Below are 57671 nucleotides of genomic sequence, written 5' to 3'. Positions count from 1 at the left end.
ACAATATCATTATTGGATAGGTGAAAAACGGTCCTCCGTCGTTAAGTTTGTCAATCATGATTTTTGCTTTTAAATGAATACTGAAGCAAATGTAGCGCATCAATCAATACCAAAATTTCTTATTCGACCACCTACCATTCTTCATCCCTTTATCATCAGTTTTCATCTGTAAGTTGGAAATTAATCCTCAAATTGCAAAATCAGGACTTAAAATGGTCATTGGTCGATATTGTATCACAGGAGCCATAAAAAATTGTAATATTGTAGTAATGACTTTTCGTTTGCCTAAAATAGTTCAAACCGTAAGCTTACACCTACTATTCTGGACAGGTGTATGGTTCTTCTTTTTCTATTTTTTTAGCTACAACTCTAACGACAATACTTATATTATCTGGTTTTCAAGTTGCCTTTTACCTTTAACCATGGGGGTGACTTATTTTATGGAACGCATCCTTATTCCTCGTTTTTTATTAAAGCGAGACTATCAAAAGTTTGCACTCTATACCTTCTATACCTTTGTGGTGTCTTCTTATTTAATAGTATTGGCTCTGTATGGCTGTTTGATTTTTCTATTGAAATTTAATGTGGCCATTATGCCACCAATGAGTAAAAACTTTTTGTTCATTCTCATCTTGGTTTACCTTGTGGTTGGCGTTATTTCTTTTATTAGTATACTTAATAATACATTAAAAACCGATGCCAAAAACAAGGAGTTGGAAAATAAGATACTGGCCACTCAGCTTCAATTAAAAGAACAAGAATTGCACTATCTCAAACGTCAGATTCATCCTCACTTCCTCTTCAATACCTTGAATACTATTTATGGCTTTGCACTTCAAAAATCGAAGCACACACCGGAGATAATTCTCAAACTATCTAACTTACTTGATTATATTCTGTATCAGATAAACCAACCAAAGGTGGCTTTAAAAGAGGAGGTGTTGCACATTAAGGAATACATCGAATTGGAGAAAATCCGGTTTAAAGATAGTTTGCTTATTCGTTTTGATGCTCCTAGCATTGATTCCTCAATTCAAGTGTCGCCCATGTTACTCATTCCTTTTGTAGAAAACGCCTTTAAGCATGGTGAGTTAGTGGATGGCTTTCTACGTATTGATGCCAGTATAAGAGTGGATAATTATCAAATGGAATTTAAAATTAGCAATAGTATGCGTTCACCTGTTGAGGATGAAGCAAAAGAAGGCATTGGTTTGAGTAATATTAATAAGCGGCTTGACCTGAATTACCTTAATAATTACCAATTAAAAGCAACTAGAGAAAAGGATAGCTATACTGCCCATTTAATCATCGATTTAAAACCCTTTGCCGATGTCTAAAGTCATAAACTGTATAATTGTTGATGATGAAGCCACTGCTCGCGAAGTGATTGAAACACATCTGAAAAAAATCGATCAGATTAATATTGTGGCCTCTTGCAAAAACGCACTGGAAGCATTTAAATGGATCAGTTCTCAATCGATTGATCTTGTTTTTTTGGATATTAATATGCCGGAGATCTCAGGATTGGACTTTGCTAAAACCATTAACCCCAACATCAAAATCATTTTTACCACAGCTTATCGCGACTATGCGGTTGAAGGTTTTGATTTGAAAGCCGTTGACTACCTACTTAAACCCATCGCTTTTAATCGCCTTTTGCAATCGGTTCAGAAATACCTGGAAGAAACACCCAACTTAAGTAATGTCCCAGAAAAGATTGAAGCTGAAGCCAGCGACTTCATTTTTGTACGGTCGGATCGTAAGATGATAAAGATCGTTTTTAAGGACATTAAATACGTTGAGAGTCTGAGTGATTACATCAAGATACATTTAGATTATCAGGAGGTAGTTACGCGCGAAACTATTTCAAATATTGAAGCCAAGTTGCCGGCTAAGTCCTTTATTAGAACACATCGCTCGTATCTGGTATCGTTAGCCCACATCAGCTCTTTTACTCACGAATACATTGAGATGGAAGATGCTACCGTTCCAATAAGCAGGGGATATAAAAATGAAGTGATTAGCCGATTAGAGAGTTTGTAATAGTATAAGTGCATTGCGGCTTCTACTCTTGTGTTTCGGCTTGAACCTGTTTTGTACTAATGGCGAGCTTATGTTTTAAAAGTATGTTAATCAACAGTTGAACCCACTTCGGGGTTCTATTTGTACCTGTTTGTTTACCATGGGTTGCACCCATGGTTATTGTTGTTAAATCCCAGAGGGATTAAAGTTGCTCTTTAAGTTTTTCTAATAATTAATCACTAATCTTTTATCATTAACCATTATAATCTACACTCCCTCTTGTACTCCAAAGGTACTCTCCAAAGCTTTCTTGTCACTTCCGCATGAAATAACTATGATGTATTGGTCGAGCTCTATTTTTTGATCGTCGCTTGGGTTTTTGTCAACCTTATTGTCGATGACCAAACCAATTAAAATGACGTTAAGATCTTTCTTCATCTCTACAAAGGCATCGAAATATTTTTTGCCTAGATAGGGGTTGTTTTGGGTGACTTTAAATTGCTGAATATCCTGATCGTCGTGAGCAATGCTAGTTGCAATCAAATCTTCCGTATATTCTGCCACATGTGGCTCAAACAGGTAACTAGCCACCATTCGTGAAGCTACTTCGCTGCGAGACACTACATGTGTTATGCCAGTGCTAATCAATGTTTCTTTCAGATCGGGGTTGCTGCAATTGACAATGATGTTGAGATTTGGAAATGCCTTTTTAAGATTAAGAACAAATACCAGTGTTTCGGTATCTTCGGTGAAGTTGATAAATACAGCTTTACTCTTTAGGATGTTTGCTTTTTCGTAAGCTTGCATGTTGTTATAATCGGCAAACATTCCGAAACATTGTTCGTGAGGGTATAAATCCTTGAGGAGTTCAAGGTCGTTTTTTGAGTTTGTTACGAAGGCAATTTTATGTCCAGCTGGAAAAACCTGATCAGCAACTTTTCGTCCAAATTCACTCCATCCAATAATTAGGTAATGGTCTTCGAAATCTGTTCCGAAGAACCCTGTTTTCTTCTTTTCCATATAAATGTTTATTCTACTGCTTATTTCACCAATGAAGTAGCCGATTACACCCAGACTACCAAGTATTACAAATAATCCTACTACTTTACCCCAGGGTGTAACAGGGTAAAAGTCACCATAGCCTACGGTCGTCAAGGTAACAATGGCATACCAAAGGGCATCGGTTAGCGATTTGATATTGGCATTGGCATCGCCTCTTTCAAGCACCGATATAACGTAGATGAGGCAGAGGTATATGACAAAACCAACAGCTAAACCAAGTTTTTTCTTCATAGCAAATTGTGTTATGAGTGAACGTTATTGTTAGTCTCGCAACTTAGCTCTTCCACATCGCTATCCCATTTTAGTGCATGAGGCAGTTTTTCGCATGCCGCTTTGAAGAGCTGTGCTTTTTCTTTGTTGCAACTGCTTAACTCGATGTAGCACCAACCGCTTTCAGTAAATGTGTGTAATGCCAAATGCGATTCGGCTAAAAGCCAAAAAGCCGTGTAGCCATTCAGCGGAAAATGATGATCTGAAAAGTTTAATACTTTAAAATCGGCATTTTTTAATTGTTCACCAAATAAGGTTTTCAACTGTGAGGATTCAGTTAATTCTATCCAACCTTTAAGGTTAAAAACTTGTGGTGGCAGATTTACTGGATTTATGTTGTTCATTGCGTTGTTTCTGTTAAGCTTCGTTGGTTTTAATACAAATCCCAATTGCCCTTTAAATAATACTTATATAAAACCGGGTCGTGAATTCGGTTAACTCTAACTGAATCACTAGCTCCCGGAAAGAAATCCTTACCAAACGACGTAATTAGTTGCATGGCTTCGTGATTAATCCATTGGGTCGAAATTCCGTCATAAGTTAAGGATTGTAATTGCTTTTTCAAATCAATTTCACGTTCTGTTTTAATTCCCAAAGACCAACCCCATTCGCCCAGTGTTAATACTTGGTTATGTAAGGGTATGGTTTTGAATCCAGCATCCCTCATGGTTTTTTGTATGCAATTATAAGCTTTTGTTGCAAAGTAAGGGCTGCCAGCCTGCGTAACAATCATACCTTCCGGCCGCAAATGTTTATGGCATATGCTGTAGAATTCGCTCGAATATAAGCGGCCTAGTTCAACAGATCGAGGATCGGGCAAATCTATGATGATGACATCGTAAAAATCTTGATTGTCTGAAATGTACTGATAGCCATCTGTATTAATAATCTCCAACTTTGGATGATGCATGGAGTTTTTATTCATATCAAGCAGAACAGGATGTTCTTTACCTAAGTTAGTCATGGCTGGATCTAAATCCACCAATTTAATTGACTGAACACTCGGGTATTTTAATATCTCACGAACAGCGCAACCATCGCCACCACCTAAAACTAGAATATTGACTGGGTGAGGGTGAAGTGACATGGCCGGATGAACCAATGGCTCGTGATACATAACTTCATCCATGGAGCATAGTTGCTGATTGCCATTTAAGTACAGCCAATGGTTATCTTCCCATTGGGTGATAACGATGCGTTGATAACGTGTTTGTTCTGCGTAAATTACTTTGTCCTTGTATTTTTTCTGTTCGCCATATTGTATGATTGGGTCAGCCAAGTATACACCAGCAACAATTATGAGTGATATAGCGACCATCGATATGCTTAAAGCCTTTCGGTAACTAGGCTTAATCATCTTGCGAAGAAAAAAGAAAACTGCAAGTGCAACCGTAAAATTAACAACTCCTAATAGAAAGGGCGTGTAAGTCAATCCCATTATGGGTAGTCCGATAAAAGCAAAGAAGATACCTCCGAGCAAGCTGCCGTAGTAATCTTTTTCAAGCACATTTGAGATGTTAATGCGTAGATCTTCGTATTCATCGTTGATGCGCATCACTAATGGAATTTCCATTCCAATTAATGTTCCAATTAGCATACAGAAAAAATAGATAAGTATGCCAATGGAATTGGTGTAGGCCGATGCCGTATATACAATCAGAGGAGAAAAAGCAACTACTAGCGATAAGGCAAACTCAAGAATGAGAAACTTTTCGGTTAAGCGTGTTTTAAAAACTTTACTGATACGACTACCAATACCCATTGTGAAGAGCATGGTTGAAACAATCATGGCCCATTGAAAAATGGAATCGCCTAAAAAATAGGTGGCCAAGGTTGAAAGAAGATATTCGGCAACAATGCCACTAAAGCCAGTTGCAAAGATGGCAGCTTTTAAAATGGCCGAATATTTATTTTGGATCTTAAACATTATTGAGCTTATTCAATGTCATCAAATGATATGACAAAAAATTAACCCTAGATTGCTCCAGGGTTAATTTAAGTCTATATTCTTGTAATCTATAATCTAGAGATCTCCTTTTACAGGCACCATGTAATCATTATGGAGCCGCCTATGTAAGCAAAGGCCTCAATAATAGAAGCACCAATGTTTGGGTGTTCCTGATTGATAATTTCGTCAGTTAAACGCTGACCCGGTAAAAGAATCTTATCGGTTAAGAAGCGCATGACAGGTAATAAGATGATACCTAGCACTAATTCAAAGCCTGCTTCTCCAAAAGTAAGTCCCCAACCTTCGAAATCACCTGTAATGGCATGGCGAATTAGGTTAGCAATGGCGATTAGTGCACCCGCAAAACCTACTCCAACAGCTACATTGTCTTTCTCGATGTGCTCATGTACATCGTAAGGCGTGATAAGTTGATAAGCAGCAGCAGTAATAAATAAGGCTACTTGACCAGCTAACCAAAAAACAACAGCCGAACTTATGCCTTGTGTAAGGTTGCCACTTTCGCCAGTAACTGCGCCAAAAATTATTAAACCCGATGCAATAGAGATGGCACCTTCAATAACACCCGTCCCAGCATTGCGATCTTCGATGATTTCCTTTTTAACGGAGAACTTACGAAGAATTATTTTATCGTTGAGCCAAATAGAAAGGTTTAGTAAAATGATACCTAGTCCACCATAAATGGCAATGTCAATAATGTCGTTTACTAAACCTTGTGTTGGCCCAACAATGGCGCTACCAACCGCCAATAACAAACCAATGAAATAACCAACATGGGCAAATGAAAATGCCAGGTTGTCTTTCTCAACTAATTCTTCTTTAATGTTAAAATCGCGATTAACTAATTGGTAAACTAACTTACCCACGAAAAAGATAATAAAGCCAACAGCTATGTAAGCAACGGCATCATATAGTATTGTTGAAATATCTGAAAATGTCATGTTTATCAAGTTTTGGGTGATTATTTGCCAAATCCGCCACTGCGACTGCGAGATGATGAACTGCTGTAACGACTCGAACTACGGCTTTTCTTCGAATAACTCGAACTTGAAGAGTAGGAACGAGAACTGCTCCTTGTGGCCGATCGTTTTACATCACTTCTTACACTTTGTTTGAAGCTTGATGGTTTGTTGCCCCATGTGCTACTCTTACCTGCGCCAGATGAAGTGTAGGTGTTGGTGCCATATACATTACGACCTGATGGACCATAATAAGGACGTGATCCGTAATAGCCACCGCCATAATAATCGTTGTAATACGAACGACGCGCTGGATAGGTCATCATGTTAAACATGGAAGACATAAAGGCATATTTTCCATAGAACGACCAGAATGAAGAACCATTGCGTTCTTCCCACTGTCCGTATTTTGGATTGCCCACATAGTGGTTATATCCTGCAGGACTAGCCGTTTTGCTTAGTACACCATCTTTACGAGTTACTATTTCCATGCCCATGTTATCCACATTAGCATCGAAAAACACATCTGGTACTTCTTCCCAGTCTGTGGTTTTAGAAACTACGGTATCAGCTTTTTCAACAATGATGTTGTATTGATGATAGTATTTACTACTTCTCGAATCCATATCTAATAAGATGATGGAATAGTTCTGCTCGCTATTGAGCGAAGTAATGAGTTTATCAACAGGCGTTTTTTGCCATTTTTGTGTCGTCGAAGAAGAGCGACTGCTGCTACTTCCTGTGCAGTTATTACACGATCTTAATACAAAAAAACCGATAATAACGGCGATTATAATTTTTGCAATTCCGTTACTCATAATTATTTGGGTTTGGGTACCACTATATTATTCTTATTTATTGTCTTCGCCAGGTAATATGTTTGAGATTTCAAATTCTTTTAAGCTAAGTCCAATCGAAGCTTCAAATTCTTTTTCATCCCATTGTTCAATGCACAAAAGCTGCTTACCGTCTTCATCTTCAAAATCCCACGAGCGAAACTCTTCCCACTCACCACCTTTGGTGATGTTATGAAAATAGCCCGGTGATTCCTTTTCAAGGAAATAAACAACGCCTTTGTACGTAATTTTTTTAGGTGGTTGCTGGCGAGAGATTAAGATGTCGGTTAAATCGTCTTGTAATGCTCTTACTTTAACCTTTTGCATAAAAGAAATTGACAACTCATCGTCATCTTCTATTCCAAGGAATCGAGTCTCGCTGCCATTGTTAATCTGAAATTCGCGGGTGAAATAATTATCTCCCCAATCGTATTCCATTATAGCCTCAACTATCCAAGTTGATAAGTCGTATTCAAATACAAAACCAACATCAAGGTCTTGAACCCTGATGTTGGTGCTATCGTAATGTGCTTCTTTCTTTTTAAAAATATCGAATAATCCCATAGTTTGAATGCTTGACGCTACTTATTCACTTTTGTCCTTAAGCTTAGCTTTTAGTTCTTCCAATGAATTTGAAGCTTTCACATTTTTTTCAGAAAGTACATCATCAATTTCATCGTCTAAACTGCGGTTTTCATTACTAATTTCACCGTAAGCTTCCGATAAAGCTTCTTGTTGAGCAACTTTCTCTTTCATTTTCTCAAGCATCGATACTGTTCCAGAACTATCAATTCCGCTTAATTGCTTGTTGATTTTTTGTGTAGCACTGCTCACACGAGCACGAGCCTTAAGCGTACGAAGTTCATTCTCATAACTTGAGATGGTGCTCTTCAGTTTTTTAACATTTTTGTCGAGTCCAGCTATGTTATTGTCAAAACGAGTAACTTCATCCTGAGCACGAGTTGCAGCTTCAACAGCTTCTTCCTTTTTTGTTAGAGCTTCAGTAGCTAAACGATCTGCTTCTGCCACGTCCAATTCACCTTTCTCGGCTTTCTGGAGTAGTAAAACGGCTTTCTGTTCGTAATTTTTAGCCAAAGATTTATTCTGACTAAGGTCTTTTTTGCTGCGAATTGCCATTGCTTTAACTTCGGCTAAGGCCTGAAGGCTTTTGTCTAGATCAACTTTAAGATCGCGAATACCTTGCTCGGTCATTTTGATCGGATCTTCTAATTTGTCAATTATGGCGTGAGTTTCGGCTTTACCAACTCGAAATATTCTATTGAAAATTCCCATTGTTTGTTTCTTTTATAATTTTGAAAATTCGATTAATTTATCAGAGTACTCTGATAATAAAAGCTTAAGCGAATTCAAACTTCCTTCTAATTCGTTTAAGTCAAGGTTTTCTAGTTGCAATGTGTCGCGGAAAATGACACGCTTGGCATCTTCATCCAACACAAAAGCCCCATGCACAATTTGGCGGTTCATTATAAGTAAGGACTTGTATAAGTCTTCAGAACCCTTATTTACTTCAAAAAGTAAACCTTCTATTATTAAGATGGAATCTTCGCAATCGATAATTAGGTTTGAAATACCGTCTTCGGCTTTTTCAATAACAAATAATTCTTCCTTAGTGTCTTCTGACACAATCTCATATTCAAGGTCAAGCAAAAAGTCTTTCACCTTGTTAAAATCTTCACTCATGTTTGTTTGATTTATGATTGGTAATGGGACTTATCAAATATATGAAAAGATTGCATGTAATAAAAGGGAGAAAGGGGTGTACAGTGAAAAATAATTGATTTGTGAAAGTAATAATGAAAAGCCAAAATTATTGAGATCGATGTATTCTATTCAATGTGCTAAATGTCAAGTCGCTTTTATGAATGAAATGTTATATTTACGTTTAAGTATTAATAAATCCATTTGACGATGTTTAAATATCTTTTAAGTTTCCTTGTTGTTATCATTATTATCTCATGTCAAAGCGAAGAGCAACAACTTGAGAAAGCCGAATCTGTTATCTCCACTGAGGCCATGATAAGCTATGTCAAGGAGCTTGGTAGTGATGAATACATGGGGCGTAAACCTTTTGGAGAGGCTGAAAACTTAACAATTGCCTATTTGGAAAAGTGCTTTCAAGATATTGGTTTGGAACCAGCCAATGGGAATAGTTACTTTCAGAAAGTCCCGCTCATAAAGGTAACTCGTGATGTGAATTCAAGTTTAGATATTTCTGTTGATGGCAAAGGTGTATTATCTTTCAGCAACTCCAATGATTTCGTGGCTTTCTCACAACGAATTGAGAAAGACTTGGAGCTTAAGGAATCGGATTTGGTATTTGCTGGTTATGGTATTGTTGCTGCTGAGTATAACTGGAATGATTACGAGGGCCTGGATGTGAAGGGAAAGACGGTAGTTGTATTGGTTAATGATCCGGGTTTGGATTCGGGTCGCGATAACTTTTTTACGGGTGACGCTATGACCTATTACGGTCGATGGAAATATAAATATGAGGAAGCAGCACGACAAGGAGCTGAAGGTATTCTCATTGTTCATGATGATAAGGGAGCAGGTTATAACTGGTCGGTAGTTGATAATTCGGCGGCGGTTGCTAAGGTCTACCCTGTGGTTGAGAACAATTATTTGGATAGATGTAAAATAGAGGGATGGATTCAAGCATCAGTAGCCAATCAATTATTCGAGGCCGTAGATATGGATATGGCAGATGTAATTACACAGGCAAAAACAGAAGGCTTTAAAGGTTTCGAATTAAAGGCGAAAGTCGACTTGTCAATCACAAATTCGTGGAAGAAAGATGATTCGCATAACGTACTTGGTGTAATACCAGGTACCGATTTGGCAGACGAATACTTATTTTATTCCGCCCATTGGGATCATTTGGGGATAGGTAATGTAATGAATGGCGATTCGATATATAATGGTGCTGTTGATAATGGAACTTCACTTGCCTGGATGATGGAGATTGCCAAAGCATTTAAAGCTATGCCTGTGTCATCTCGTCGTTCTATCGTGTTTTTTGCACCAACGGCTGAAGAGTCGGGCCTAAATGGTTCGGGGTATTATGCCGATAATCCGATTTTCCCTATAAATAAAACCGTTGCTAACATTAATAATGATCTCATGCTTCCTTTTGGACGATGCAAAGACGTGATGATTACGGGTTATGGAAAGTCTGATTTGGATGATATTATTAGTGAAGAAGCAGAGAAAAAAGGACGCTATGTTTTACCTGATCCTAACGCACATACCGGCATGTATTACCGATCGGATCATTTTAGTTTTGCAAGGGTTGGTATTCCTGCTGCTTTTGCCCGTGGTAATAACGATCATTGGGAAAAAGGGAAAGAATATATGGCTGAAAGAGAGCAGTTCTGGATCGACAATTGCTATCATAAACCCGATGATGAATACGAAGATTGGTGGGATCTCTCAGGTGTGGAGGAAGACGCTAAGTTGCTGTTTAGAGTTGGTTGGAGAATTGCCAATAGCGATGTTTATCCACAATGGAAAGAAGGTGCTGAATTCAAAGCCATCAGAGATAAACAGTTTGAATAAGTGTCAGCTTTTCGATTGGGGCTGTGACCTTTCAAAGGTAATTAGTTTATCACTCTGTTTGATTTTAACTGTTTGGCAATGGCTAAGGTGTACAAACTGATATGGTTTGTTTAGGTCGAATTTTGCCCCATTCTTAATTTCGAAGAAACCATCACATTCCAATTGGCCATCGGGGCTAAAACGTATTATATGGTATTCCCCATTAACTGATTTTAGAGCAAACCACGAGCCGGCACCTTCACCACTTAACCATTGTGAGTTGGTCGGGATGTTGTTAGGCTTAGTGGGTTCAATGAGTGTTTGTTTTAATAGAGTCTTATCTTTAATTGGTACCGGGCAAAATGCCTGGGTTTTTAAAAGTTTTGGCAATACCTTTTTATCGTGAAGCGCATTGACATTGTTCAAAGGGGTTGGAGTTAAATAGACAGCGTACTTTAATTTGAGCCTTAAGGAGGAATTCGGTTTGCCAGCTAATATGGCGGATTGTACAAAGCGTGAACAATTACTTCCCCCATATTTAAAAGGGCCATAAGGAATGGGCCCTTTGGCTTGCATCTGTTTTACTTTTTTTAGGCCACTTTCAAAAGAGATGGAACAATACGATGCATGTATAGCTCCTTCGCCATGGCATTCGGCATTGTGTTGCAATTCCGTTAGTATCTCCTCAAAATTACGAATGCTTTTACCATCAACCGACGGTATTGCACGTGTACTCATTTTTAGTTTATGATCCGTAAGCTCACCTCTTACTCTACCATGTTGGAAGGGTGTATGATAGCGTCCAAAATCAAAGTAATGGCATGTTTTTGTTTCGCCATTTATTAATACAAGTGCTGCATGCCCCACTTTATAATAATGATTCTTGCTCAGGCCAATGGCATTGCAAAAGTTGTCGTACCAATAGCCTGGTTGCTTGCAGAAGGTTTCGGGCCAGGCAATGGCTATGGCAAAACCTGTATGCTTTTTGTTTTGGGTCATTCTTTACTTCGCTTCCAGGTTCTGTGCTTCGGATAATAGGTTCTCAAAGAATAAATCAATGTCAGACTTAGCTAATTCACCATTTGCCGTGATTAAACGAATAGTGAGTTGTTTGTTGAGGTAACTGTAGTTCACTATTGATTTTCCGCTTTTGCGCAGATTTTCACGTAGCTCAAGATTAAATTTATTTAAATCGCCACCTTTTTTAGGTAGATATCTAAAGCAAACTGAGAAGGACTGGCGCTCCGACATCAATTCGAGTTGCGGGTGATTTGCCACTATGCTTTCAGCGTAGGTAGCCATATTAATAAGGTTATCAATTCGCTGTTTGTACCCTTTTAAGCCAAAGTATTTCCAGGCAAACCAAAGTTTAACAGCATCCACTTTACGGCCACACTGTATGGACTTTTTTCCCAGGTCTTCAATTTGATCAATGTCGTGATAGATATAGTCGGTATTGATATCCGTAATGTTATGCTGAAGTGTGCCTCGTTTTTTAACAAGTAAAGCTGAGCAAATAAGCGGAATGTTCATTAGTTTGTGAGGGTTCCAAGCAAAGGAATCTGTCCGTTCAATATCCTTCATTAAATGACGATGGGTTTCACTTAGAATTAGTGATCCGCCGAAGGAGCCATCGGCATGAAGCCATAACTTGTGCTTTTCACAAATGTCAGCCAGTTGAGGAATTGGATCGTAGGCACCCAGCAAAGTGGTTGCACAAGTTGCTACTACAAAAAAGGGTTTTTTGCCACGATCAATGCATTCGTTAATTTCTTTTTGTAATTCGTCAGGTATCATTTTGCCCTTGGCATCAGACTTTACCTTAACTACATTCTTGGCGCCTATGCCTAAAATATTGGCAGCTGTTTCAAAGGAATAATGAGCCTGTTCGTTAACAAAGGCTTTCAGTTTGTGCTTTGTATCGTAGCCATCAACCCGACATTCAGGGATTATTCTGTTACGAGCCGAAAACATTGCTATCAGGTTAGCATTACTGCCACCACTCACAAAAATACCGTCCCCATTTTTATATCCAGCATAGCTATTCATCAAACGCACCATTTCTGTTTCAATAACTGTAGCTACGGGAGCTACTTCGTAGGTATACATCGATGTATTGGCAAGCGCACTAAATACTTCACCAATAAAAGCTGGGAAGTTGAAGCCTGAATAAAGTTGATTGAGAAATTGTTTATTGCCTGTTTTAACTGAGTAGTCAAGGTACTTATCAATCAGATCTAGGAATTCGTTTTCAGTTACGTTTTGTTCTTCAACTTGCACGCCAATTAAGGTATTTAACTCCGACGGTTTTTTGAATTTTACAATTGAGTCTGAGTTATTGTTGTTTCGAATGTATGTTCTGATTTTTTCAAAACTACTTTCTAATATTCTTAAGTTGTCCATGAGGTTTAGACTTATGAGTGTGTTAGTTTGTTTAGTGTTGCGATATTGTTGTTACGCTTGTAAAAGGGTTTTATTAATTGAAGATAATCAACTAGTGTTTCGTTTTGAGTTTTTGAGAACGCACTTTCTGTTAAAATCAGATTATTAGGCATATTAATATATGCCGACCCCGATGTTGATACCATTTTCTGAAACTCAGGCATGTAGACTGTTACTTCTGATCCACATTTATTTTTTGTGTTACTGCCATAAATATGTAGCGTCACAAATGACTTTTCGCCTGCATTGCCCATCATATGTGTAACGCTGCCTTTTACCGCTAAAACCTGACCGGAGCTAATCTTATCTTTTTTAATGAGTTTTAGTTCATTGTTTTTGGTAGAATACAAACGATGAACGGCTTCGCCAAAAAAACAAACACAGCCCCATTCTGTTTCCCCATGGTTATGGATGGCCGTAAAGTCACCCGGTTTCCACGACATAAGCAGTATTTTGAACTGTTCGTTTTTAAAAATGAGTTCTCGTCCATAACTCATGCAGTCAGGATGGTCAAATGTTGTAAATGGCTCAATATCTTTTTCTACAATCTTGTTTTGTTTAATGATGTTAGTTATGATGGTGTTGTTCAATACACACTCATTATTAATGCTTTCAATAAGGTTTTGTAAAGATTGTGAAATCGGTTTTCCCATATTAGCACTTTTATTTGATATTACTCACTATGTCTTCAACAGTTGATCGCTCTTTATAATTCGGATCAAAATGCCTCCAAATAATTTTTTCATCCTGCCCAATAATAAAGGTTGCAGGTATGGGTAAGCGCTGACTCTCATCTGAATGGGCATTTTTTAAATTAGCCCCAAGTACAGTATTGTAGCTTGCCTTAGTAAATGCGTCCGGACTGAAAGTTACATCGAAAATATCAGAAATTACATATGCTTCGTCGTAAAGTAGCGAAAAAGATGCTTTAGTTTTCTCAGCGCTAATCTTAAGGTATTCTGGTTTTTCAGGCGAAATTGCTATCACGGAAGCTCCTTTGTCATAGATTAGTTGCAAGTTTTCTTGTAGAGTATTTAGGTGGCGATTGCAGACAGGGCACCATTGGCCACGATAGAAGATAACCACAATTGGGCCTTTTTTAAGTTCTTCTTTTAGTTCGTACATATCCCCATTCATGTCTTTTGCTGAAAAGTTCTTAACCGCATCGCCTACTTGTAATCCAACAGCATCTTTGGCTGACCTTTTTTCCTGACCAATTGCATTTATGCTGAATAGTGCTAGTATTGTTATGAGCTGTATTGTCTTCATGATATAGTTCTTTTAAAAATTATCTCTTATCAGAGTTTCTATGTCTTTTCTGTTTGAGGCGCCTTTGTGAATGTATTGTAGATTACCTTCCTTATAAAAGTAAAGGCGAGGGACACCAACAATGTTTAATTTCTTCATCAGACGCTTGCTGGCGTCAGCATTGATTTTAACGATGTTGATTTTACCATGATAATTAGTTTTTAAACTGTCGATCAAAGGGAGCATTTTTTGACAGGGGGCACACCAAGGCGCATAGAAGTCGATTAACACTTGAGGATGAGACTTGATAAGTGTTTCAAACTCATCTGGCGTATATTTGTCGGTAATATCTGGACTAGCATCTTTATCGATTATGATGGGTTTATCCTGAGCTTGCCACTCCATAATTCCAAACTCCAGATTATACACTTTCGAGTATCCATTTTTCACTAGATATTTAGCGGCACGTTCGCTACGATAACCAGTGTTGCAGTATAGGAATATGGCTTCTTCTTTCGGAAGCAAAAGAAGTTTACGTTTAAAGTTGGGTGAGTAGAAGTTTAATTGATTTGAATTTTCTATGTGTCCATTTTTGTATTCACCGATGGTTCTTACATCTATTAAAGTAACTTGCTTGTTGCTCGTATATTGACTAAAGCTTTTGGAGCTGAGTTGTACTAGCTCGACAGGTAGCGTTATTGCCGTTTGATGAAATAGAAATAGTATTATTGAAGCAAATGATATGTGCATGGTTTCAACTTTAATTGGTATTGAGTCGCAATTAAAGCTAAAACCTTACAAGCTTTGTATGTTTTTATGAAATTTTATTCACTTTGTTCATTTCACTCAGAAACTGCTCTTTTCCTATTTTTTTAATTCTTTCCTGATTGATTATTAGGTTTTGGCCATATTTTAGCCAACGATGAGCAAAGGTTTTGAATTTGCTGCAGGGGTATGAGTTGCATTCGTGGCAGAACTCAAGTCCTTTTTTTTCAATGCAGCAATGGTATATGTTTTTGCATTTTCTTTCTTTACAAGCTATTTGGGCTCCTTCGCAAGTATTCTTTTTCCGAACATAATTGGGGCAGCTCCCACAGTATATGCCACAAGGAGGAACAAAACCAACGTATTTGAAATATGGCTCATTCATTTGTGTAGTTTTTTAGGCACTTTTTGCAAGTAACGGAATAATCGACTGAATCAATGTTTTTACTTACGATGGTGAATAATGGTGAATCATCGTTGGGACAGCAAAGCCTATTTTTAATTTGTTTAAGAGCATTGTCGGAGTTAGATTCTACTTTGTCAGATGGGTAGGAGAGGTAAAATGATCCCTCAGAACCACATTTGCATTTAAAGCGATAATTAAAAGATTGGTAGGTAGAATAACAAAGGTAGCCTATGGTTTTATTGCATTTGTCGCAATACATCCAGCTTCCATTATTTTTAAGCATTCTGCCGTTTGTGATATTTTTTACTAAGTCGCTCATAACTGATCGTTAAAAATACAGATGTTGTCCGTATTCTTATAATTGTTTCCTAATAAACTTATTAATTATTTCACCTGCAATACTTCTTTCAGTTGGGTAATTGGGTAAATTATCCCGAGAGAACCATGCTGCATCTACTATTTCCTTGTCGTCTACTTTTATGGCTTGCGTATCGTCACCATCCGCAATAAAACCAATCATCATTGAACCAGAATAAGGCCAAGGTTGGCTGCTGTAATAACGGATATTTGCAATGTCAAGTCCGACTTCTTCTTTTACCTCGCGCTTTACGGTATCTTCTATCGATTCGCCAATATCAACATAACCAGCTACCAGCGAATACATATTGTTTCTAAAATTTTTACCTCTAGCAAGCAAAATTTTATCCTTACTAAAAATGCCAACTATAATGGCTGGTGAAATTTGAGGGTATTGAGTTGTTTTGCATGATGGACATACGATGGCTCTTTCATCAGTTTTTAATTGCGTTGGTGAACCACATGAACCACAAAATTTATGTTGCCTGTACCATGTGCACAGTTGATAAGCAACCATGCTGGTGTAGTCAATCGTTTTGTGAGTTTTTATTGTGTCTGAATTAATTTCATGGTAGCTGAATTTTGTTGTAATATGAGTTGGGCAATCCCAAACTAAGAAGCAATTAAAACCATCTAGCTTAAAAATAAATACCCCATTGGTGCCAATGTTCTCAAAATCACTTTTCCTTGGGAGTTTAAGTGTATTGCTATTTTGTAATAGCAACAACGATTTATCCCTAAAATAAAACACATAGTCTTCATCTCGGATATCCTTCGTAGCTATGTATTCATTATTCAATGTGTGTGGAAATATATCCTGGATCATTAAGTGTTTATTTATCGTCGTTTAACCAAACGGGTGTTGTGTCGGGTGTGTGATTGGCTCCAATAATGTTTTTATAGAGTTCTGGCCTACGCGCTTTTTTGTATCTATGTCCACCAGAAAGCTCAATCTTTTCTTTGTTGATTTTGGCAATGGTGATGGCGTCGTCAAATGATTTAATTTCGGATAATACTTCTCCATATGGGTCGAGAATCATTGAGTTGCCATTTTTCAAATGCTCGCCATCGTAGCCAATGGGGTTAGTAAAAGCATAAAATACACCATTATCGTAGGCGCGTGCCGGGAGCCAACGCATCAGCCATCGTCTTCCTTTGGGGCCATCAAATTCTAAGCGTAATGCAACAGGATCAGTTTCCCGGTTTTGCCAAAGTTTGTCGTCTACATAATCGCGGCCAGGCATCGCCGATGGTGTACATCCGGTAACATGCGGGGCAAATATTAATTCAGCACCAAGTAGGCTTGTGGCTCTTACGTTTTCAACCACATTATTGTCGTAACAAATTAGTATGCCACACTTCCATCCCAATAAATCAAACACGCAATACTCATTGCCTGCCGACATGTGTTTGCTTATGAATGGATGAATTTTTCGAAATTTAGCGACGACTCCTTTTTTATCTACGCAAATGTATGTGTTGTAGATATGCTTGTTTTCTTTTTCTACGAGCCCTGCCAGGATAGGAATATCAAATTCTTTCGAGATGTTTATGAGGGCATTAGTACTGCTTCCATTTGGCACTTCTTCAGCCAACTCGCTTATTTCATCAAAAGTAAGATCCTTTGTGAAAGTGTAGGCAGTAATCGACATTTCATGAAAGCTAATTACATCAGCCCCTTCTTCCTTTGCTTTCTTTGTTAAATTACGAATAACTGAAAGATTGTAGGTTTTATCCCCATCTTTGGGTTGAAATTGAGCAACAGCTAAATTCATTTTGGTTCAGGTTTAAGTTTTATCTCATACGATATCAGTTGATACCTATTGCAAAGATAAATCTTTAATTTGAAACCGTTTGAGTTGAAGAGTTGATGTTTAATTCTACTATTTCGGAACGACTACCTATCTTGACTTGCGGTCCCCAGCCTTGTGCACCACAGGTAACAAAGAAGTGAGTATTCTCAACTTTCTGATGTCCCCACGATAATTCGTAAATATAATCAACAATAAAATTTAGAGGAAACAACTGTCCATTGTGTGTATGGCCAGATAAAGAAATATCGGCTTTGGGATAGGCTTCTAATTTATTTGGGGGTTGATGGTCCAATAATATGGTAGGCAGATCTGATCGAATATCATTTGTAAGTTCATCAAGTTCTCTTCGCTTGGGATTACGTTTGTCGAGTCTGCCAATTACTTGAATGGTATTGTTAATAATAATTGTAGTGTCGCTTAAGAGTTCTATGTTAGAGTTGGCAAAATAGGCCGCATTATTTATTTTGTTGTAATTTTCGTGATTCCCCTCAACTGCAAATACTCCGTATTTTGATTTAATTTGCTTTAGTTGATTTTGAATAAATGCCATTTCTTCATTTGCCCTGCTCGATTCAAATATATCACCTACAAAGAATATGATATCAGCGTTCTGAGCATTTATTTTATCAATAAATTGTTCGATAAAATAATGGTTGGTGATTTCGCTAAAGTGGCTATCGGCAGCGAAAATAATTTTAAAATCTTTTAGCTCACTTGTCTTATTAGCTAGCTCTATTTTGTAGGAGATAATTCTGGTGTTGTTAAAATTAAATATGCCAAATATTTCAATTGCAAGGGTAGTGCCTAAAATGATTAAAGCAATTATCCTTTTATTGGTTTGCAATGTGCTGCGTAGTTTTTTGTTCTTTGAAATAAGTAAGATAGAGTGCTTAATACCATTCCATACTAGAAACAATAAAATAGCATACAGTATAAATGGCGCATAGTAGTATCCAACAAAAACGATTGCTTTGGCAATTGGAATTTCGATGTGTGCAAAAGCACTGTTACTAATAGGAAAGGCACTGCTTATAATAACAAACAGAGTTGTAAAAACATATGTTTGGACATTTGTTTTAAAGACATGTTTTATCTGTGAGTATAAGTAAATGTTAGCGACAACATAAATGGCCGAAAATGTAAATTGGAAGGGGCCGTAATTAAATAAATAAGCGGTCATCGCAATGCTTACAGAGCTTGTAAGTATGAAATAGAACCAAAGCGTTTTATTAGAAATGGTATCGGAAAAGTCAAAGGCATCAGCAAAGAATCTTTCGCTTATTTTTAAAAATAACGAGGACAAAAGTAACTGTAAAGCCATGAAAAGTAAAAATATGGCAGCAATGGAAAGGTATTTGGAATCAAACAAACTGGTGTCAATAACAAGTTGTTTGCCCAAAAGAATTAAAGCATAATAGGTGCCCGCTGCAAAAAGATAAGCTGTCAGTTTAAGAAGTATAGGTTTGTTGGGCAAACAGTTTCGTTCTCTTAAAGAGGTATTGCACATTAAATATACAACAGGTAACACACCAGCCAACCAAGCGATACTGTATATGTGTTTTTTATTATTCAGGTTTATCATTAGAACGATCGATTTTAGTACGATATTACAATTTGTACAATGCTTTGAGTATTTTGTTTAAAATCACAACGAAAATAGAAATAAAATATGATGCTCTAATGGGGTAACTTTAACTAAAAGTATAGACTTGCTGTGGTAATGTAAACATGCAAATAGCATTTGTGTTGCACTTGGCACAATTGTGCAATTATCTGTAACAAGATTACAATTTACCTAAATCAATCGCCTGTATATTTCCAACTTCAAATTTATTGTTTGAAATTGTGAACTCAATGCATAAAATGACATGATGAAGTGGTGGAACAAATTATTGGGTCTCGTAATAATTGTAATGTTGTTATTTCTGACGGCTTGCCAAAAGCAGTTGTCGCAACATTACGTTTGGATGGGAGAAGGGAAGATTGAGAATAATGTTGAGCTGGAGAAGATGTTTGTGAAACTTAAAGATGCGGGTATAACCGGGGTGATGTATCAAACAACACTACAGAAATATCCAAAAGTTGTAAGCTTGGCACACAAGCATGGTTTAGAATTGCATGCTTGGCAAAATATTATGCGCAGATATGATAATACCTTATTAAATGAGCATAAAGATTGGTATACCGTTAGTCGTGATGGAAAATCAACAGCCGAAGATCAACCCTACGTATATTATTATAAATGGCTTTGCCCGAGCAAACAGGAAGTACGAGATTATTTAACGGAGTTAGTTGAAGATTTGGCTAGTGTTCCAAATATAGATGGTGTACATTTGGATTACATTAGGCATTCCGATGTAATTTTACCAACTCAACTTTGGGAGAAATACAATTTGGTGATGGATAAGGAGCATGCCGAATTTGACTTTTGCTATTGCGATAATTGTGTGGAAACTTATAAACTTAAGACAGGTGAAGATGCATCAAGATTGGGAGATTCGGCACCTGACAATGAAAAATGGCGACAGTTTAGATACGACATGGTGAATGAAACCGTTGAGCAGTTGACCAAGGCTGTGCGTGCCAAAGGCATTAAGGTAACGGCTGCTGTTTTTCCAACGCCTGATATTGCTCGTAATCTGGTTCGTCAAGATTGGAGTTCTTGGAATCTGGACGCCTATTATCCGATGAACTATCATAGTTTTTATGAAGAATCGCCAGATTGGATTAGGACTGCATGTGCAGAGGGGACAATGGCTATTGGTAATAATAAGCCTTTGTACAGTGGGATATTCGTTCCATCCTTACAGAACATAAAGGATTTTAAAACAGCCATCCGATCATCTAAGAAGGGCGGAGCCAAAGGTGTATGTTTATTTACGCCTTATAGCTTTAGCGATAAGCATTGGGAAGCGCTGGCATATGAAATAGATAATTGGTAGAGTAGAATATTATATATTAATGGAGAGTGTTGTTTTTGGCAAAGCAACTATAAAGAAGAATTGATATGAGACATTTTCTTTTGATTGTGATAGCTGGTGTTTTATTGGCTGCATGCACAACTAAACAAAAAGTAGAAGAGTTGAATTTAATACCTTACCCAGTGGAGTTGGAGCAGGCGGAAGGTGCATTGCTCTTGAGTTCAGCAGACCTCAATGTGAGTTTACAAAACATTGATCCAGCCTTTGGACAATACCTTAATGGACTAGTTAAGCAAGAATCGGGTATTGAGTTTAAGTTTTCTGAAACAGGAAAAATACGCTTTGAACTAAATCAGGACCTTGATGTTAAAAATGAAGGTTATCTGCTTAGTATTTCAAACCAAGGGGTAACCGCAAAGGCAAAAGATCAGGGAGGTTTGGTGTATGCTGCACAAACATTACGTCAATTGATAAGTGTTGATGAGAACAATGTTGTTAAAATTCCATTCCTTGAAATAACGGATTATCCTCGTTTTAAATGGAGGGGAATGCACTTTGATGTGTCTCGTCACTTCTTTACGGTAAATGAAATTAAACGCTTTCTTGATTACATGGCAATGAATAAGCTCAATACATTTCATTGGCACTTAATGGATGATCAAGGATGGAGACTTGAGATAAAAAAGTATCCTAAGCTTACTGAGATAGGAGCGTGGCGGGAGAAAGTTGGCTTTGAAGCAAATCAGAAAAAAGGGTTGAATACAGCCAACACGGAGCCATATGGTGGTTTCTACACACAAGATCAAGTTAAGGATATTGTTGCCTATGCTGCTCAACGTAATATCACGGTTGTTCCCGAGATAGAATTGCCTGGCCATTCGGCAGCTGCATTGGTAGCCTATCCTGAGTATTATTGCGACAATGCTGGCGATCTTGAGATTTGGGATCAGGCAGGTGTGTCAGCTGGTGTTTATTGTGCTGGTAAAGAGTCAACTTTTCAATTCTTAGAAGATGTTTTAGCTGAAACACTTGAATTGTTTCCAGCAGAGTTTATACACATTGGTGGTGATGAAACACCAAAAGATACTTGGTTAGCTTGCCCCGATTGCCGAAAGCGTATGGAAGCTGAAGGTGCACACGACGAGCATGAGTTGCAGAGTTATTTTGTGAAACGTATTGAAAAATATTTGAATGCTAACGGTCGTCGATTGATTGGTTGGGATGAGATACTAGACGGTGGATTGGCTCCTAATGCTGCTGTTATGTCGTGGCGAGGAGTAGCAGGTGGTATTAAGGCAGCTCAGGCAGGTCATGATGTGGTGATGACTCCGATGTTTCCATATTACTTTAACCATACACAGAATCACAGAGAAGAGTCGCCTGGACATCCGGGTATACGCACACTTCGCGATGTATATACTTTTCCGGTTATTCCTGCAGATATTTCAGAAGGTAACCGTGCTCATATCATAGGTGTTCAAGGAAACATGTGGTCGGAGTACATGCCTAAATTTAAGCATATCGAGTATAATTTATTCCCACGTGTTTATGCTATTGCCGAAGTGGGATGGAGTCCTGCACAACGACCATGGGAAGAGTTTTACGGACGTGTTCAGTCTAAATTAAAGACATTGGAGAAATACAATATTATTCCTGGTGATATAAGTTATCATGTAGGCATCAACGTGGAACCTAACTATGCTGATAAGTCTGCAAAGATTGAGTTTATAGCTGAGCGACCAGATCCAATCTTTTTTGAAACGGATGGATCAACGCCAACTAAGGCAAGTCAAATATATTCGGAATCATTTGTTATCAATAAGAATGTTCATATCAAAGCTTGCCAGTTCAAAGAAAATGGTGAGGTTAATATGATTTCTGAGAAAGAAATAAAGTTTCATAAAGCTTTTGGTAAGCCCTATGAGCTTAAACATGCTTATGCACCACAGTACGATGGTGGGGGTAAGTATGGTTTAACCAATGGCTTTTTAGGTGTAATGGTTGGTGTTGAAGAAAAGCCAGTGGATGTAAACATTGACTTAGGTGAAGTGACTGAAGTTTCAAAAATCACTACACGTTTTAAAAACCAGCCTATGGGTTGGGTATTTGGCCCAAAGGAAGTGCGTTATTTAGTGTCGCTTGATGGTGAGAACTATACTGAGGTGGCTGTTTTTAGTCCGGGTGTTATAGAGAGTGATGTGAATGAGGTGCTGGAGTATCCTAAAGAATTTGAACCAGTACAGGCCAAGTATGTAAAAATTGTAGCTGAAAGTGTAGGCGTTTGTCCTGATTGGCATCCTGCAGCTGGAGGTAAGGCTTGGTTATTCTCTGATGAAATTATTGTTGAATAATACCGATTGCCGATCAAAGCATGATAAAAATGTCATGCTTTGATTGTGTTGGTATTTAGTATAGTATAATTAAAAAACCATTCTTTTTGGTGGGGCTTTTCAAATTGAAGGAAAAAGTTCTTAAGCAATTTGTTATAGCTATTTGGTGTGTTTCTTAAAAGCGTCTTCCTAAATGGAGGGCGCTTTTTAATTTTCTATTCTTTAGTCTTCTTATAGGCTATAACTTCTACATCTTCAGTAAAGATTATTCCTCCAACATTAGCTTTATCCATAAGTTTAGAAACTATATCTGCGAAATCATAAATGCGTTCTTCCTTATCCACCATTTCAATAATGATGGGTAAGTCTTCTGATATGTCAAAAACTTTTGCATTGTGCTCTATGCTGTCACCTCCATATGACAATATCCCTTTGGTGATTGTAACGCCTGCTAGTTGGTATTTCTTTGCTGCAAATAAAATAGCTTCGTAAAGCGGTCGCTGGTATACTCGTCCATCTTGTCCCAGGATTATCTTTAGCTTTTTAGCTTCTCCTTCTAATACCATAATGTGTGAGGTTTTATGATGTCCCATTCAAATTACGATATATTACTAACAATCTCAACATATTGATTTTGCAATGTTGATTTTATTTGCTGTGGTATTGTCTTATTCTTTTAAAAGATGATGATAGACATATTTTATATCGAAAATAAATAAGCGATAGTCATTTTAGTTCAGTATCCATTCATTTGCTTGTTATTTAAATATTATTAATTTTACAGTCATACCCAGAATTTACCTAAAATAATTACAAACTCTTAAATCAAGCTTTATGAAAGTATATCAAGCTGATCAAATCAAAAACCTGGCGCTGCTTGGAAGTAGCGGCTCGGGTAAAACCACCCTCGCAGAAGCAATGCTTTTTGAAGGTGGTGTAATTAGTAGACGTGGAGACATAGAAAACAACAGTACGGTTTCCGATTATAACCGAGTGGAGCATGAATATGGTTACTCGGTTTTTTCATCTGTATTGTTTACCGAGTATCAAAATCGTAAATTTAATTTTATAGATTGCCCGGGTTCCGATGATTTTATTGGAGGTGCTATCACTTCGTTAAATGTAACTGATACGGCATTGATGTTGTTGAATACAACACAAGGCGTAGAGGTTGGAACCGAAAACTTGTTTAGATATACAGAAGAGTATAGTAAGCCGGTTATTTTTGTGATGAATCAACTTGATCACGAGAAAGCCAATTATGAGCAAACATTGGAGAACGCCATTGATGCTTTTGGTAGTAAAGTAGTGGTTGTTCAATATCCGGTAACTGTGGGTGAAGGATTCAATGCAGTTATTGATGTATTGAAAATGAAAATGTACCAGTGGGGTGCCGATGGAGGAGAACCTCAAATTCTGGAAATTCCAGATGATCAAAAAGACAAAGCAAACGAATTACATAATACCTTGGTTGAAGCTGCTGCAGAAAACGATGAGCCATTAATGGAATTGTTTTTTGAAGAAGGTACTTTGAATGAAGACCAAATGCGTCAGGGTATTAAGAAAGGATTAATTGCCCGCGATATGTTCCCCGTATTTTGTGTTTCTGCTAAGAAAGACATGGGAGGCCGTCGTTTGATGGAGTTCTTGGGTAATGTAGTGCCAAATGTGTCAGAAATGCCTGTTCCAAAAACAGCTGATGGAACTGAAGTTAAATGTGATCCGGCCGGACCAACTTCTATTTTCGTATTTAAAACTTCCATCGAACCACATTTAGGTGAAGTATCTTATTTTAAAGTGCAGTCTGGTAAAATAACAGAAGGCATGGATCTGATTAATGCCAATCGTTCGGCTAAAGAACGTATTGCACAATTATATTGTGTAGCTGGTAATAATCGACATAAAATATCAGAATTGGTTGCTGGTGATATTGGAGCAACTGTTAAGTTAAAAGAAACACATACCAATCATACATTAAACGAAAAAGGTACTGAGTATTTGTTTGATGCCATTCATTATCCAAATCCAAAATATAGAACTGCCATTAAAACGGTAAATGATGCAGATGATGAAAAGTTAGGTGAAGTACTTCAGCGTATGCACGAAGAAGATCCAACTTTAAGTGTTGAATATTCAAAAGAATTAAAACAGATAATTGTATTTGGTCAGGGCGAGTTTCATCTTAATACCATGAAATGGCGACTTGAGCACAATGACAAAATTGATATTACCTTCCACGATCCAAAGATTCCTTATCGTGAAACAATTACAAAGGTGGCACGGGCCGATTATCGTCACAAAAAGCAAAGTGGTGGTTCAGGTCAGTTTGGTGAAGTTCACATGATTATTGAGCCTTATTACGAAGGTATGGAGACGCCAGCTACCATGAAGGTTGATGGCCAGGAAATAAAGCTGAACATTAAGAACGAAGAAGTGCATGATCTTCCTTGGGGAGGAAAGTTAGTCTTTAATTCGTGTATTGTTGGTGGAGCTATTGATGCTCGTTTCTTACCAGCTATTCTTAAGGGTATAATGGAAAAAATGGACCAAGGGCCTTTAACTGGTTCTTATGCCCGCGATATTCGAGTGTTTGTTTACGATGGTAAAATGCATGCGGTCGATTCAAATGAGATATCGTTTAAATTGGCGGGACGCCATGCCTTTAGCGAAGCCTTTAAAAATGCCAAGCCAAAAATTCTTGAACCGATTTATAATGTTGAGGTGAAAGTGCCAAGTGATCGTATGGGTGATGTGATGAGTGATCTGCAAGGTCGCCGTGCATTAATCGAGGGTATGGCAAGTGAAAAAGGTTTTGAGGTAATTAAAGCCAAGGTGCCTTTGAAAGAGATGAATAAGTATTCTACTTCATTGAGCAGTATTACAGGCGGTCGTGCTTTTTATAGCATGTCGTTTGCTCAATACGATAAAGTGCCACCAGAAATTCAGGTTGAATTGATGAAGGCCTTTGAAGAAGAAGAAAAGGAAGATTAAGTTAATGTAATTAAATAGTAAGCCAGGTATCGAAAGGTGCCTGGCTTTTTTCGTTCCATTTGTACTTTATGGTTTGGGAGGTTTAATTAATTATTAAATGAACAGCGCCTTCCAGTTTTGTGCGTTCATCTTTGTTATACCCTTCAGCTTCGATCATGTAGAAATATACACCAGGTTCGGCTTTTCTGCCATTAATTCTACCATCCCAACCTTCTGCTGGGTTTGTGCCTTTGTAAACCATTCTTCCCCAGCGGTTGTAAATAAGCATATTGAACTTAGCAACCGAACGATATAGTACTTTGAATTCGTCATTTTGGTTAGGACTACTAAAAGGTGAAAAGGCACCAGGCACCTTTACAACCATTTCTTTAATAGTAAAAGTTTGTGGTGCACTTACAGATTCGCATCCAGAATCTAAATTAACAACTTCTAACAATATTACATTTTCTCCTAAGTCTTTAATAATATGACTTTGAATTTGAGCAGCATAGTCAATTAATACATCGTCATCGGTAAATTTATATTCACTAATATGACCTCTTGATAAAACTTCTTTAGTATCAGGATTTACGTCGGCATATAGTTTGAGATCAATCGCAGCAGAGGCTTCTTTTATTTCATTATCTTCAGGATCATTTGATATAGCAACAAAATCTGCACTCACGGCAATGGCTATATAGTCGTTTGTTGCTTCAACAGCCTCAATGGTAGGTGTAAACTTATTTGATATAGAAATATGATACTCTGTATCCTCAGTTGGTGCGTCTATCTCAATGCTTTGTGTGCCTATGCCTTCGATTGGACCAACAGGAATTGACGACCAATTGTAAACAAATTCATAATCAACAGCTATGCTTGAGTTATCTCCTTTATGGTTAAAATAAACCAGATTTTTAAAATTCGTACTGGCTAATTGACGTAAGTTGTTGCAGTTTGCAAGTTCAATATTAATAGATGCATCTGTAATCATTGGCACAAAAGCCCAGCAATAATAATCACTAATCGTTCCGACTCCATTATCCACTTGTACACGATAACCATATTCGCCAACACTATTAAGTGTATTCCCATTTTCGCCTACCAAAGGTTCAAAGCTATTGCTTGTGTTTGAGTATCGAAACCATTGATAAGTAGCGCCTGTTGGTGCAATTAGGCGTGCCGAATTAATGTCCTCAAAATAGAAAATGGGATCGTTATTACCATCCGGGTACGATGTTAATTCTTCATAAAAGCGGTCTGGGGCACTTATTTGGGCATTTATTCCTGAAGATAATAGGCTTATCAAAACAAGAACTAAAATTTTATGTATTGGTTTCATCAAAATAGACATGTGAGTTGATCGATACAATTTTATTCAAAGCTATAATATTTCTTTAAACGATAAAAACGGGCTTAATATTACTATTTGATAGAACTAAGCTTAAAAATGATTTCAAAACCTTCAGTTTTTCTCAATTGAAGGTTTATTTTTGCATCTTTGATATTTTCATCTCAAGATTAAGAAGTGCAAAGTTATTTAGAAGAATTGAATGAAGCGCAGCGAGAAGCTGTTGTGCAAACGGATGGCCCCTCTTTGGTAATTGCAGGAGCAGGCTCAGGGAAGACACGTGTATTAACTTATCGCATTGCTCATTTGCTCGAGAAGGGTGTAAAGCCCTACAGAATATTGTCGCTGACCTTTACCAATAAAGCTGCCAAGGAGATGAAGGAGCGTATTGGAGCTGTTGTTGGTCAAAATAATGCCAGTATTTTATGGATGGGAACCTTTCACTCCATTTTTGCTCGTATTCTTCGTTTTGAATCGAAACACCTTGGTTATCCATCGTCGTTTACGATATACGATAGCTCTGACTCAAAAAATTTGGTAAAGAGTATTGTTAAAAAAATGAAGTTAAATGATAAAGCCTATAAGCCGGGAGGTGTTTTGTCTCGAATATCATCGGCTAAAAATGATTTGATAACTCCTGTTGCCTATGCACGCGATGCCAATCGTACATCAGCTGATAAGGCCGCTCAGATGCCAATGGTGCATGAAATATACGCACGTTATATGCGCGAGTGTTACAAATCGGGTGTTATGGATTTTGACGATCTATTGTTGAATACGAACATTCTTTTTCGCGATTTTCCTGATGTTTTAAAAAAATACCAAGACCAGTTTGACTATGTAATGGTTGATGAGTATCAGGATACCAATTTTTCGCAGTACTTAATTATTAAAAAGCTTGCTGAGAAACACAATAACATTTGTGTAGTAGGTGATGATGCACAGAGTATATATAGTTTTCGAGGTGCTAAAATTGAAAACATACTTAATTTTAGAAATGATTATCCGGGTTATCAAATATTCAAGCTTGAGCAAAACTATCGCTCATCGCAGAATATAGTTAATGCAGCTAATAGTATCATTGCAAATAATCAAGGTCAGATACAAAAAAATGTATTCTCGGATAATGAAGTAGGAAGTCCTATTAAAGTATTGAAAGCCTATTCAGATGTGGAAGAAGGCTTTTTAATTACCAATGATATTTTTGAACGACGCATGCGCCAGCAGCAAGATTATAAGGATTTTGCAATTCTGTATCGCACCAATGCGCAATCAAGGGTATTTGAGGAGGCATTCCGTAAGAAAAACCTTCCTTATAAAATTTACGGCGGCCTTTCGTTTTATCAGCGAAAAGAGATTAAAGATCTTTTGGCTTATTTTCGACTAACTGTTAATCCAGCTGATCAGGAAGCCTTAAAACGTGTTATAAATTATCCGGCTCGTGGTATTGGTAAAACTACAATGGAAAAATTAGTTTTAGCCGCTGATACGAGTAATCAAACCATATGGCAAGTTATCTGTAATACAAGTGGTGTTCAGACTGGCTTGAATGCAGGTACGCTTAAAAAGTTGCATGCCTTTGCTGCACTTATTTCTCGGTTTGCGGCACAGTTGCCTCAAATGACGGCGTATGAGTTAGCTGCTGAAATCGCTTCCGCGAGTGGTTTAATGCACGATTTGCATGGCGATAAATCCATTGAAGGGCAAGGTCGCATTGATAATATCAACGAACTGCTAAATGGCATAAAAGATTTTAGTGATAGCAAGAAGGAAGAAGGTTTATCGGTTAATCTTGTGAATTTTCTTGAAGAAGTATCGTTATTGACCGATCAGGACAATGAAAATCCTGATGATATTGATAAAATAACCTTGATGACCATTCACTCGGCAAAGGGACTTGAGTTTAAGAATGTTTACATTGTTGGTGTTGAGGAGGGCTTATTTCCTTCGCTTCAATCGGTGGATAGTGAAAAAGCACTTGAAGAAGAGCGACGTTTATTTTATGTTGCGGTTACACGAGCCGAAAATGTGGCAACAATTTCGTTTGCCCGATCCCGCTATAAATATGGCGAACTGATTCATAGCCGACCGAGTCGTTTTATTGGTGAGATTGATCAGAAATACCTTGAGATGAATGCTGAGGATGTTTTCATAAAGAAGAGTAATACGCCTCCTTCAAACTTTAAGAGTAGGAGTAGTCAAGGCTCTATAGGCAGTTCTCAAGCTAGAATTAAGATGAATTATTCGGCCGAAAAAAGTGAACCAAAAGTAAAACTTAATTTTGGAGCAGCTTCTTCGGATAAAATAACAGCTGGCTTAATGGTGGAGCATGAGCGATTTGGAAAAGGCAAAGTGCTTAATGTTGAGGGGAATGATACAAATAGAAAAGCAACTGTTGTATTTGAGAATGCTGGACAAAAACAATTACTACTCAAATTTGCCAAACTTAAAATTTTGACTTAGTTTTGTCACATACAGTTGCCTGTGGGGAATTATGTTTGCAGGGAGCTTACCTCCGAAAAGGATTAATAAAGAATTCCGTTGAACAACCAACCGTTAGGAATATAAAGAATTTAAAGTAGCATAACTTCGTATTGATGGATTACAATTCTAATCGTAAAGATTTGGTCTTACCTGAATATGGTCGCCATATTCAAAAAATGGTAGAGCATGCCGTGAGCATTGAAGACCAGGAAGAGCGCACGCGTTGTGCGAAAACAATTATAGGTATTATGGGGAATATGTTCCCCCATCTTCGCGATGTAAATGACTTCAAACATAAGTTGTGGGATCATTTGGCAATAATGTCTGATTTTAAGATGAACATTGATGCGCCCTACGAGCTCCCTGAGATCGAAACGCTTAATGCTCGCCCTGAGAAAGTGCCATATAAGAATACTAAAATCTCATTCAAGCATTATGGTGAACTAGTGGAGCAGATGATTGCTAAAGCTATTGTTCATGAAAATGAAGAAGAGAAAAAGCACTTGATTTTACTCATTGCTGGTCATATGAAAAAATCTTTGTTTCAATGGAATAAAGATTCGGTAACAGATGAGAAGATTTTCAATGATTTAGTTCGTTTATCGGGTGGTAAACTTAGTGTAGAACCGGGATCTAAGCTTCCTGAATTCAAAGAGGCCGTACAAAATCGTAATAGAAAAAAACGTTCACCTAAGCGCAATAACGATAAAAAATAGGTACTTTTAAGCGTGTTACAAAAATACCCTTTGAATGAACAGTTTTGAAATTGAAGGTGGTCATCGCTTATCTGGCGAAATCACTCCTCAGGGCGCTAAAAATGAAGCCTTACAGGTAATATGTGCCGTACTTTTAACGGAGCAAACCGTACGTATTAATAATATTCCAGACATTGTTGATGTTAATAACCTGATCGATCTGTTAGAACAAATGGGGGTTACGATTAATCGTATTGATCGTAACACGTGTGAGTTTACTGCCAGTCAAGTCAATCTTGATTTTCTTCAAAGTCCAGAATTTAAAAAGCGCGCCTCTTCATTACGTGGTTCTATCATGATAATGGGACCTTTATTGGCTCGTTTTGGGAAAGCTTATTTTCCTAAACCGGGTGGAGATAAGATTGGCCGTAGACGATTAGATACTCATTTCATTGGCTTTCAAAAACTTGGTGCTAAGTTTAATTTCGATGCACAAGATGTATTTTATACTGTAGAAGCATCTGAAATGAAAGGCTGTTACATGTTGCTCGATGAAGCGTCGGTAACAGGAACTGCAAATGTGGTTATGGCAGCGGTTTTAACGCCAGGAACCACTACAATCTACAATGCTGCATGTGAGCCTTATTTACAACAGTTGTGCCGAATGGCTGTAAGTATGGGAGCTAAGATTTCAGGCATTGGATCTAATTTATTGGTGATTGAGGGGGTTAAGCGCTTAAGTGCTTGTGCGCATACAATTTTACCAGATATGATAGAGGTGGGTAGTTTTATTGGAATGGCAGCTATGACCAGTTCTGAAATTACCATCAAGAATTGTGGTGTTGAGCATTTGGGTGTAATACCAATGGCATTTCAACGCATGGGTATTGATTTGCAAATAAAGGGAGATGATATTTATATTCCTTCTCAGGAAACCTATGAAATAGAAACCTTTATCGATGGTTCTATTATGACCATAGCCGATGCGCCATGGCCAGGATTAACACCCGATCTACTAAGTGTTTTCTTAGTTGTTGCAACACAGGCAAAAGGAAGCGTTCTGATTCATCAAAAAATGTTTGAGAGTCGCTTGTTTTTCGTTGATAAGCTCATTGATATGGGTGCACGTATTATATTATGTGATCCGCACAGAGCTACTGTGATTGGTTTAAATAAGGAAACAGCATTGCGTGGAGCAAAATTAACCTCGCCTGATATCAGAGCTGGAGTTGCACTTCTAATTTCTGCATTATCAGCTAAGGGAAAAAGTACGATCCAAAACATTGAACAGATAGATCGAGGGTACCAAAATATCGACCTTCGACTTCAGAAATTAGGTGCTAAAATTACAAGGGTTTAAATAATCTGACTTTTAACCGCTCAGAATTAAACTTTTTTGTGAGTTATTTAACTTTTATTATATAACTTATTGTCTTGTTTAGAATCCTTCTAAGCAAAATAATGCACTTTTTCAAGCGTGTATTTTTACTTAATCAATTAGTGGTAAGGCTGTTGCGTTTTTATCAAACACTAATATAAAAATATAAAGACTATATCCAAGTCCTTATGAATTGTTTTTTTCTGCTTCACAGCATAGCTTTGTGTCATCATTTAATACGCTAATCACTTAATACTGCATGTTCATCTAAAACTAAAGCAAGGCAAGCTTTTTTTTTGAAACTTTACCTCGATTTTAAACGAAATTAAATTCATATGAAGCTAAAATTAATATTAGCTACAATCATTATTGGAGTCGGTTTTTTGTCCTTTATGGATGATAATCAAAGGGCTGAGATAGGTCTTGAGATTGGCAATGAAGCACCCGGTATTCAAGCAGAGCTTATTGATGGAACGCCATTAAAGCTGGAAGACCTTAAAGGAAAGATGGTAATCATCAATTTTTGGGCATCGTACCATGCACCATCGCGCATGAACAACTTCTACTTAAATCAATTGTTTGAAAAGAATACCGGTACTCATTTCCACAACGGGGAGGAGTTAGTTGTTCTTAGTATTTCTTTAGATCGTTTTCGTTCGCCATTGAACCTGGCTATTGAGCAAGATGAAACGGAGAACTTTAAACATATCTGTGATTTCAAAGGAATGGAAGGTGACTTGTCAAAATTGTATAACATTGATGAGCCTATTAATATCTTAATTGATGGTGATGGCCGTATCTTAGCTAAAGATGTTGGTTATTCTAAAATTGAGAAATCCTTAAACTTTCTGTCATCAATTTAAACTCATAAGCCTATGAAACTATTAGTACGCTCTTTATTTATAATGCTATTTGCTTTGACTAGTATTGTGTCAGCTCAGGCGCAGACTAAAGAAGGCAATAGAGTAGGTGAGATTGCTCCTGATATTAAAATGAAAAATCAAGATGGTGAAAACATTTCATTGTCTGATATTAAGGGTAAATTAGTTTTGATTGATTTTTGGGCGAGTTGGTGTGGACCTTGTCGTCATGAAAACCCTCATGTTGTTAAGGCTTTTAATAGCTATAAAGATAAGAGTTTTGAAGGCGGTGAAGGTTTTACAATATTTAGTGTATCGCTTGACAAGAAACAGAAAGCCTGGGAGGATGCCATTAAAGCAGATAAATTGACTTGGCCATATCATGTATGCGATTTTGCGGCTTGGAATACCAGACCGGCAGTTGTATACGGAGTTAGAGGCATTCCAAGTAATTTCCTGATTAATTCAGACGGTGTAATTCTTGCAAAAAATTTGCGTGGCTCTGCTTTGGAAGCAAAATTAAAGGAGTTACTTAAAAAGTAGACTTAACTAGTTTTAAAATATACAAAGGCAGTTTCTTTGAAAAAAGGAGTTGCCTTTTGTCATTATAGCCGAAACCTGACAGGTGAATTATCAAACTCTGCCAATTTGACTAATAAGCTTAAGTTGGCAGAATATTTGTGTAATTTTGCGTCGCACAGAATAATGTGTCTGAACGAAGTGTTAATTGGAATAATAAAAAATACGATATAAATGGTTAAGAAGTCATCGAAAAAGCAAGATGCCAAAGCGCAAAAGGCCAAAGAGGTGGAAAAAGAATTGCTTGAAAATGAAGTAGCTGCTGATGAGCAGGAAGAGGTGAAGGATCAGGAGGAAGTAAAAGATCAGGTTGAGGAAGAAGTAGAAGAAGAAAAGGAACCTGAATTATCGGAAGAGGAAAAGCAAAATATTAAATTGGCTGAGCTCAATGATAAATACCTGCGCCTAAGTGCTGAGTTTGACAATTATCGCCGTCGTACGCTTAAGGAAAAAATGGAGCTGACAAAAACGGCAGGAGAGAGCATGCTCTTAGCCTTGTTGCCAGTGATCGACGATTTTGATAGAGCCCAAGCGCACATGGATGAAGCAAAAGATATCGATGCCTTGAAAGAAGGTATTGCGTTAATCTATAATAAGTTTAGCGAATATCTTACACAGCAAGGGCTTAAAGAGATTGAAGCTAAAGAAAAACCATTTGATACTGATGTTCACGAGGCGGTAACGAAAATACCGGCACCAACTGATGAATTGAAAGGAAAAGTTATTGATTGCATCGAAAAAGGTTATACACTTCACGAGAAAGTTGTTCGTTTCTCGAAGGTTGTAGTTGGTGAGTAAACAGCAAAGACATGTCAAAAAGAGATTTTTACGAAATATTAGAAGTATCAAAAAGTGCTTCTGCAGAAGAGATTAAAAAGGCTTATCGTAAGAAAGCCATTAAGTATCACCCGGATAAAAATCAAGGTGATAAAGCCGCAGAGGAGAAATTCAAAGAGGCAGCAGAGGCATATGAGATTCTATCTAACGCAGAAAAACGTCAGCGTTACGATCAGTTTGGTCATGCTGGTGTAGGCGGAGCTTCAGGTGGTGGCTTTGGTGGCGCTGGAATGTCAATGGATGATATCTTCTCTCATTTCGGAGATATATTTGGCGGCGGAGGTGGTGGCTTTGGCGGTTTTAGTGGATTCGGTGGCTTTGGTGGAGGTTCATCCCGTGGAGGCCGCAGAGTCAATAAAGGCTCCAATCTTCGTGTTAAGGTAAAACTTAACTTAAGCGAAATTGCTAATGGTGCAGAAAAGAAAATTAAGGTAAAGAAATACGTCGAGTGTAGCTCGTGTAGTGGATCAGGAGCTGAGAATAATAGTTCGTATAGTAACTGTTCTACTTGTCATGGTTCAGGCCAGGTTACACGTATCTCAAATACAATATTGGGTCAGATGCAAACCGCATCTACCTGTCCAACTTGTGGAGGTGAGGGCAAAATTATTACCAATAAGTGTGCGCCATGTGCTGGTGAAGGTGTAATACGCGATGAAGAAGTTATTTCATTAAATATACCTGCGGGAGTTGAAGAGGGAATGCAGTTATCGGTTTCTGGTAAGGGCAATGCTGCGCGACGTGGTGGTATCAATGGTGATTTGTTGGTATTGATCGAAGAAGAGAAACATCCGGAGTTAATTCGTGATGGTAATAACCTTATTTATAACTTGAATGTTAGCGTGCCAGATGCTATACTAGGAAAGGCAGTAGAAATTCCAACGGTAGAAGGTCGCGTAAAAGTTAAGATTGATCCTGGAACTCAGCCAGGAAAAGTATTGCGTCTTCGCGGTAAAGGATTACCTGAGGTGAATGGTTATGGACGTGGAGATTTGTTGGTGCATATCCAAGTGTTCATTCCTAAAAACATAAATAAGGATGAACGAAAAGTGGTTGAGAAACTACAAACAGCTGAAAGCTTTGATCCATCAAATGGAGATGGTGAAGGTTTTTTCAGCCGTATGCGTAATATGTTTGAATAATTGAATCAACTATATTTAAAAAGGGGCTGTCTCAAAAGTGAATTTAAAATCTAGACAACTTATAAATTAAAACTTATCCTTTATTTCTACCCCTCCAAACCTCCACTAAAGTGGAGGCTTAAGTCCCCTTCAGGGGATTTAGGGGTAACATATATTGAAGCTAGTTATAAATTATATGTTTCAAAGATTCTTTTTTGACTTTTGAGACAGCCTCTTTTTTTTATGCCTTGTTATATAGGGCAATGCGATTGCCTTCCGAATCAATAAAGACGGCCATGTATCCAATTTCTTCACTAATCAAGCGTTTGGAAGATAAAATCTGACCTCCAGCTTTTTCTACTCTTGATAGCTCAGTATTTAAATCGCCGGCCAGAGAGCTGAAATATATGAGTACACCATCTTTCGATACCTGATATTCTTCGGGATAATACATAAGTCCACCTGGAGAACCGGGTAAATCATCGTTATACGGAAAAAATGACATTTTTACCGGTCCCAAGTCTTGGGGTAAAAGTGTTATATCAAAGACTTCTTCATAAAATCTTGTAGCTCTGTCTAGGTCCTGTACAGGTATTTCAAACCAGGCAACCATGTTTTGTTTTAGATCCATATTTCTTACAATTAGTAAATGCGAATGATAAGAAATATTAGAGAAATAGTCAAGGTCAAATATTGAAACAAATCAAAATAATCTCCGTTAAACCTGTTATTCAAATATAGATGCTCGGGTAAATATGTTTTTATAATCGGAATAAGAAAATACCGTGAGGATATTTAGTTTGAAATATACCTTTTAAATACTCAAGGATGAAAAGAATGTGGTTATATCTGCTAGCGATACCTTTGTTAGCAGGATGTATTGGAGATGAGTTCGACACAGATCGAATTTCGGATGAGATGGATTTTTCATCTGGTATTGCCTTACCGTTGGCAAAGGCACAACTTACAATGGGAGATATTCTCTCGGAAGATACTGATTTTGTAAAGTATTTTAAGGATGAGCAAGGAAATGAACGTATTATGTTATTTCAGGATGCGGATTCATTGGCATATGTTGGTCTGGATGATTTTTTTAAGTTGTCATCACAATCCATTGATATACCAATTCCTTATGCGGTTTTTAATATGCAATCAGAAATAAGTCAATCGGCTAGCATACCTCTATCGTTGCCAAATGCTACGGTTAGTACAATTGATTTGAATTATACACTAAGTGTAAATGGGTCTAATTTGCTTGAACCGATGCGCTTACTTATTAGTTTCCCAACAGCATCTGGCACTCAGGATGTTGAAATAGAAGTTCGAAATGGAAACGCAGTGACAAATGTGATCGAGAATCAGCGTATAAATCTAGTCAATAACGAAGTGCCAGTTGAGTTGAGTATAAGGCCTCTGACAAGCGGCACAACATTCACTGATCAGCTTGGTAATATTACTATTGAAATGAGTGAGTTCGCTATCTCATATGTGAAAGGCTCAATGGCCGAGAGCAGGATAGACATTGATAACGGAATGCATAATCTGGAGATGGATATTTTTGAGACTTTTCCTGATGGAGTGGAGTTTGATAATCCGAGATTTAAAATCCTTACCAATAATTCTACTCCTTTTTCTGGCTTGATTGATACCAAAATAAAAGGAAAGCTTGCGGAGAATGAATACATGGATTTAATTACACCTTTGATTAGTATGCCTGCATGTCCTACTTCTCAAAGTGTGAAGTCTGATACTTTAACCATAGATAAGAATAATTCGAACCTAAAGGACTTTTTGTATGACGTTCCAGAGACTTTTGAATACTCTGGCGAGTTGGTTCTAAATCCAGGAGGAACGCTAACCGAGGAAGTTGAGCTAGATCAAAAGAGCCGCATCTATATGGGCTATGTCATTGAAATACCAATCGAGGTTGTTATTAATTCTAGTTTCGATGTTGATACGATCGATTTAGATGATAACGATTTCTTGCAAGATCTTTCAAGGGCAAAATTGCAGATTAATAGTCAAAATGGCTTTCCTTTTGAAGCAACAGCTTTTATTGAGTTTTATGAAGGTGATGAAATGACCGAGACGATTCAGATTAAAGCTATTAATGCCGCTGGAATTAACGATGAGGGTATCGTTTCGTCAATTACGGAAGGGAAAGAAGAAATAGGCTTGACGAATGAGCAGCTTGAGAAATTGAGAACAGCCGATAAGCTTTTTGTGCGAATGACACTTCAAACAACAAATTATGCCGATAAGCAAGTTGTTGTGTTGTTGAAGGAGAATGAATTAGCAATACAGATTTCATTGAAAGGTGTAATCAATTATTAGTGGAGTAAAGTTTAAGCTTATCAATTAGAATTTACAAAAATGAGATACCTATATATATTATTAATATTTCTTTTGGCATCCATGGAAATGCAAGCCCAGGATAATGCCATGTTGTTTTTGCGAGGGGTGCCGCAATCGATGCAGTTAAACCCTGCTTTTCGACCAGTTAAAGGAAGTTACTTTGCTTTGCCAGCACTGGGTAGTGTTCAGATTAATGGGCAAAATACGGGGTTCTCGTGGTCTGAAATTATTACAAAAGGTCAAGGTTTACAGCAAGATTCTTCAATCATAAACATCGACAATTTGGCCAATTCATTACAGGATAATAACCTTTTGGCCACGGAGGCTTCTGTTCAAATTATTGGATTTGGTTTTGAACTTGGTGAGAGCTATTTATCTTTTGACATTAATCATAAATTAAAAGCTAAAATTCAATACCCTGGATCAATAATGGATTTACGACATGGGAATTGGGATTATGAGAATGATAAACCCATCAACCATAGTTTGTCTGATTTGTATGTGAATGGGATGAACTACACCGAATTTGCAATAGGGTATAATCGACCAATTACTGATAATATCATGATTGGTGCACGCATTAAATACTTGTTTGGTGTAGCTAATGTAGAGTCAGAATACTTTGATGTGGGTGTACAAACTTTTGATGATGGTTCAATGCAAGTGCGTTCAAATGCTTCTTTCCTTACCTCATTGCCAATGAAAATAGAATATGATGATGAGGGCTATGTTTCTTCTTTGAGTTATGATGATGATATAGACAGAGGGGATTTATTTACAAATGAAAACCGGGGTTGGGGAGTTGATCTTGGTATAACCTGGAAGCCGATGACCAACTTAACAATTGGAGCGGCGGTTAACGATCTTGGTTATATTAATTGGAAAACTCGTACTACTCGATTTTATACCGATGGCGTTTTTGAATTTGATGGCGTTGATATTTCCGATGAAATTAGTGGCGAAGAAAATGATGATGAGGAAGACTATTGGGATCAGTTAGCAGATGACTTTAAGGATTCTTTTAAGGTATCCGAAGAAGAGATAAGTTATAAGACTGGATTAATGGGTAGTTTTAATCTAACTGCTAATTATCAGCATCGAAATTGGTTTAACGCTGGTATCGTTTCAAAAAGTTATATTGTAGATGGTAAATGGATACCGGAAACGACTTTGGCTGCAGCTTTAACTCCTGGTAATGCTCTTTCTACGGTATTTACCTATTCGCTGAGGAAAAATGCACCCGCTAATTTTGGCGCTGGTTTAGCTCTTCGAGGTGGTCCTGTTCAATTATATTTTGTGACTGATAACCTGGGATCGCTCATGACACCGGAAACGGCTAAGTATGTAAATGCTCGTCTGGGTATCAACTTGATTTTCGACTAGTAAAACACCTAAAGATATGCTAGGCTGCTGAATTTTTCAGTGGCCTTTTTTTATTCCCGTTGTGGTATGATTATATTTGGCGCAAATTTGATTTACCATGTGGCGATTATTGATAGTATTCTTGTTTGTTTCTTCATTTTATAGTCATGCGCAACGCATTGCTTCACCTAAGCCAAAGTTGGTGGTTTTTATATTGGTGGATGAGTTGAGCACTGATCAGCTAATTGCTTTTCGAGATAAGTTTTCGGACGATGGTTTTAATCGAATAATCTCGGGTGGCTCGTTTTATCGCCATGCATCTTTTCCTGCGGGATCAGTTTATGCAGGAAGTAGCTTGTCAACTTTTTATAGTGGCTCGTATGCTGCAACGCATGGTGTCATTTCCGATAAGTGGTACGATCGGTTGAGATCCATAGAGGTACATGCGGATGGTTTAGAAACTGATTCGGCATATCCATCTGCAAAAAACATGTTGGCATCTACTTTAGTTGATGAGTTAAAGTGGATGTATAATGGCGCTTCAAAGGTGACCTCTATCGGTTTTGATAAAGATTTTTTGATTTGGACAGGCGGACATTCGCCGGATTATCTATATAATGTGAATTTTGCTACTGGGCATTTTCAATTAAATGCTGATACGGCTGTAGTAGCAATGCCAGAATGGGTCGAAGATTTTAATGGTAAGAATTTGCTGGATGTTTATTGTGAACGACAATGGGGGCCAAAATCTGATTTGAATGAATATCATCAGCTAAAGTATTATAGCAAAGAGCTACCCGAGGGGCATAGTTTTTTATATTCCTTGAAAAAAGATAAAAGTGATACGCCATACAATGCGGTATTGCGCTCACCATACGGAAATAAGCTGGTTCGTGATTTTGCTGTTGCACATGTTATAAATGAAGATTTTGGTGCGGATGATGTAACAGATATTTTAACCTTACAGTTTACAGCAAGGTCAGCTATGCGCAAATCAGCATCTGCTTTTGAGGCAGAAACCGAGGATATGCTAATTAGGCTAGATGAAGAAATTGCTGATTTGATACGAATTTTGGATGAAGAAGTGGGAATGGAAAATACATTGATTGTAACTTCTGCAATCGGTGCACCTGTTCGCTCACTCGAAGAAAATCAGCGTGGCCAATTATCCAGCGGTTTGTTTAATGGTAAAAAAGCGGCCTCGCTACTTAATTTGTATTTGATGGCAATTTATGGACAGGGAAAATGGGTAAAGGCCTACCACGATGGTCAGGTGTATTTAAATCATGAACTGTTGGAACAATCGAAAGTACCCGCTCAAAATATTTTGGAGCAATCTGCAAAATTCTTGATGCAGGTGGAAGGTATTGCTTATGCCATGCCAGCTACTGAATTAATGGCTTCAACATCTGATTTAGCCGCAATGCAAAGTTTGAAATTGAATTACCATCCAAAGCGATCGGGTGACATATTAATAAGATTACAACCAGGATGGAACGAATTATTGCCTGATAATTCGACCGTAAATCGCCATTGGACCGATGCTCGTTTGCCTTTGGTTTTTTACGGTTGGAAGGTCGACAGGCAAGATGTTCGCAAGCCGGTATCGATGGCAGATGTAGCTCCAACCATCAGTTCCTTCTTGGAAATTCCTTTTCCGAATGCTTGTGAAGGTGAGCCTTTGGAAGACCTGCTTCCTTAATGATAGAAGGGAACCTAATTGCATTGCGCAATTGCTGAGTCTATAGATGATTGAATATCTTTTATATTGAATGGTTTTCTGAAATATTTGATAATTAATCCACTTTCAATCGCGTGCGTGATTTCATCATTTATTTCAAAACCAGTTAAAATGAAGTATTTTTTATTTGGGAACTGTTCTTTGGCTTTTTTAATAAATTCAATACCGTTCATTCCTGGCATTTTCATGTCACTTACAATAATCAATGTGTCCGGATTCTCTTTAAGAATTTCCAGGCCTTTAGAACCATTTTCGGCGGTATAAACATCATAATGTTGTTTGAAATTAATTTCGAATAGCGTAAGGTTTATGGCTTCGTCATCAACGTATAAAATTTTTGCTTTGTTATTCATTGTCATTTTCCTTTGGTAGTTGAACAATAACTTGTGTTTCAATGTTCGGTTCCGATGTAATTTCCAGAGTACCATTGTGGCTCTGAATGATTGAATAGCATATTGATAAGCCTAGTCCTGTGCCTTTACCTGGAGGCTTTGTGGTGAAGAAAGGATCAGTAACTTTAGTCAGGTGTTCAGCCTTGATGCCGCAACCGTTGTCAGTAATTTTAAGGACGATATTGTTGGGGTTAAGAGAGGTCCATATGGTAATTTTCCCATTGTTATTTATCGCCTGAATGCTATTGTTTAAGATATTAAAAATGGCCTGATGAAGTTTACCAATATTTCCTTTAATATGCGGTGTTTCACTATGGTAAGTCTTTATTACTTCTATTTTGTGTTTGAGTTGATTGTGTAACATCACTAAGCAGTTATCGATGATGGAGTGTATGTCACAGACTTCATTAAAACTGCTGTTGGTACGATTAAATTGGTTGAGCCCCGATACAATATTTGTTACTCTCTCTATTCCGGTATGTATGCTGTTAAGGAATACATCTGTATTGTCTTGCTCATTACTTCCATATTTCTCAAAATAATTGCTAAGGCCAACATGTGCTCCCATAATGTAGTTTAAAGGATTATTGATTTCATGGGCGACGCCAGCAGTTAGCGTACCTAGTGAAGCCATTTTCTCCGACTCAATCAGTTTTGCTTGGGTGTTCTTTAGGTAAATTAATGTGTTTTTTAATTCGTTATTTTGATCGTTAATAAGCTTATTTTTTTGCTCAAGTTCATTGTTAGTTGTCGATAGTGCTTCATAAGCCTGATTAAGCTTATTTGTCCGCTCTTCTACAAGTTCGTTTAAATGTTTTTGGTGTTTGTTTAACTCCAGGTTTTGCTTTTCAAGTTTAGTAATGAGTTTCTTAAAGTAGTTTTTATAAGAGTCAAGAATTATAATAATAACGAATGATAAAATTGCTAGAATCAGAAGGTGTATGATCCAATGCGAAATGCTATTGACGCGTTCGCTCAAATCCACGTTAATTCTTAATGTATCAGAAGTAAATGCGTAGGCTATTCCGATATAAAATGCCACAAAAAGTATTGTAAGTAGTAGGTTGAGGCGATAATTTATTGCTAAGGTTAGAAATAATGGTAGTAATATAAACAACATCGTGTTGTGCGAATGGAATCCAACATGAAAGATTCCTTGTGCCCATAAAAGAAATACGGCTGTTATTACAATTAATGATTTGAGTACTAGCGAAACTTTATGTCGAAAATACCATACTATCCAAAGTGTTGATATTGCTACGATATCAATAAGTAAACGAATGTCAGGATTGTGTTCTTTGGCCAGAATGTTCTGTATGATTGTGATGAGTAGACCCGCACATCCTCCAAATAGAATGGAATAGTCGATGATTCGATGTTTTATATCTTTGATTGCAGTCTTCTTAGCCATTAACATTCATTTGTTTTGTGATCGACTATTTTCAAACTCGGATAGTTAGCACGTGTGATTACCGACTTTACTTAAAGATATTATAATTTTCTTGATTATTGAGTTTGCCGTCAGAATGTGTTGATCAATGCTTCCAATCTTAATGCTTGAAGCTTTGGTGTTGACCGAATTAGTGAGCTTTAACTGACTGGTAGAATTCTTTAAGCAAGGACACATCTTTCTCCAAAGCATTTCCAACCACAATAATGTCGGCACCGGCTTGACAGGCAGAAGCAATTTTTTCTTTGGAATTTAAACCGCCGCCTATCATTAAAGGAATGTCTATTTGGTTTTTTACGTCTTCGATCATCTTTTTCGGAATGGGATTAATAGCACCACTCCCAGCATCCATGTATATTAACTTCATGCCTAGGTATTGCCCAGCCAAAGCCGTCGCTACAGCAATGTCACTTTTATCTGCAGGAATTGGAAGCGTTTGGCTTACATATTGAACCGAAGTTATGCGTCCTCCATCTATTAAAAGATAACCTGTTGAAATAGCTTCTGTATCATTAGCTTTAATCAAAGGGGCAGAAGCTACGTGATGACTTATTAAAAATTCTGGATTTCTGCCTGATAATAAAGAGATATACAAAAGAGCATCGGCATTTGAAGCGTATTGTGATGAAGAGCCTGGGTATAAGATGATGGGTTGATCGATCACTTTTTTAAGATTATTAATAAAATCGAAGGTGTCGGTACTCACTAAGCTGCCACCAACTAGTATGATGTCGGGTGTAACTTTTTGAAGTACTTGACTAAGCTGAGTGAGCGATTTATTTGGTAGTTTATCAGGATCCAATAAAATAGCAAGTTGCTTTTCACCTCTTTTATATTTCGAAATTATTTGATCGTAAACCATTGTTGTTAGCATGTTGAAAGGTGATAAACTAATATGTAATTGTTGTTCACCTCGTAATTAAGCTTTAATTGCTTGTCAATTTGTTTGAACCAGGTATGAGTGTCAAAACTACTTTTCGTTTTTAGTTCGAATGGTAGTATTCTAAAATCATTTTTAAAGATAACACCATATTCATCAAAGTACTTGTAAAGGCTCTCTTTGGCTGACCAAATTAAAGTTAAAAAAGTTCTTCTATCCTTTTCGGTAAAAAATAATTCTTCTTTTTCGTGAACGAATTTATCGGCAAGTTTGTCAATTCTATCCGTACATAATTCAATATCTAGAGCGGTCGTATCGTCTGAAACAGTAACAGCTACATAGCCAAATGTATGTGAAATGCTGATGTGTTTGTCGCTATTACTCAAAAATGGCTTACCATTCGAAGTATAGTCAATGGCAGGATAGTGTTCGAGTATTTCTTGAAGCAATATGCGAGAACAAAGCCATTCCTTCTTTCGTTTTTCAATCCGAAATTTTTCAAATGTTTTCCGGTCTTCAGCACTTAAATGAATAAGTGAATGAAGTTGCTCTAATGATTCTGTGAGATGCCAGACCGCAACCTTGTTGTGCTGGTCATGTTCGATGATGCGTTCTAAAGGCATGCTTAATTATTTTTCCATTCGATGGTTTCAATAAGGTGAATCATGTCTTCCTTTATGAAATCAATTACAGGAGCTAAGCTATCCTTATTTGGGATGGAGTTAAAATACAATGATCCTCTTAAAAAATGATGAACACTGTCGGTGGCAAGAAATTGAACGGGAGAGGCTGCGTCGCCTTGAATGTCGTATAATATGCTTAATACCTGATGTTCTTTGTTTTCGAACAAGAGCTCATTAATGGCATCAGCTTTGATCGTGTGTTTATAGGCCAACCTTCTACTGTCTTCTAACAATTCAACAAAGTTATCGTCAATGCTTTTATAGCTCACGTGTATCTGGCTATTGAATTGAGGAAACGATAAGTTTAGCCAGTAATCCTCGGCATTCTTTGAGGAGTCAATTATAACTTCGGCATATTTGGGGTAGCTAAATGTGTATGGAAAGGCAGATTGAAACGATTGATACTCTTTTTCGGGCATTTCAATTCTGAAGTAAGCTCTTGGTTTCGGAGCCTGGTGTCTGCGGCAACTAGTGCTAACGAATACAACTAAGCATATAGCAAAGCAGAGTTTGTATAGCAAGGATGTGTATATTGTTTTCATCTGTTTATATTTTGCTTTTTAATGGCCACATGTAACTCGCCTCCCGATAGCTATTGGGATTAGTCAAACTTTTGTGTGAGATAAAACTCTCTCATGGCTCGTTTCATCTTTATTTCTTTTTCAACTCGAGCTTCACCTTCTTGATGCGTCGGTTATCGGCCGCCAATATCGTAAACTTGAAATTATTAAACTCTATTGTGTCGTCTTTTTTAGGGATTTCGCCTTTTAGTTCCAGTATTAAACCTGCTAAGGTTTCAGCGTCACCTCGTATTGAGTCAAATAAAGTTTCGTCTGTTTCTGTTACTTTATGAAAATCATTGAGCAAAATTTTCGCTTCAAATACAAAAGAACCATCGGGTAATCTACTGAAAACATCTTCATCCTCATCTAGCTCATCGCTTATGTCACCAACAATTTCTTCTAATATATCTTCTAAGGTTACAATGCCTGATGTGCCCCCGTATTCATCTACAACTATTGCCATGTGGATTTTCTGTGATTGAAATTCCTCTAACAGATCATTGATCATTTTGGTTTCGGGTACATAGTAGGCTTTTCTTATAAGATCTTGCCACTTGTACTCGTTTGTCTCGTTTAAGTGAGCTAACAAATCTTTAACGTAAAGCAATCCTTTAACATTATCAGGTGTTTCTTCAAAAACTGGAAGTCGTGAATAACCCGAATCAATAATGATTTGCAAAACTTTATTGTAATCACTTTTGATTTCAACATCCATCACATCCACTCTGGCAGTCATAATTTCTGATACGTCAATGTTTCCGAATTTAACAATGCCTTCCAGTATATCTTTTTCATCCGAAATATCATTTCCAGTAAGCTCCAGAGCATGCGAAATATCGTCCATCGAAAGGTTCTTTACCTTTCGAGCCATTCGCCTATTTACAAACTGGGTAGACTTGGTTAAGATAAGACTGATGGGTTTTAATAGTTTGGTCAATATCCACAGCGGGTAAGCCATTACACTTGCAAACTTCGAAGGTGATTTAGAGGCGTATACTTTTGGTAATATTTCACCAAAGAACAGGATTATACCTGTAATGAAAACTATCTCAACTAGAAACTTTAAAGTTGTATTGCCATCAATTAGTATTAGCTCACTAGCAATTAGCGAAGTTAGAATTACAATGGCAACGTTAACAAAGTTATTGCTAATTAAAATGGTAGCTAATAAGAGTTCTTTGTTTTTTAAATGTTTTAAAATGAGCTTGCTATTCTTTGATTTCTTTTCTTTTAAGATGTCTAAGTCTTTAGGCTCAAGCGAAAAGAAGGCTACTTCCGACCCTGATATTAGCGCAGACGATAATAAAAGAAATGCATTGATTACAAGGGCAATAAATGTTCCTGTTGAGGGAGTTAAAAATTCAATGCCTTTTGATGATGCTCCTAACACAAGGTTAATACTATCTGCTTCCAATCAGAAAGATTTTATAAATTAAAATGGTAAATCATCCGTTTCATCTTCCTTCAAGAAATCGTCATTCTGAGGAGGTGATGAAATGGCCTGGTTTGATTGATTACTTGCATTTGAAGTCGCATTCTGTTGAGGATTTGGTGAGTCCGCACCAGCTCCTGGATTATCTGATTTACGTCCTAGCAATTGAAGATTATCAGTAAATATTTCAGTTGTATAGCGCTTAATGCCATCTTTATCGTCATATGAGCGAGTTCTTATTTTTCCCTCGATGTAAATTTGAGTGCCTTTTTTAACGTAGTTCTCTACAACTTTTGCCAAGCCTCTCCATGCAACAATGTTATGCCATTCAGTTCTGTCCGGAACCGTTTGTCCATCACGTGAAGTAAAACCTCGTTCAGTGGTTGCAATGCTGAAATTTGCAACTGCAACATCATTATCTAGGTATCTCACTTCAGGGTCTTTCCCTACGTTTCCAACTAATATTACTTTGTTAACCGACATGGCTTTTATTTTTGTTAATTTTTACGATTTAAAAGTACAAAACTTTCAGCTTAAAACAAATGCTCTGAATGCTATCTAATTGGCAGATCTTGCTCATTTAGAAAGTTCACAATTAATTGAGGGAAGGCATAGTCCTTATGCTTGTGAGTGTTAAAGAATGTCATGCCCTTGTTAGGTATTTTATCTAGAATTTTGATGTTTGTTCTGAAAAAACGAGCATGAATAATTTGATGGCTCAAGATATGTTTTATTTCAGCTATCATCTTAAAAGATTCTTGAAAGTCTTTTTTTAGCTGACTAGCGCTAAGTTTTTTACTTGACTCGAATAAAGGCAATTCATATAGTTTTTGCCAAATGTCACTTTTTGTTCTTTGGTTCAGAATGATGCCTTCTTCATTATTGATCAGAAAATAATTAAAGTATCGGTGGCGTTGTTTTACTTTTTTGATTTTGATTGGTAATTCAAGGTGTTGGCCAGTTTGATAAGCGACACATTCTTTATTAAAAACGCAGTCGTTACAGAGTGGAGCTGTGGCTTTACAAACAGTGGCTCCCATTTCCATCATTGCTTGGTTATGGAGGTCAGGCTGTTTGGGATTTAAAAGTTCACTCGCTTTTTGCTCAAATAGTTTTTTCCCTTCTGTTGTGTCAATAGGAGTTGTAATGCCATGCAAGCGTGAAATAAATCGATACACATTACCATCAATAACAGCATAGGGCAGCTTAAATGCAAACGAAGCAATGGCCGCAGCAGTATATGGGCCGATACCTTTTAGGCTAATGATGCTCTTGTAGTCATTTGGGAAAATGCCATTAAAATCTGCCACAATCATTTTTGCGGCAGTATGAAGATTTCTGGCTCTTGAATAATAACCCAATCCTTCCCATAGTTTTAATACTTTGTCTTCATTTGCTTTGGCTAATTCCTGTACGTTCGGGAAGGTATCAATGAATCGATGATAATAAGCAGTGCCTTGAATTACTTGTGTTTGTTGAAGTATAATTTCAGAAATCCAAATCTTATAAGGGTCGTTTGTTTGTCGCCAAGGTAAGGGGCGATGCATAGCCAAATACCAGTCTATTAATTGTTTTCTGAAATCCATTTGTGTAATTTTTTATGCAAAAGTAATGCTTTTGTTTTTTTATCTTGAGATTTCATATATCTTTGCATTCTGAATTTTAGAGAATTAGCTGTAAACAATTGATAATAAATAATTTTAAGAGAAAATGACAAAGGCTGATATCGTTAACGAGATTTCAAAAAATACTGGAATTGAAAAGGTTACAGTTCAGAAGACTGTAGAAGCGTTTATGGACACTATTAAAGGTTCATTGGTAAAAGGTAAGAACGTATATTTGAGAGGGTTTGGTTCATTTGTTGTTAAGCAAAGAGCTGAGAAAACTGCTCGTAATATCTCAAAGAATACAACTATTATTATTCCTGCGCACTTCATCCCTTCTTTCAAGCCTTCTAAGAGCTTCGTTACAAAAGTGAAGAATAACGTAAAATAAGTTTAACAATTAAAACGTTACGCCATGCCAAGTGGAAAAAAGAGAAAAAGACATAAGATGGCTACGCACAAGCGTAAGAAGAGGTTAAGAAAGAACCGTCATAAGAAGAAGAAATAATTCTTTGGTCTGAAAAATTAAGCAAACAGAAAGTGATTCACTTTCTGTTTGTTGTTTGTATATTCGTATACAACGTTCTTTGAAATAAAATTGCGATCATATAGTGAATGCAGAACTGTTTGTAGATGTTACTCCCGATCATCTTTCGATAGCATTATTGGAAGATAAACGATTAGTAGAGCTCCGTACGGAGACAAGTAATGTTAAATTTGCGGTTGGTGATGTGTATTTGGGTAGAGTGAAAAAAATCATGCCCGGACTAAACGCCGCTTTTGTTGATGTAGGATATGAAAAGGATGCCTTTTTACATTATCTAGATCTTGGACCTCAGTTTCGATCCCTACAGAAATTTTTAAACATTGCTTCTAATAAAAAAGGAGTTGTAGCATTGCACAAGCTTAAATCGGAACCCGACATTAATAAAAACGGGACCATTCCGGAAGTTCTCACAGCAGGTCAGAATGTGTTGGTACAGGTTGCTAAAGAGCCCATATCAACTAAAGGACCACGGTTAACATCAGAATTATCCATAGCTGGCAGAAACATGGTTCTTCTTCCGTTCTCTGACAAAGTATCAGTTAGTCAGAAAATATCATCTACCGAGGAGAGGAACAGACTGAAGCGCTTACTTCTAAGTATCAAACCAAAAAGTTTTGGTGTAATTATTAGAACGGTAGCTGAAGGAAAAATGGTAGCCGAGCTCGATAAAGAGCTTAGAACATTAGTGAAGCGATGGGAAGAAAATACCTCGCGTATCAGAGATGTAAAAGCACCAGGACTAGTTATTGGAGAAATTGGACGCACCTCGGCATTAATAAGGGATATTCTCAATCCTTCGTTTAATACCATTTATGTAAACGATGAAGAGGTTTGTCACGAGATTAAGGAATATGTGGGTATGATAGCCCCTGACCGACAAAAGATTGTAAAGCATTATAGAGGTGATGCGCCAATATTTGACCAGTTTCATGTACACCGTCAAATAAAGGCATTGTTTGGTAGAACTGTTTCGTTTAAAAGCGGAGCTTATTTAATTATCGAACATACTGAAGCTCTTCATGTAATTGATGTTAACAGCGGAAACCGTTCAAAATCTGCTTCTAATCAAGAGAATAATGCCCTGGAGGTCAATCTGGCAGCGGCTGATGAAATTGCTCGTCAGCTTCGACTAAGAGACATGGGAGGTATTATTGTCGTCGATTTCATAGATATGCAACTTAACGAAAACCGTCAAAAGGTTTTTGATAAAATGAAACAGGCCATGGCGCCCGATCGTACCAAGCACAATATCTTGCCTTTAAGCAAGTTTGGTTTGATGCAGATTACTCGCCAACGTGTAAGACCTGAATTGCATATTCAAACACAGGAAGGATGTCCTACCTGTAATGGAACCGGAAAAATTGAGCCAGCAATATTCTGGCCAAAAACATTAGAAGATGCTGTGAAGAAAGCAGTGCAAGGGCTGAAAATGAAGAATTTGATCCTGAAGGTTAATCCTTTGGTTTATGCTTACCTTAAAAAAGGATTTCCATCTTTAGCATTAAAGTGGAAATTTAAATATAGCAGAGGACTAAAAGTATTTCCTTCCGACTCACTCGGCTTATTAGAGTTCAAGATTGTAGATAAAGAAGATAATGAGGTTGACCTAACTTAGGTCAACCTTTTTTTTTGTGCTTTTTTTTCGTTGTTGGTTTTGTAAGGCTTAACTTAGCCTTACGACAAATTGATCAATGTCATGCAATATTTTTTCAACTTTGAGTCACCCTCTATTAAATAATAAGTGTCTTTAAGGTGAAGAGAGGCTAAAGAGCATGATTCTTGAGATTTAACGCGAAGTTAAAAAGGTGTTAAATTGTAAGCGATGCGATTGGTTTGAGTCATAAAGTTTATAGTTTTCGTTTTTAACACAACCTTAATCAGGTTTTTTAGAAATATAAATTCTTAGCTTTGTGAATATGTATAGAATTAGATATGTAATATATCTTTAATGTCAATTTGAACAAAATGAAAAAAACGCTAACAACGGTTGTACTATTGTTGTCCATATTAGGATCGCTTTTTGCGCAAATGGAGCAACATATTAATTGGAAGTTTTCTACAAAGAATCTTGACGGAAACAAAGTAGAAATCATTTGCGAAGCTTCTGTGGATGAAGGTTGGCATGTTTATTCATCTGTATTGCCTGAGAATACAGCTATACCAACCACTATAGAGGTGGAAGAAAACGATGCTTATACTATTTTGGAGGGCATAGTTGAAACACCAATTCCAACAAAGCATTACGACGAAACTTATAAGGCGGAACTTCAGTGGTTCGAAGGGAAGGCTACTTTTAAGAAAGTAGTTGAGATTAAGCAAAAGGGAGATGTTGTAATCAAAGGTTACATTGAATCAATGATTTGCAACGATGAAACTTGCATGCCACCTGAAATGGTTGATTTTGAATTAAAAGTAAATATAGGTGAGGCCGATGTTGCTACAGAGCTTGAATCTGCAAAAACTGAAGCTGATGACGAGTCTGATGAGTCCTATTGGGGAATCTTCCTATTGGCCTTTGGAGGTGGATTAGCTGCCTTGCTTACGCCTTGTGTATTTCCTATGATACCAATGACGGTTAGCTTCTTTACGAAGCAAAGTAAGACTAAAGCAGCCGGTATTCGCAATGCTATTACTTATGGTTTGTCCATTATGGTAATCTATGTAATTCTAGGTGTGGCTGTTTCCGCTATTTTTGGCGCAAGTGCACTAAACGAATTATCTACCAATGTTTGGTTTAATATATTCTTTTTCCTTCTCCTGGTGATTTTTGCCGCTTCTTTCTTTGGAGCGTTTGAAATAGTAATGCCAAGTTCATTAATCAACTTTACAACAAAGAATGAAGATAAGGGTGGTTTAATAGGTATCTTTTTCATGGCCTTTACTTTAGCCTTGGTGTCGTTTAGTTGTACTGGACCAATTGTTGGCGCATTACTCGTAAAGGCTGCAACTGGTGGTTATATGGGGCCTATTGTTGGGATGTTAGGATTCTCATCGGCATTAGCATTACCATTTGCTTTGTTTGCTGCTTTCCCAGGTTACCTTAATTCTTTACCAAAATCCGGTGGTTGGTTGAATTCTGTTAAAGTGATCCTAGGTTTCTTAGAATTAGCATTTGCATTCAAATTCTTATCGATTGCTGATATGACTATGGGATGGCATATATTAGAACGCGAAGTGTTTATCGCAATTTGGGTAGCTATTTTTGGAGCAATGGGTTTTTATTTACTCGGAAAAATTCGATTGCCGCATGATTCACCAATGGATCATACACCAGTTTCGCGTTTCTTAATGGCTTTGCTTGTGTTTAGTTTTACAATATATCTTATCCCTGGTTTATGGGGAGCGCCGGTTAATTTAATTAGTGGTTTCCCACCTCCAAAAGATTACGCTGAATCTCCGTTTGGAGTGGGTGATCAAACACCAACAGCAGGATTCGTTAGCTCAGATAATCATGGTGGTATGCCGGATGGAATGCATTATGGACCACAAGGTATTCCTGCCTTCGAAGATTACGAATTAGCATTGGCTTATTCGAAGAAGGTTAATAAGCCACTACTTCTTGATTTTACTGGAAAGGGATGTACTAATTGCCGTAAGATGGAGGACAAAGTATGGTCTAATCCGCAAATCAAAAATATGCTGACCAACGATTATATTTTGGTTTCGTTGTATGTTGATATTCGCGAGAAATTAGACGAACCTTATATTTCGGAGGTGACTGGCAAAAAAATAAGAACAGTAGGGCAAAAATGGGCTGAGTTTCAAATGGAGCGCTACCAACAACAAGGTCAGCCATATTATGTAATCATCGACGAAAACGAAAATACCCTAAACACACCAGTAGCTTATGATCCGGATATTGCCAGATATAAGAGCTGGTTAGATGATGGTATTGAAAAATATAAAACAAAGTAATAACTTTGTAATTGAATTGTAGAAAAGCTCCTGTCGTTATGATGGGAGCTTTTTATTTGGTAAGGATGTGTGTTGGTGTAATATATTGGTACTTTGGTAAAAAATAGAACAACAAGGTTTAATAAGCGGATTAAATAGTCTTAATTTTAGTTGTTATACCAGTAAATTGTAAAATGTGCTGGTATTGGCGTTTAAGTAACTTCTATGAAACGAGCCATGAGTGTAAGTTCTCACACACGAGGATGATTAATCCCGATAGCTATCGGGAGGCGAGTTTCATATGGCAATTGAAAGAAAATATAATCATATGAAAAGAATAGTTACCCTTAGTCTTGTAATATGTTTCGTATTGCTTTCTTCTCATGTTAAGGCGCAGATAGATTTCGGCAGCTTGGAAGAAGAGCAAATTTATCGGAAGGGCAATAAATACAACACATGGTCAGTTACGGCGGGTTTTGGCCCCGTTATCTATTATGTTGATGTAATAGATTATACTGTTTTCCCAAGTCATAATTGGAAGTTTGGTCCTACATTAATGCTGAGTAAGCAGTTCAATCGACCTTGGGGACTCGATGCGCAGTTTTTAATGGCAGACATGTATGGTGAGAAAAATGGTCGATACTTTAGTGGTGATTTACTTGATTTCTCTTTAAACGTTACTTTCTCAATAAATCAGTTTGCCATATTTGGGCCTATCAATGACCGATGGAATATATATGGAAAATTGGGATTTGGCTTGGTGTATTTTCGTAGTCGCCAACAAAGCTTGTACGATCGAAACATTAGTGGCGAAGATGTAGCCAAAGATCAATATTTGCAAGTAAAACATGTATACCCATTTATATCTGGTTATCCTGATCCGCATGGCTGGGAGGCGGATGACTATCTGGCCATTGGTTACAATCGACGAGGAGGTTTGCCAGTTAATGAAACCACTAGAAAAAATGAAATTGTTATTCCCTTTGGGTTTGGCGTGAAGTATCGAATTAATAAAAATTTTGATATCGGTGCCGAAGTGTTGATGCGTAGCATGAATGCCGATAATCTGGATGTAAATCTAAGTGGCGCAGATAATGATAGTTATATGTCTACCTCTTTTAATCTCACTTATAAAATTGGCAAGAAAAATAAGAGACATGCAGCATGGACTTATAAAGATTTTAATTTCCAATACAAACGCCAAAGGCAACATGATCCATTGGCGCATCGATTAGATTCGCTGAAACAGGAAATTGCTTTACTCGCTGCGAGCGATTCTTTGAGTGCCGATACAACTACCATTTATACTGAGACTGTAATGTATCAGGAGGGCATTTCAGAATCGGTTTATTTTGATTTCGATAAATCTGAAATAACACGTCGTTCGCATCGTAGTTTAGCTAAATTAGCTCGTGTTTTACAGCAAAATGATCAAATAAGAATACGAATTGTTGGTTATTGCGATGCAAGAGGATCGGTTGATTATAATCTACGATTAAGTCAACGGCGCTGTAAAGCTGTTTTGGATGTTTTGGTGAATGACTATAAACTTGCCCGTGATCGTTTCCAAACAGATCCCAAAGGTGAAAGTGAGTTGCTCTCAGATACAGAGAAGCTTGAGAATGGTTTACACTTGGTGAATCGACGAGTTGATATGTTTGTAATAATAGAATAGGTATGCAAATAAGTAAAGCTAAATATGCGTTGCTGTTAGGGGTGCTTGTAGTTACTTTTTCTGTTCAGGCGCAATACTCAACTGATAATAGAATTATAGAAGAGCACATGCGTTATTCGAATGACAAGGCCTTTAATACTTGGTCCGTGTCATTGGGATATGGCCCCTTAATCATGTACAACGATTTGGCCTCATATACTATCTTCCCGACCCACTGGAAATTTGGGCCAAACATTATGGTGAGCAAACAATTATTTCCCGCATGGGCTTTTGATCTGCAGTTTTTGTCAGGCAACTACCGAGCGGGTAATTCAACCTACTATAGTGAAGGTGATCTATTGGATTTTTCCATTAATAGCCGAACCTATATTAATCAATTGCTGGCAATGCCTGGGCCTATTAATGACCATTGGAATTTCTATTTTAAACTGGGTCTAGGTATGACAGCCTTTCGTACCAGGGTACATTATTCGCATAATGATGAAGTAGTTCATTTTGGTGATTTTGGTGAGGAAAATGAGGATGATGGTTACATTGTATTGGGTTGGGATAAGCATGATCCTTATAAAAAGATTGACCGTGCCAAGGAACTAATTATTCCAATTGGTTTTGGGGTTCAGTATCGACTTAACCGAAGTTTTGATATTGGGCTTGAATCTACAATGCGTTTGTCTTTGGAAGATAAGTTGGATAATATCTTGGTTGGTTCCGAGAATGATAAATATTGGAGTACAAGCATTAGTATATCCTATAAGATTGGTAAAAAGAACAAGCGACATTCCAAATGGACTTATAGGGGGTATGGATTTAATGTGTTTGGGGCTCCAAAAAAAGATCCGTTAAAGAATGAAGTGAGATTGTTGGAACAGCAGCTTTTGGAATATGCGGAAGGAAGAACGGTTAAAACGGATTCAATTACGATTATTAATCATACTCAAAAAATATATGGATCAGCAAGTATTGTGTCTGTGTTTTTTGAGCACAAGAAAGCAAATAATTTAGATACAGAAAGTAAGATTGAAATGGCTACTTTGGCACTTAATATGTTACAGAATCCAGAATGGAAAGCTGTTATCTATGGTTACGCTGATGATGTAGATCAGGCCGATGAAAATTATTCGATTAGTGAGTTGCGCTGTCAGCGAATATTAGATTTTTATGTAAAAAGTTTGGGTTTAGATAGTAGTCGGTTTGAGTTAAAGCCCAAGGGAGAAGAAGATTTACTGTCTGATGATTTGCTAAGTTCAGGAGCCAGGCGAAGTGTTAATCAAAGAGTAGATGTTGTGGTTATTAAGTAGAAAGAAAGTGAACTTTTATAGGTGGGCGGTGTTCTAATTGAACCCGCCTTTTTTTGTCTCGTTTTCTCAGTTGCGTTACATTTAACTTTGAGCTAAGGTTGGTTTAATGGTTTTGATGTAGATTGGGGATATTTATAATTTTAAATTGTACAGATGACTAAAGAAGATAAGATTTGTTTTTGCGAAGGTTTTAGTGACAAAGATTTTATATTTAATGTGTTTTCGGATAAAGGATTTGTTGATAATGCCAATGGCTTTTTAAATACGAACAGCAGTTCTGTTTCAGGAGGAGAGAATGTTAATAAGGAGCGTACTACCCAATTTGATTGTGACGAATGTGCTGTTGATTAATTATGAAAGCAAGTGATTCCCATAAAAATAATATCACCATTTATTATGATGGGTGGTGTAGGTTGTGCACCGGGTTTGTGGGGCGCTTGGCAAGATTGGATAAGTTCGGAAGAATTCAATTTGTTCCGCTTCAAAGTCTTGATGTTGGAGTCAAAACACAAGAAGCAGTTGTGATTAAGCCACAACTCAATATGGATGAAGTTATTCTGCTGAAAAATGAGAACGTTTTTACTGGCGCTAATGCAGTGATTGAGGTTTTAAAAACATTAGGGGGAGTTGCTAATGTTATTGGAATAACTTTAAGCTATCTTCCTTCTTCTTTTAATAATTGGCTATATCGGTTGATTGCACGCTATCGCTATCGTATTTTTGGGCGGGTGCATTGCGCCTTACCTAAGATCTAGCTGCCCCTCTTGTTCTTCTTTGTATTTCTTTGATAAAGTAGCCAATAATTTGCTGAAAATTTTAATGGCATCCTCGGTCTCTTTTGTAACAGTTTGTTGTTTTAATTTCATTAAGAAAGAGCTGTAGATAGCAGTTAGGCAAACTTCGATGGCATTCGAAAGCTTTTCTCCTGTCTTTTTATTGAATTCCTCAATGGTGCCTGCTACCGAGTTGTATAAGTGCTGGTACGCAACTTCGTTTGGCGCCTTCATTAAGCGAAGGTGTAATTGATAAACATCGTTGACAGTATTGATGTTAATCTGCAAATGTCCACTTGTTTGCTTGTTTTCAAGTGTCATCATTTCGCATAGATTGGCCCACCAGTCTCTTATTTCAAGAATTACATCTTCACTTTGCTGATAGCTGCGGATAATATTTTTGTCGATGTTCTCCATTTTAAGTTCATTGGCACGAATAAGATCTTCGATTTGCCACATGTATAAAATGTATTCAGCTATGTTTTCCTTTTTCTTTTGGCGTGCAACTATCATGTTTTTTTATCTTTAGAAATTATCCCAATCACCTTCTTGGAGGCGTTCAATGTCTCGTCTGTCTTTTTTGGTAGGTCTGCCAAGGCCTTTGTTTCTTCCTGAGCTACTTGCTAACTTGGCTAGTTCCAGTGTTTCAAGTTGATCTGGTGCGGTAATGTCTTTTATAAAGTCAGGAGTTAATTTAGCGCCCATTCGTTTTTCTGCTACATCAAGTACCTCGTATGTTCTTATAATAGGAGGAACGCGAATACTAATCTTATCGCCAATTTTAATGGTTCGCGATGATTTGATCGATTGATTATCCATGGTAACGCGTCCTTTCTTGCATGCTTCCGAAGCAATGCTTCTGGTTTTAAACAAGCGAACAGCCCATAGAAACTTATCAATTCGTACTCCCTTTTCCATTATTTATTATTGAATTGATTCATAGCCATGCTGGCTCCAATGGTGCCAAATGCCTTTATAATATCAATTGAGGTTTGCTTACGAGCTTCTAGCGTTGGTTTCTCTTCTGCAGTCCACTTTCCTAATACAAAATCAACTTGTTGTCCTTTCGAGAAATCACTACCAATGCCAAAACGTAATCGGCTGTAATTACCAGTATTTAATGTTTCCTGGATGCTTTTTAAGCCATTGTGCCCAGCATCACCACCCTTGGTTTTAAGGCGCAAAGTTCCGAAAGGTAATGCCAGATCATCAACAATAACCAGTAGATTACTGATTTTTATTTTCTCTTTCTGAAGCCAATAGTTAATCGCCCTTCCGCTAAGGTTGACGTAGGTGTTTGGTTTTAAAAGAATAAATTGTCGTGATTTAAATTTGTAAGTGCAAACAGCACCGTAGCGCTGATCCTTAAATTCAAGCTTGCTTTGTTCAGCTAGCTCATCCAGTACATCAAAACCAACGTTATGCCTGGTTTTGGCATATTCTTCCCCAATATTACCTAGTCCAACAATCAAATACTTCATTGTAGTCTCCTCGTTTTCCTCTGATCTTTTTCTAAATAAAGAAAGTAGTTTTTGTAACATAAGGTTCAATTGATTACCAAATTTATAAAAATACTTCTTCCTAACTTGAACAAGCCAAAACCAAACAGGTTTATGGCTTGTTCACGTTAGTCGGCAAAATTTATGAATGCATACATTTAATTTGAATGTCTAAGTCATTCCCTTCTCATTATTAATAATGCATTACTGCTGATGCGTTAAAATTAGTCACCAAATAATTTTAGTTGTTCTTTGACATCTTGATTGATTTGATATTCTGTAAGCAGTTCTTGTATTG

Annotated in this window: 55 protein-coding genes (1 of these 55 running past the window's edge); 23 read left to right on the top strand and 32 right to left on the bottom strand. The window is 37.4% G+C overall.

Going from position 1 to position 57671, the window contains the following annotated elements; genetic code table 11:
• A protein-coding gene (locus tag ACRD7B_RS01260; RefSeq protein ID WP_430822629.1) for a hypothetical protein crosses the window boundary here: on the bottom strand, nt 1-58 show its start. The gene continues 320 nt to the left of window position 1, outside the view; the window shows 58 of its 378 coding nt (coding positions 1-58); the start codon lies at nt 56-58; its stop codon lies off the left edge, out of view.
• Nucleotides 59-269: 211 nt separating this feature from the next.
• Between ACRD7B_RS01260 and ACRD7B_RS01255 the strand changes: the two genes are divergently transcribed.
• Nucleotides 270-1337 (top strand): sensor histidine kinase, encoded by a 1068-nt coding sequence (locus ACRD7B_RS01255; RefSeq protein WP_430822628.1) that lies wholly within the window; start codon nt 270-272, stop codon nt 1335-1337.
• Nucleotides 1330-2043 carry a LytR/AlgR family response regulator transcription factor gene (locus ACRD7B_RS01250; protein WP_430822627.1) on the top strand — a complete coding sequence of 238 codons (714 nt, stop codon included), beginning with the start codon at nt 1330-1332 and terminating at the stop codon, nt 2041-2043. The genes ACRD7B_RS01255 and ACRD7B_RS01250 overlap by 8 nt, the downstream gene beginning before the upstream one ends.
• Before the next feature lie 246 nt (nt 2044-2289).
• On the opposite strand, the gene ACRD7B_RS01245 is transcribed toward ACRD7B_RS01250, so the two are convergent.
• The 8 genes from ACRD7B_RS01245 to ACRD7B_RS01210 all read right to left on the bottom strand — a co-directional run bounded on the left by ACRD7B_RS01245 (nt 2290) and on the right by ACRD7B_RS01210 (nt 8816).
• Nucleotides 2290-3315 carry a potassium channel family protein gene (locus ACRD7B_RS01245; protein ID WP_430822626.1) on the bottom strand — a complete coding sequence of 342 codons (1026 nt, stop codon included), beginning with the start codon at nt 3313-3315 and terminating at the stop codon, nt 2290-2292.
• 11 nt (nt 3316-3326) lie between these two features.
• Entirely contained in the window at nt 3327-3698 is a 372-nt protein-coding gene (locus ACRD7B_RS01240; protein ID WP_430822625.1) for an S-adenosylmethionine decarboxylase family protein, read from the bottom strand.
• A gap of 29 nt (nt 3699-3727) precedes the next feature.
• A complete protein-coding gene (locus ACRD7B_RS01235) occupies nt 3728-5281 on the bottom strand; it encodes a polyamine aminopropyltransferase (RefSeq protein WP_430822624.1) in 1554 nt (517 codons plus the stop codon).
• 110 nt (nt 5282-5391) lie between these two features.
• A complete protein-coding gene (locus ACRD7B_RS01230) occupies nt 5392-6261 on the bottom strand; it encodes a DUF350 domain-containing protein (RefSeq protein WP_430822623.1) in 870 nt (289 codons plus the stop codon).
• Between the two features lie 20 nt (nt 6262-6281).
• Nucleotides 6282-7097 carry a hypothetical protein gene (locus ACRD7B_RS01225; protein ID WP_430822622.1) on the bottom strand — a complete coding sequence of 272 codons (816 nt, stop codon included), beginning with the start codon at nt 7095-7097 and terminating at the stop codon, nt 6282-6284.
• Between the two features lie 33 nt (nt 7098-7130).
• Nucleotides 7131-7679 (bottom strand): DUF4178 domain-containing protein, encoded by a 549-nt coding sequence (locus ACRD7B_RS01220; RefSeq protein WP_430822621.1) that lies wholly within the window; start codon nt 7677-7679, stop codon nt 7131-7133.
• Between the two features lie 21 nt (nt 7680-7700).
• Complete coding sequence (locus ACRD7B_RS01215) at nt 7701-8408, bottom strand: PspA/IM30 family protein (protein ID WP_430822620.1); 708 nt, start codon at nt 8406-8408, stop codon at nt 7701-7703.
• A 12-nt stretch (nt 8409-8420) separates the two neighbouring features.
• Nucleotides 8421-8816, bottom strand: coding sequence for a YbjN domain-containing protein (locus tag ACRD7B_RS01210; protein WP_430822619.1), 396 nt, complete (start codon nt 8814-8816; stop codon nt 8421-8423).
• Between the two features lie 228 nt (nt 8817-9044).
• Between ACRD7B_RS01210 and ACRD7B_RS01205 the strand changes: the two genes are divergently transcribed.
• Nucleotides 9045-10691, top strand: a complete 1647-nt coding sequence (locus tag ACRD7B_RS01205) for a M28 family peptidase (RefSeq protein WP_430822618.1) — start codon at nt 9045-9047, stop codon at nt 10689-10691.
• Between the two features lie 3 nt (nt 10692-10694).
• Here ACRD7B_RS01205 and ACRD7B_RS01200 read toward each other — a convergent pair whose 3' ends face one another.
• The 9 genes from ACRD7B_RS01200 to ACRD7B_RS01155 form a co-directional block, all read right to left on the bottom strand.
• Nucleotides 10695-11669, bottom strand: coding sequence for a DUF6695 family protein (locus ACRD7B_RS01200; protein ID WP_430822617.1), 975 nt, complete (start codon nt 11667-11669; stop codon nt 10695-10697).
• 3 nt (nt 11670-11672) lie between these two features.
• Nucleotides 11673-13073, bottom strand: a complete 1401-nt coding sequence (locus ACRD7B_RS01195) for a pyridoxal phosphate-dependent decarboxylase family protein (protein WP_430822615.1) — start codon at nt 13071-13073, stop codon at nt 11673-11675.
• 11 nt (nt 13074-13084) lie between these two features.
• Nucleotides 13085-13765: a cysteine dioxygenase gene (locus ACRD7B_RS01190; RefSeq protein ID WP_430822614.1), complete on the bottom strand. Its 681-nt coding sequence runs from the start codon at nt 13763-13765 to the stop codon at nt 13085-13087.
• A gap of 10 nt (nt 13766-13775) precedes the next feature.
• Nucleotides 13776-14381: a peroxiredoxin-like family protein gene (locus ACRD7B_RS01185; protein ID WP_430822613.1), complete on the bottom strand. Its 606-nt coding sequence runs from the start codon at nt 14379-14381 to the stop codon at nt 13776-13778.
• Nucleotides 14382-14393: 12 nt separating this feature from the next.
• Nucleotides 14394-15110 (bottom strand): thioredoxin domain-containing protein, encoded by a 717-nt coding sequence (locus ACRD7B_RS01180; protein ID WP_430822612.1) that lies wholly within the window; start codon nt 15108-15110, stop codon nt 14394-14396.
• Between the two features lie 392 nt (nt 15111-15502).
• On the bottom strand, nt 15503-15850 hold the full coding sequence (locus tag ACRD7B_RS01170) for a hypothetical protein (protein ID WP_430822610.1): 348 nt from the start codon (nt 15848-15850) through the stop codon (nt 15503-15505).
• A 36-nt stretch (nt 15851-15886) separates the two neighbouring features.
• The gene (gene nudC, locus ACRD7B_RS01165; RefSeq protein ID WP_430822609.1) at nt 15887-16714 is read right to left on the bottom strand and encodes an NAD(+) diphosphatase; all 828 of its coding nucleotides are present in this window, start codon (nt 16712-16714) and stop codon (nt 15887-15889) included.
• Nucleotides 16715-16721: 7 nt separating this feature from the next.
• Nucleotides 16722-17663: a nitrilase family protein gene (locus ACRD7B_RS01160; protein WP_430822608.1), complete on the bottom strand. Its 942-nt coding sequence runs from the start codon at nt 17661-17663 to the stop codon at nt 16722-16724.
• 64 nt (nt 17664-17727) lie between these two features.
• On the bottom strand, nt 17728-19284 hold the full coding sequence (locus tag ACRD7B_RS01155) for a metallophosphoesterase (RefSeq protein WP_430822607.1): 1557 nt from the start codon (nt 19282-19284) through the stop codon (nt 17728-17730).
• Between the two features lie 286 nt (nt 19285-19570).
• Here ACRD7B_RS01155 and ACRD7B_RS01150 point away from each other — a divergent pair, with 286 nt between their 5' ends.
• Both ACRD7B_RS01150 and ACRD7B_RS01145 read left to right on the top strand, forming a co-directional pair.
• Nucleotides 19571-20644, top strand: a complete 1074-nt coding sequence (locus tag ACRD7B_RS01150; RefSeq protein WP_430822606.1) for a family 10 glycosylhydrolase — start codon at nt 19571-19573, stop codon at nt 20642-20644.
• Nucleotides 20645-20709: 65 nt separating this feature from the next.
• A complete protein-coding gene (locus ACRD7B_RS01145) occupies nt 20710-22974 on the top strand; it encodes a glycoside hydrolase family 20 protein (protein ID WP_430822605.1) in 2265 nt (754 codons plus the stop codon).
• A gap of 194 nt (nt 22975-23168) precedes the next feature.
• Here the strand turns inward: ACRD7B_RS01145 and ACRD7B_RS01140 are convergent, their stop codons facing one another.
• Nucleotides 23169-23519, bottom strand: coding sequence for a DUF190 domain-containing protein (locus tag ACRD7B_RS01140; RefSeq protein WP_430822604.1), 351 nt, complete (start codon nt 23517-23519; stop codon nt 23169-23171).
• 268 nt (nt 23520-23787) lie between these two features.
• Here ACRD7B_RS01140 and ACRD7B_RS01135 point away from each other — a divergent pair, with 268 nt between their 5' ends.
• A complete protein-coding gene (locus tag ACRD7B_RS01135) occupies nt 23788-25944 on the top strand; it encodes an elongation factor G (RefSeq protein ID WP_430822603.1) in 2157 nt (718 codons plus the stop codon).
• A gap of 82 nt (nt 25945-26026) precedes the next feature.
• Here ACRD7B_RS01135 and ACRD7B_RS01130 read toward each other — a convergent pair whose 3' ends face one another.
• Entirely contained in the window at nt 26027-27262 is a 1236-nt protein-coding gene (locus ACRD7B_RS01130) for a T9SS type B sorting domain-containing protein (RefSeq protein WP_430822602.1), read from the bottom strand.
• A gap of 186 nt (nt 27263-27448) precedes the next feature.
• On the opposite strand from ACRD7B_RS01130, the gene ACRD7B_RS01125 reads away from it, so the two are divergent.
• The 7 genes from ACRD7B_RS01125 (at nt 27449) to dnaJ (ending at nt 35246) form a co-directional block, all read left to right on the top strand.
• Nucleotides 27449-29734: an ATP-dependent helicase gene (locus ACRD7B_RS01125; protein WP_430822601.1), complete on the top strand. Its 2286-nt coding sequence runs from the start codon at nt 27449-27451 to the stop codon at nt 29732-29734.
• A gap of 134 nt (nt 29735-29868) precedes the next feature.
• On the top strand, nt 29869-30471 hold the full coding sequence (locus tag ACRD7B_RS01120) for a DUF4290 domain-containing protein (protein ID WP_430822600.1): 603 nt from the start codon (nt 29869-29871) through the stop codon (nt 30469-30471).
• 34 nt (nt 30472-30505) lie between these two features.
• Nucleotides 30506-31810 carry a UDP-N-acetylglucosamine 1-carboxyvinyltransferase gene (gene murA / locus ACRD7B_RS01115; protein ID WP_430822599.1) on the top strand — a complete coding sequence of 435 codons (1305 nt, stop codon included), beginning with the start codon at nt 30506-30508 and terminating at the stop codon, nt 31808-31810.
• 353 nt (nt 31811-32163) lie between these two features.
• Nucleotides 32164-32691, top strand: a complete 528-nt coding sequence (locus ACRD7B_RS01110; RefSeq protein ID WP_430822598.1) for a TlpA family protein disulfide reductase — start codon at nt 32164-32166, stop codon at nt 32689-32691.
• 12 nt (nt 32692-32703) lie between these two features.
• Nucleotides 32704-33231 carry a TlpA family protein disulfide reductase gene (locus tag ACRD7B_RS01105; protein ID WP_430822597.1) on the top strand — a complete coding sequence of 176 codons (528 nt, stop codon included), beginning with the start codon at nt 32704-32706 and terminating at the stop codon, nt 33229-33231.
• Nucleotides 33232-33441: 210 nt separating this feature from the next.
• Complete coding sequence (locus tag ACRD7B_RS01100; RefSeq protein WP_430822596.1) at nt 33442-34065, top strand: nucleotide exchange factor GrpE; 624 nt, start codon at nt 33442-33444, stop codon at nt 34063-34065.
• Between the two features lie 11 nt (nt 34066-34076).
• Nucleotides 34077-35246 carry a molecular chaperone DnaJ gene (gene dnaJ / locus ACRD7B_RS01095; protein ID WP_430822594.1) on the top strand — a complete coding sequence of 390 codons (1170 nt, stop codon included), beginning with the start codon at nt 34077-34079 and terminating at the stop codon, nt 35244-35246.
• A 220-nt stretch (nt 35247-35466) separates the two neighbouring features.
• Here dnaJ and ACRD7B_RS01090 read toward each other — a convergent pair whose 3' ends face one another.
• Nucleotides 35467-35856, bottom strand: coding sequence for a VOC family protein (locus ACRD7B_RS01090; RefSeq protein WP_430822593.1), 390 nt, complete (start codon nt 35854-35856; stop codon nt 35467-35469).
• Between the two features lie 197 nt (nt 35857-36053).
• Between ACRD7B_RS01090 and ACRD7B_RS01085 the strand changes: the two genes are divergently transcribed.
• The 3 genes from ACRD7B_RS01085 to ACRD7B_RS01075 all read left to right on the top strand — a co-directional run bounded on the left by ACRD7B_RS01085 (nt 36054) and on the right by ACRD7B_RS01075 (nt 40644).
• Complete coding sequence (locus tag ACRD7B_RS01085; protein WP_430822592.1) at nt 36054-37559, top strand: hypothetical protein; 1506 nt, start codon at nt 36054-36056, stop codon at nt 37557-37559.
• Nucleotides 37560-37598: 39 nt separating this feature from the next.
• Nucleotides 37599-38963 carry a DUF5723 family protein gene (locus ACRD7B_RS01080; protein ID WP_430822591.1) on the top strand — a complete coding sequence of 455 codons (1365 nt, stop codon included), beginning with the start codon at nt 37599-37601 and terminating at the stop codon, nt 38961-38963.
• 97 nt (nt 38964-39060) lie between these two features.
• Nucleotides 39061-40644 (top strand): alkaline phosphatase family protein, encoded by a 1584-nt coding sequence (locus ACRD7B_RS01075; RefSeq protein WP_430822590.1) that lies wholly within the window; start codon nt 39061-39063, stop codon nt 40642-40644.
• A 14-nt stretch (nt 40645-40658) separates the two neighbouring features.
• Here ACRD7B_RS01075 and ACRD7B_RS01070 read toward each other — a convergent pair whose 3' ends face one another.
• The 8 genes from ACRD7B_RS01070 to mutY form a co-directional block, all read right to left on the bottom strand.
• Nucleotides 40659-41036 carry a response regulator gene (locus ACRD7B_RS01070; protein WP_430822589.1) on the bottom strand — a complete coding sequence of 126 codons (378 nt, stop codon included), beginning with the start codon at nt 41034-41036 and terminating at the stop codon, nt 40659-40661.
• Nucleotides 41029-42486, bottom strand: a complete 1458-nt coding sequence (locus tag ACRD7B_RS01065; protein ID WP_430822588.1) for an ATP-binding protein — start codon at nt 42484-42486, stop codon at nt 41029-41031. The genes ACRD7B_RS01070 and ACRD7B_RS01065 overlap by 8 nt, the downstream gene beginning before the upstream one ends.
• Before the next feature lie 169 nt (nt 42487-42655).
• Complete coding sequence (locus ACRD7B_RS01060) at nt 42656-43399, bottom strand: phosphoglycerol geranylgeranyltransferase (RefSeq protein WP_430822587.1); 744 nt, start codon at nt 43397-43399, stop codon at nt 42656-42658.
• Nucleotides 43393-44028 carry a 4'-phosphopantetheinyl transferase superfamily protein gene (locus ACRD7B_RS01055; protein ID WP_430822586.1) on the bottom strand — a complete coding sequence of 212 codons (636 nt, stop codon included), beginning with the start codon at nt 44026-44028 and terminating at the stop codon, nt 43393-43395. The genes ACRD7B_RS01060 and ACRD7B_RS01055 overlap by 7 nt, the downstream gene beginning before the upstream one ends.
• A 2-nt stretch (nt 44029-44030) precedes the next feature.
• Nucleotides 44031-44630, bottom strand: a complete 600-nt coding sequence (gene gldD / locus ACRD7B_RS01050) for a gliding motility lipoprotein GldD (RefSeq protein WP_430822585.1) — start codon at nt 44628-44630, stop codon at nt 44031-44033.
• Between the two features lie 109 nt (nt 44631-44739).
• Nucleotides 44740-46065: a gliding motility-associated protein GldE gene (gene gldE / locus ACRD7B_RS01045; protein WP_430822584.1), complete on the bottom strand. Its 1326-nt coding sequence runs from the start codon at nt 46063-46065 to the stop codon at nt 44740-44742.
• 18 nt (nt 46066-46083) lie between these two features.
• Nucleotides 46084-46566 carry a single-stranded DNA-binding protein gene (locus ACRD7B_RS01040; protein WP_430822583.1) on the bottom strand — a complete coding sequence of 161 codons (483 nt, stop codon included), beginning with the start codon at nt 46564-46566 and terminating at the stop codon, nt 46084-46086.
• A 71-nt stretch (nt 46567-46637) separates the two neighbouring features.
• The gene (mutY, locus tag ACRD7B_RS01035; protein WP_430822582.1) at nt 46638-47669 is read right to left on the bottom strand and encodes an A/G-specific adenine glycosylase; all 1032 of its coding nucleotides are present in this window, start codon (nt 47667-47669) and stop codon (nt 46638-46640) included.
• A 124-nt stretch (nt 47670-47793) separates the two neighbouring features.
• On the opposite strand from mutY, the gene ACRD7B_RS01030 reads away from it, so the two are divergent.
• The 7 genes from ACRD7B_RS01030 to ACRD7B_RS01000 all read left to right on the top strand — a co-directional run bounded on the left by ACRD7B_RS01030 (nt 47794) and on the right by ACRD7B_RS01000 (nt 55856).
• Nucleotides 47794-48078 carry an HU family DNA-binding protein gene (locus ACRD7B_RS01030; protein WP_430822581.1) on the top strand — a complete coding sequence of 95 codons (285 nt, stop codon included), beginning with the start codon at nt 47794-47796 and terminating at the stop codon, nt 48076-48078.
• Nucleotides 48079-48298: 220 nt separating this feature from the next.
• Complete coding sequence (locus ACRD7B_RS01025; RefSeq protein WP_430822580.1) at nt 48299-49849, top strand: Rne/Rng family ribonuclease; 1551 nt, start codon at nt 48299-48301, stop codon at nt 49847-49849.
• A 350-nt stretch (nt 49850-50199) separates the two neighbouring features.
• Nucleotides 50200-52149: a protein-disulfide reductase DsbD family protein gene (locus ACRD7B_RS01020; protein WP_430822579.1), complete on the top strand. Its 1950-nt coding sequence runs from the start codon at nt 50200-50202 to the stop codon at nt 52147-52149.
• Nucleotides 52150-52456: 307 nt separating this feature from the next.
• On the top strand, nt 52457-53803 hold the full coding sequence (locus tag ACRD7B_RS01015; RefSeq protein WP_430822578.1) for an OmpA family protein: 1347 nt from the start codon (nt 52457-52459) through the stop codon (nt 53801-53803).
• Nucleotides 53804-53805: 2 nt separating this feature from the next.
• Complete coding sequence (locus ACRD7B_RS01010; protein WP_430822577.1) at nt 53806-55101, top strand: OmpA family protein; 1296 nt, start codon at nt 53806-53808, stop codon at nt 55099-55101.
• Between the two features lie 153 nt (nt 55102-55254).
• Nucleotides 55255-55452 carry a hypothetical protein gene (locus ACRD7B_RS01005; protein WP_430822576.1) on the top strand — a complete coding sequence of 66 codons (198 nt, stop codon included), beginning with the start codon at nt 55255-55257 and terminating at the stop codon, nt 55450-55452.
• Between the two features lie 2 nt (nt 55453-55454).
• Nucleotides 55455-55856 carry a thiol-disulfide oxidoreductase DCC family protein gene (locus ACRD7B_RS01000; protein WP_430822575.1) on the top strand — a complete coding sequence of 134 codons (402 nt, stop codon included), beginning with the start codon at nt 55455-55457 and terminating at the stop codon, nt 55854-55856.
• Here ACRD7B_RS01000 and ACRD7B_RS00995 read toward each other — a convergent pair.
• The 3 genes from ACRD7B_RS00995 to pth are packed head-to-tail and all read right to left on the bottom strand — an operon-like array spanning nt 55842 to nt 57355.
• Complete coding sequence (locus tag ACRD7B_RS00995) at nt 55842-56387, bottom strand: DUF4924 family protein (RefSeq protein ID WP_430822574.1); 546 nt, start codon at nt 56385-56387, stop codon at nt 55842-55844. The genes ACRD7B_RS01000 and ACRD7B_RS00995 overlap by 15 nt on opposite strands.
• Nucleotides 56388-56399: 12 nt before the next feature.
• Nucleotides 56400-56792, bottom strand: coding sequence for an RNA-binding S4 domain-containing protein (locus tag ACRD7B_RS00990; protein ID WP_430822572.1), 393 nt, complete (start codon nt 56790-56792; stop codon nt 56400-56402).
• Nucleotides 56792-57355 carry an aminoacyl-tRNA hydrolase gene (gene pth, locus ACRD7B_RS00985; RefSeq protein WP_430822571.1) on the bottom strand — a complete coding sequence of 188 codons (564 nt, stop codon included), beginning with the start codon at nt 57353-57355 and terminating at the stop codon, nt 56792-56794. Before pth ends, ACRD7B_RS00990 begins: the two co-directional genes overlap by 1 nt.
• Nucleotides 57356-57671: the final 316 nt, after the last annotated feature.

Origin of the sequence: Carboxylicivirga fragile (genome assembly GCF_050589805.1) — a bacterium.
Lineage (GTDB): Bacteria > Bacteroidota > Bacteroidia > Bacteroidales > Marinilabiliaceae > Carboxylicivirga > Carboxylicivirga fragile.
This window is presented reverse-complemented; position numbering and strand designations above follow the sequence as displayed.

Bases quoted from the DNA above. Each gene is read 5' to 3' on its own strand.
- ACRD7B_RS01255 (WP_430822628.1), top strand. From the start codon at position 270: ATGACTTTTCGTTTGCCTAAAATAGTTCAAACCGTAAGCTTACACCTA.
- ACRD7B_RS01250 (WP_430822627.1), top strand. From the start codon at position 1,330: ATGTCTAAAGTCATAAACTGTATAATTGTTGATGATGAAGCCACTGCT.
- ACRD7B_RS01245 (WP_430822626.1), bottom strand. From the start codon at position 3,315: ATGAAGAAAAAACTTGGTTTAGCTGTTGGTTTTGTCATATACCTCTGC.
- ACRD7B_RS01240 (WP_430822625.1), bottom strand. From the start codon at position 3,698: ATGAACAACATAAATCCAGTAAATCTGCCACCACAAGTTTTTAACCTT.
- ACRD7B_RS01235 (WP_430822624.1), bottom strand. From the start codon at position 5,281: ATGTTTAAGATCCAAAATAAATATTCGGCCATTTTAAAAGCTGCCATC.
- ACRD7B_RS01230 (WP_430822623.1), bottom strand. From the start codon at position 6,261: ATGACATTTTCAGATATTTCAACAATACTATATGATGCCGTTGCTTAC.
- ACRD7B_RS01225 (WP_430822622.1), bottom strand. From the start codon at position 7,097: ATGAGTAACGGAATTGCAAAAATTATAATCGCCGTTATTATCGGTTTT.
- ACRD7B_RS01220 (WP_430822621.1), bottom strand. From the start codon at position 7,679: ATGGGATTATTCGATATTTTTAAAAAGAAAGAAGCACATTACGATAGC.
- ACRD7B_RS01215 (WP_430822620.1), bottom strand. From the start codon at position 8,408: ATGGGAATTTTCAATAGAATATTTCGAGTTGGTAAAGCCGAAACTCAC.
- ACRD7B_RS01210 (WP_430822619.1), bottom strand. From the start codon at position 8,816: ATGAGTGAAGATTTTAACAAGGTGAAAGACTTTTTGCTTGACCTTGAA.
- ACRD7B_RS01205 (WP_430822618.1), top strand. From the start codon at position 9,045: ATGTTTAAATATCTTTTAAGTTTCCTTGTTGTTATCATTATTATCTCA.
- ACRD7B_RS01200 (WP_430822617.1), bottom strand. From the start codon at position 11,669: ATGACCCAAAACAAAAAGCATACAGGTTTTGCCATAGCCATTGCCTGG.
- ACRD7B_RS01195 (WP_430822615.1), bottom strand. From the start codon at position 13,073: ATGGACAACTTAAGAATATTAGAAAGTAGTTTTGAAAAAATCAGAACA.
- ACRD7B_RS01190 (WP_430822614.1), bottom strand. From the start codon at position 13,765: ATGGGAAAACCGATTTCACAATCTTTACAAAACCTTATTGAAAGCATT.
- ACRD7B_RS01185 (WP_430822613.1), bottom strand. From the start codon at position 14,381: ATGAAGACAATACAGCTCATAACAATACTAGCACTATTCAGCATAAAT.
- ACRD7B_RS01180 (WP_430822612.1), bottom strand. From the start codon at position 15,110: ATGCACATATCATTTGCTTCAATAATACTATTTCTATTTCATCAAACG.
- ACRD7B_RS01170 (WP_430822610.1), bottom strand. From the start codon at position 15,850: ATGAGCGACTTAGTAAAAAATATCACAAACGGCAGAATGCTTAAAAAT.
- nudC (WP_430822609.1), bottom strand. From the start codon at position 16,714: ATGATCCAGGATATATTTCCACACACATTGAATAATGAATACATAGCT.
- ACRD7B_RS01160 (WP_430822608.1), bottom strand. From the start codon at position 17,663: ATGAATTTAGCTGTTGCTCAATTTCAACCCAAAGATGGGGATAAAACC.
- ACRD7B_RS01155 (WP_430822607.1), bottom strand. From the start codon at position 19,284: ATGATAAACCTGAATAATAAAAAACACATATACAGTATCGCTTGGTTG.
- ACRD7B_RS01150 (WP_430822606.1), top strand. From the start codon at position 19,571: ATGATGAAGTGGTGGAACAAATTATTGGGTCTCGTAATAATTGTAATG.
- ACRD7B_RS01145 (WP_430822605.1), top strand. From the start codon at position 20,710: ATGAGACATTTTCTTTTGATTGTGATAGCTGGTGTTTTATTGGCTGCA.
- ACRD7B_RS01140 (WP_430822604.1), bottom strand. From the start codon at position 23,519: ATGGTATTAGAAGGAGAAGCTAAAAAGCTAAAGATAATCCTGGGACAA.
- ACRD7B_RS01135 (WP_430822603.1), top strand. From the start codon at position 23,788: ATGAAAGTATATCAAGCTGATCAAATCAAAAACCTGGCGCTGCTTGGA.
- ACRD7B_RS01130 (WP_430822602.1), bottom strand. From the start codon at position 27,262: ATGAAACCAATACATAAAATTTTAGTTCTTGTTTTGATAAGCCTATTA.
- ACRD7B_RS01120 (WP_430822600.1), top strand. From the start codon at position 29,869: ATGGATTACAATTCTAATCGTAAAGATTTGGTCTTACCTGAATATGGT.
- murA (WP_430822599.1), top strand. From the start codon at position 30,506: ATGAACAGTTTTGAAATTGAAGGTGGTCATCGCTTATCTGGCGAAATC.
- ACRD7B_RS01110 (WP_430822598.1), top strand. From the start codon at position 32,164: ATGAAGCTAAAATTAATATTAGCTACAATCATTATTGGAGTCGGTTTT.
- ACRD7B_RS01105 (WP_430822597.1), top strand. From the start codon at position 32,704: ATGAAACTATTAGTACGCTCTTTATTTATAATGCTATTTGCTTTGACT.
- ACRD7B_RS01100 (WP_430822596.1), top strand. From the start codon at position 33,442: ATGGTTAAGAAGTCATCGAAAAAGCAAGATGCCAAAGCGCAAAAGGCC.
- dnaJ (WP_430822594.1), top strand. From the start codon at position 34,077: ATGTCAAAAAGAGATTTTTACGAAATATTAGAAGTATCAAAAAGTGCT.
- ACRD7B_RS01090 (WP_430822593.1), bottom strand. From the start codon at position 35,856: ATGGATCTAAAACAAAACATGGTTGCCTGGTTTGAAATACCTGTACAG.
- ACRD7B_RS01085 (WP_430822592.1), top strand. From the start codon at position 36,054: ATGAAAAGAATGTGGTTATATCTGCTAGCGATACCTTTGTTAGCAGGA.
- ACRD7B_RS01080 (WP_430822591.1), top strand. From the start codon at position 37,599: ATGAGATACCTATATATATTATTAATATTTCTTTTGGCATCCATGGAA.
- ACRD7B_RS01075 (WP_430822590.1), top strand. From the start codon at position 39,061: ATGTGGCGATTATTGATAGTATTCTTGTTTGTTTCTTCATTTTATAGT.
- ACRD7B_RS01070 (WP_430822589.1), bottom strand. From the start codon at position 41,036: ATGAATAACAAAGCAAAAATTTTATACGTTGATGACGAAGCCATAAAC.
- ACRD7B_RS01065 (WP_430822588.1), bottom strand. From the start codon at position 42,486: ATGGCTAAGAAGACTGCAATCAAAGATATAAAACATCGAATCATCGAC.
- ACRD7B_RS01060 (WP_430822587.1), bottom strand. From the start codon at position 43,399: ATGCTAACAACAATGGTTTACGATCAAATAATTTCGAAATATAAAAGA.
- ACRD7B_RS01055 (WP_430822586.1), bottom strand. From the start codon at position 44,028: ATGCCTTTAGAACGCATCATCGAACATGACCAGCACAACAAGGTTGCG.
- gldD (WP_430822585.1), bottom strand. From the start codon at position 44,630: ATGAAAACAATATACACATCCTTGCTATACAAACTCTGCTTTGCTATA.
- ACRD7B_RS01040 (WP_430822583.1), bottom strand. From the start codon at position 46,566: ATGTCGGTTAACAAAGTAATATTAGTTGGAAACGTAGGGAAAGACCCT.
- mutY (WP_430822582.1), bottom strand. From the start codon at position 47,669: ATGGATTTCAGAAAACAATTAATAGACTGGTATTTGGCTATGCATCGC.
- ACRD7B_RS01030 (WP_430822581.1), top strand. From the start codon at position 47,794: ATGACAAAGGCTGATATCGTTAACGAGATTTCAAAAAATACTGGAATT.
- ACRD7B_RS01020 (WP_430822579.1), top strand. From the start codon at position 50,200: ATGAAAAAAACGCTAACAACGGTTGTACTATTGTTGTCCATATTAGGA.
- ACRD7B_RS01015 (WP_430822578.1), top strand. From the start codon at position 52,457: ATGAAAAGAATAGTTACCCTTAGTCTTGTAATATGTTTCGTATTGCTT.
- ACRD7B_RS01010 (WP_430822577.1), top strand. From the start codon at position 53,806: ATGCAAATAAGTAAAGCTAAATATGCGTTGCTGTTAGGGGTGCTTGTA.
- ACRD7B_RS01005 (WP_430822576.1), top strand. From the start codon at position 55,255: ATGACTAAAGAAGATAAGATTTGTTTTTGCGAAGGTTTTAGTGACAAA.
- ACRD7B_RS01000 (WP_430822575.1), top strand. From the start codon at position 55,455: ATGAAAGCAAGTGATTCCCATAAAAATAATATCACCATTTATTATGAT.
- ACRD7B_RS00995 (WP_430822574.1), bottom strand. From the start codon at position 56,387: ATGATAGTTGCACGCCAAAAGAAAAAGGAAAACATAGCTGAATACATT.
- ACRD7B_RS00990 (WP_430822572.1), bottom strand. From the start codon at position 56,792: ATGGAAAAGGGAGTACGAATTGATAAGTTTCTATGGGCTGTTCGCTTG.
- pth (WP_430822571.1), bottom strand. From the start codon at position 57,355: ATGAAGTATTTGATTGTTGGACTAGGTAATATTGGGGAAGAATATGCC.